This is a genomic window from Nitrospirota bacterium (assembly GCA_016212185.1).
In the GTDB taxonomy this organism is placed as follows: domain Bacteria; phylum Nitrospirota; class Thermodesulfovibrionia; order UBA6902; family DSMQ01; genus JACRGX01.
Window position 1 is genome coordinate 1 of the sequence record JACRGX010000002.1, and the last position, 57,671, is coordinate 57,671.

Genomic DNA, 57,671 nt, shown 5'->3' on the forward strand with positions numbered 1-57,671 from the left:
ATGTGAAATTTATTGACAAACATTGGAAAAAATTCTTATTATTCTACAGCATAAGTTGAGATGTACTCACGATTTCCAGCAACTATAAAAATTTAGAGTCTAATAAAATATAGCTGTCTTTAAAAACACTGTGAATTAAAAAGTAGTATTCCGGTGTTTGGCTGAAGGGAAATTCTGTGAAGCGTCTCGTTCTCAAATCTTTACCAGTAACAGTAAGATAATAATTTTTAAGGGCATTCTTCCCGACGCTTCGGGAGGGATGCCTTTTTTTGTTTAAAAAAAAGGGAGGAAGAAAATGAAAAAGGGAATGAGTTTTTTAATTGGAATTTTATTTTTAATGCAGATGTCTGTTACCGCCTTTGCAAGCACGATTAATCTTTCCGCCATCGGTTGGGTTAGTTCCACTATTGATTCTGTAGGGGTTGTCGGTTCAAGTACATCGGTAGCTGTAGACACCGATAACAAGGTGCATATAAGTTATTATGATGCTACAAATATGAGCGTAAAGTATGCTGCAAATACTTCAGGCAGTTGGGTTACTGATACCATTGCTTCTAATAATAGTTACAACCCCTCTCTTGCAGTAGGTCCCATGAACAAGGTTCATATGATTTACAAAACGCGAGTGGAATGGGGAGACTATAAAAGAAGTTACCTGAAATATACTACAAATATCTCAGGTAGCTGGACAACCACTACTTTAGACATGTCTATTATTGGTGGAATTTCTATAGCTGTAGATTCCGACAACAAGGTGCATATTTGCGAGTATGATTGGGAGTTGGGTCGTTTGTGGTATTTTACAAATGCCACTGGCGACTGGGCTAAGGTAGATAATGCGTCTCCTACCACTAATTCTATAGCAGTAGACTCCAACGATAAGGTGCATATAAGTTACTATTATGATGGTACAAACGGCGGCTTTAAGTATGCTACAAATGCTTCAGGCAGTTGGGTTGCTACAACTGTGGATTCTAATGTTTATGTTGAGTACAATTCCATAAAAACAGACTCCAACAATAAGGTGCATATAAGTTATTATGATTATACAAATCATGACCTCAAGTATGCTACAAATGCTTCAGACGGCTGGGTTACTACAACTGTGGATTCTAATGGTGATGTAGGGGGATATTCCTCCATTGCTGTAGACTCCAACAACAAGGTGCATATAAGTTATTCTGATGGTACCAATGGCGACCTTAAGTATGCTACAAATGCCTCTTCATGCACAGACAACGACAGCGATGGATACGCTATTGAAGGCGGAGACTGTGGAGTGGTTGACTGCAATGACAGCAATCCTGCAGTTAATCCCGGAGCAACAGAGATAAATAATAACAGCATTGACGATGATTGTAATCCTGCAACACCTACTGTAACTACTTCAGGCTCAGGCAACAACTATCCTGTGCCACTTTTCAGGGCAAGTCTATCTCTTAATGTAAATGCTTCATCATTGGGAACTGGCAGTCTAAGTTATTACTACACCCGTAACAGGCTGTATTTTGTTAGCACATCAATTACTGGAATTACAGCAACAGGGGGAATTGCAACGATTACAGGTGCAGGGAAAGTCAATAATGTTACTGGCTATACATTTACAGCAACAATTACCGATGGCACTCCAGATGCGATGGGTTTAGAGATTAAAAAATCTGACGGCACAGTTTATTACAGCGCACCATCACAAAATGTAAGCAGTGGGAATTATACGGTGGTGGGGCAATGAAACCGTGACGCGTAATGCGTGATGGGTTAAGAATTCAATAAAATCAAAATTAAAAACAATAAAGCCGATGGGGGGAGTCGAACCCCCGACCTACTGATTACGAATCAGTTGCTCTACCAACTGAGCTACATCGGCTGGATTTATATGATACAAGAATAAACTACCCTGTAGCAAGCTCCAATCAAAACAACTTTAAGTATTACGTCATTCCTGCGAAAGCAGGAATCCAGAGAGAAAAAGACTGGATTCCGCATCAAGTGCGGAATGACAGCAAAAAGGCAACCTGTAGCAAATTACAGGGAACATCAAGCTCAAAATGCAGGTTGAAAGCTAAACGGCAAAGGCATGTATGTCCGAAAACTTTAAGGCAACACCTCAATGTCATGCTGCCTCTTTACAAATAGTTCAGGCTGAATACTTAAAACTTTTTGCAGCATGACAGATAATAATCACCGTTGTATTCTTAAAGTTTTGAGGGCATATATGCCGTTGTATGGACTAAAAAATTCCGGGCATAAGCGCGCAATCCCCATTATCCTTTGACTATTCAGCATCAGCAGGTTTATAATTTCTATGTGTCTAAAAAATACGCCCCGGTATCACTAAAAAACATAAAAACAACCACCTTGTCAAAAAGAAAAAGCAAGGTGAGGCGTGATGCGCTTGGAATATCTTTCACCAGCGGGAATTTCAGAAATTTTCTTAACAGCCTTCCCGATGTTCTTGCCGCAAAAAATTTCAGGGAAGTTGTTGACGCAATCGTAAAGGCAAAAAAGGCAAAGCGCCCTGTTATTCTCGGCATGGGCGCACATCCCATAAAGGTCGGGCTATCGCCGATTATTATCCGTCTCATGGAAAAAGGCGTCATCACTGCAGTTGCCATGAACGGAGCCTGCATTGTCCATGACTTTGAATTAAGCCTCGCAGGGCATACATCAGAGGACGTTGATACAGAGTTGTGCAAAGGGACCTTCGGCATGGCAAGGGAAACAGGCAAAGGGCTTAATCAGGCAATTAATCTGGGAGTAAAAACCGGCAAGGGAATTGGAAAAGCCGTTGGAGATTATATATTAAGCGGTAAATTCCCATATAAAAAATTAAGCATTTTATCATCAGCCTCAAGGCTCAATATTCCCGCAACAGTGCATGTTGCTTTAGGCGCTGACATTATCCACATGCACCCTGAGGCAGACGGCGCATCTATCGGCGAAGGGAGTCTGAGGGATTTCAGATTATTTGCCTCTGTTGTTGCTGATTTAAAAGGCGGTATTTATATAAATCTGGGGTCTGCGGTAATTATGCCTGAGGTGTTTCTAAAGGCGCTGACAGTTGCAAGAAATCTCAAGCATGACGTTAAAATTTTTACTACGGTGAACATGGACTTCATCCAGCATTACAGATGCAGGGAGAATGTCCTTAGGAGACCCACAATTTCAGGCGGTAAATTTTATGCACTGACAGGGCATCATGAAATAATGTTCCCGCTTCTGGCTGCGGCAGTGATGGAAAAGATATAAATGCAACCTGTTGTAGATGAAGAAAAGTGCATAGGATGCGGCAACTGCACTGAAATTTGCCCCAGCGTGTTCCAATTATTTGACGATAAATCCCACGTCATTGACCCTGAAGCCTGCGATTATGCCGACTGCTGCGAGGCAGCGGCTGAGAACTGCCCGGTAGAAGCAATCACACTACAGTGAACAGTAATCAGTAAATAATGAACAGTCAAGAGTAATCAGTCTACGACCTACCCTGCATCCTACATTATTTATGCATTTATATTAAAATAATGCTTCCATGAAAAAAGTTTTAATCTTATCATTTGTTTTTGTTCTCATCTTTATAGGGGGAATTGCCGCCGGCAGTTATCTTGCGCTCACACGCGGGGTTCCCCAGATAGAGGAAATCAAGAGCTATAAACCTGCCAGCGGCACAAAAATTTATGCGGATGATGACACTGTCATAGGCGAATTCAAAGAGGAAAAAGGCATATACACACCCCTTAAAAAAATCCCGAAAAATCTTATAAACGCAGTCATTGCCACAGAAGATGCAAGATACTGGTCCCATAAAGGAATTGATTACATCGCCATCGCACGGGCGTTTTTAAAAGATACCATCTCCCTCCGAATGAAGGAAGGCGGAAGCACTATAACACAGCAGCTTGCAAAGGTGATCTTTCTTGCGCCTGAGAAAACCCTTCAGAGGAAGGTCCGGGAGGTAATCCTTGCATTCAGGCTTGAAAAAAACCTGTCAAAAGATGAGATACTTGAACTTTACCTAAACAGAATATACTTCGGGCACGGGGCTTATGGAATTGAAATGGCGGCAAGGACATATTTCGGCAAATCCATCCCGGACATAAATCTTTCCGAGGCCGCGCTTTTAGCCGGCATAATCAAGGCGCCTAACACTTATTCGCCATACAATAATCTTGATAAGGCAAAGGAAAGACAGTACGTTGTGCTTAAAAGAATGGAGGATGCGGACTATATCTCAGAGAAAGAAATAAAAGGCGCTTATGAAAAACCGCTTTATCTTTCAAGCCTGAGATATGGATATGAAGCTCCGAGTTATTTTTTTGAATACATAAGAAAATATCTTGAGGACAAATACGGCATTGAGGCGGTCTATAAGGGAGGGCTCAGGGTTTATACTCCCCTTAATATGAAAATGCAGGTTGCAGCAATAAGGGCGCTGCAGGCAGGACTGCGGGATGTGGACAAAAGACAGGGCTTCAGGGGACCTGCCGGGCACAAGGATATTGACCCTGAAGACATGCTGAAGGAGAACGAACCGCTCCCAAAGGTCCTGATGAACCCGGGAGATATTCTGACAGGCATAGTGCTTAAGGCATCGGCAGATGAGGCGCAGGTAAAGGCCAGGGGGATTACAGGAAAAATATTCCTCTCGGATTCTTTATGGGCCAGCAGGCTCATAGACGCTAAAAGAAAAATAATCAAGGAATTTAAAAATTTCACGCTCACAGACATTTTAAAGACAGGCGATATTATAAAGGTCCGCATCAAGACACTTCAGGGCAAAGCGCCTGTTTTCCTGCTTGAACAGGAACCTGTTGTAGAGGGCGCGCTTGTCGCAATGGAGCCGTTAACAGGACATATAAAGGCAATGGCAGGCGGCTATGATTTCATGCGAAGTGAATTTAACAGGGCCGTGCAGGCAAAGAGACAGGCCGGTTCGGCTTTTAAGCCGATAATATATTCCGCATCAATGGATAAAGGTTTCACCCCTGCAAGCATTATTATTGACGAGCCTGTAAGCTACCCGAGCGGACAGCTTGGCGACTGGCAGCCTGAGAATTATGACCATGAATACTGGGGGGCAACTCGTTTAAGAGAAGCGCTTGCGTATTCAAGAAACATAGTGACAATAAAACTGCTTGAAAAGGTAGGCGTGGGAAATGTCATAGAGTTTGCAAAAAATCTTGGGTTTCAGGGACCATTTCCCGAGGACTTAACGCTTGCGCTCGGCTCACTCAGCGTAAGCCCGCTTGAGATGACTTCGGCATTTTCTGTTTTTGCAAACGAAGGCGTAAGGATGACGCCTATTGCAATAAAATACATCACAGACAGCAGCGGCGAGGTTATTGAGGAAAACAAACCGGAGGGCACTGAGGTCATTAGTCCTCAGACCGCGTTCCTCGCCACATCCATGCTTGAGGACGTTGTAAAGCACGGGACAGGCTGGAGGGCAAAGGCGCTTCAGGTGCCTGTGGCCGGAAAAACAGGCACTACCAATGAATACAGGGATGCCTGGTTTGTCGGGTACACGCCTGCGCTTTCTGCAAGCGTCTGGGTTGGGTTTGATGATATGCGTTCACTCGGTCACGGAGAAACCGGCGCAAGGGCGGCATCACCTGCATGGGTAGCCTTTATGAAAGAGGCACTGTATGCTCAGGGTGATGAAGATACGGCAGGTGAAACATTCCGCATACCCGATGGAATCATAACAGCAGAGATTGACCCGGGCACAGGACTCCTTGCTACAAATAAAACCGACCGGATGACTGAATTTTTTAAACAGGGCACTGCCCCTAAGGTATATTCAAAACAAGTCTCAACAGGAACTAAAAAAGAGGAAAAGAAAAATCTTGATCTGGACTAAACAGCAGGAAAGAACCTCCCTGCAACATGCTGATGGGTATCTAAAATCTCCCCTCCCCTTGCGGGAGGGGACTAAGGGGAGGGGGAAGAATTTTCATAACCACCCCCACCCTAACCCTCCCCCGTCAAGGGGGAGGGAAGTAGTTTAAGGAGGAAGAACTTAAACAATGCGTCTTTCACAGCTTGGCGAGTTTAATCTCATAAAAAAACTCAGGATGTCTTCAGCAAGCGCTGCGCCTGAAATTCTTAAAGGCATCGGCGATGATACGGCGGCCGTAAAAATCCGCGGAGGCATAACGCTTATTACCACTGATATGCTCATTGAGGGCATACACTTTGACCTTTCATTTACAACATTCTACCAGCTTGGATACAAGGCATTAGCCGTAAACATTAGCGATATACTTGCAATGGGCGGGAAGCCAAAGTATTTTCTTGTGGGTCTTGCGGCGCCCGGGCACTTCACATCAAACCATATTGATGAATTATATGCAGGCATGAGAGCGCTCGCAAATAAATTTAAAATAAATATCATAGGCGGCGATACGTGCGCCTCAAAACACGGACTCATAATCAGCGGAACCTTAATCGGCAAATGCAATAAAATAATTCCACGCTCAGGCGCAAAGACGGGAGACGCCATTTTCGTAACAAAGACGCTCGGGGACTCAGCTATGGGGCTTTTGTTACTGAAAAAATTCAAATTTCATCCCGACTTATTCGGGACAAATTTCAAAATTAGCGATGCAAAATGCAAAATTAGTAATAATAAATTCACGGTACGCTCTATTTTACCTTTACTTAAGCGGCACCTCCAGCCTGAAATTGCACCGGTAAAAAATACCAAAGGCATAAACTCCATGATTGATATTAGCGACGGACTTCTGATAGATTTAAGTCACATATGCGATGAAAGCAAAACAGGCGCAAGGATATATCTGGACCAAATACCTGTCTCAGGGGAACTCGCCGGGACTGCCAAAAAACTGAAGGTAAACCCAATGGGCTTTGCCTTAAAAGGCGGAGAAGACTATGCCCTGCTTTTTACTGCACCGGCAAGTTTTAAGACAAATGCGTTCAGAATAGGCGAGATAATTTCCGGGGAGAGATTTGTCGTTCATCCTGACGGCAGGGAAAAAGCATTCAAACCGGAAGGATATGAACATTTTAAAGAAGGGGGCAAGAAGTCAACCGGTAAAAAATTCAAGTAAAAATTATCAATTATCATTGAAAATTGATAAATGTTAATTTTGCATTTTGCAATGAAAGAAACACTATGGCATTTAGAGATAAATTAAAACAAATTTTTTATATTAACGATACGCCGCACCGCATTGCGCTGTCATTTTCTATCGGCATATTTATGGGAATATCGCCTTTTCTGGGGCTGCACACGGTAGGCGCTATTTTTCTGGCGTGGGTATTCCGTCTGAATAAGCTTGTCGCATTTGCAGGAGTAGCCATGCTGAACCCGTGGACACTTGTTCCTGTATATTCCTTATGCCTGTGGGTCGGGGCTAAATTAACCGGGGTAAAACAAATAATTCCTGATATTGACTGGGCTGATTTAACTATTCTCACTTTCATGGAAAAATTAGGCTATCTAGTAGTCCCGTTTATTGTTGGCACATTAATCATAGCGGTTATTTCAGCCTTAATTAGCTACTTCATCATTCACAAGATAGCAAGTAAATACAAACCCGCCGTGATGGAGAATAAACAATAACTATGCCTCACCGACTTACCAGACTGCATGTCCTGCTCTTCATTCTTACATCCATAACTACCCTTATGGCAGGCGCACTGATGCAGGGAATTGTGCCATGGGAAAAACCTGAAAAAATTTATCTCGGTTTTCCGTTTTCAATATCAATCATGACTATCCTGATAGCGCATGAACTTTCCCATTATTTCATATCGCGCAGGCATAATGTATCCGTCACACTGCCTTATTTCATACCGGCGCCTTCAATGATAGGGACTTTCGGCGCAATTATAAAAATGTCGCCTCCAATTTACGACAAGCGCTCCCTTATTGACATCGGGGCCGCAGGGCCTATTGGAGGATTTATAGTTGCTGTAGCCGCTGTGATAATCGGGCTTAACTATTCGGAAATCATACCTTTAGGACTGGCAAAAGGCGGTTTTTCGTTAGGCGGTTCAATACTATTTTCATTCCTGTCAAAAACAATCTTGCGAATAGACCCGGAAAAATATGATATCCTGCTTCACCCCATTGCCTTTGCAGGCTGGATCGGACTTTTCATTACATCAATAAATTTACTGCCTGTGGGACAGCTTGACGGAGGACACATTGCATATGCGGTTTTTGGGGAAAAGCACAGATGGATCACCACCCTCGTAATAATTGTCCTGTTTATCCTCGGGCTGACTTACTGGGAAGGCTGGATGATGTGGGCTGTTTTGCTGACTTTAATAAGCCGCAGTCATCCGCCGGTGGTTTATCCTGAAATACAGCTTGACAGAAAACGAAAACTCATAGGCCTGGCGTCATTTCTCATCTTCATAATAACCTTTATCCCCTTGCCCTTCAGAGACATGTAGGATGAAAATAGATTTTTATATCTGCTATAATCATGCTGTAAATGAAAACAGCCGCTTTAATTATTTTTGCCAAGACCCCGATTCCGGGCAAAGTGAAGACAAGACTCCAGCCTGATATTTCTCCTGAGGAAGGACTGAAAATCTATAAGTCTTTTGTCAGAGAAATAGCCGGCAGATGTTCAAAATTAAAAGGCGTTGATAAATTTTTAGGCTGTGCTCCCACGAAAGATGATGATTTTTTGAAAGGGCTTGCCGCAACGCATTGGTTTGAAATGTTTAATCAACGGGGGAAGGACCTTGGCGCAAGGATACTTAATGCCTTTAAAGACCATTTTAAAAAAGGCTATAAAAAGGTAATTATAATCGGCACTGACAGCCCTACAATACCGGTTAAATTCATAAAAAAGGCCTTTTCCGAACTGGATAAGAATGATTTTGTCCTCGGTCCATGCTGTGACGGCGGTTATTATCTAATCGGGGCAAGGAAGGTCTTTCCAAAGGTTTTTGACAATATTCCATGGGATACCAGCGAGGTGCTGATTAAAACAATTGACAGATTAGACGCATCCCGCATTAAATTTTTCCTGCTTCCTTTCTGGTATGACGTGGACACTATTAAAGACCTCCGCTTCTTTAAAAAGCATCTGAAGTACCTGGGAAAGCAGCAAACATAATCGCGCCTCATTTTAATATCTAATAACTAAATTTCAAATTTAAATAATCATAGTTATTTCCTTGACAGTAAATGCAGAAAGCAGTATTCTATTAAGCTGTTAAACTGCAATTTAATTGTATAAGATTTTCAATGTAAGGATTTAATTACGGCAGTATGCTTCTTTATTTATTTATAGCGATTTATTTTTGTATCCTGATAAGCGTATTTATCTACGCCGCCCACCGCTATTATATGGTGTACCTTTATTATAAACACCAGAAAAACAAACCGGTCTCAAATGGAAAATTAACGCCTCTGCCGCATGTGACAATACAGCTTCCTTTATTTAATGAAATGTATGTGGTGAAGCGGCTGATTACGGCATCCTGCGAAATTGACTATCCGAAAGAGCTGCTGGATATTCAGGTTCTTGACGACTCCACTGATGAGACTGTAATGATTGCACAAGAATGTGTCGGCGAATTTGAAAAACAGGGGTATGACATTAATTATATTCATCGCAGCCGGAGGGATGGCTTCAAGGCAGGCGCATTGGCAGAAGGGCTAAAGAACGCAAAGGGTGAATTCGTCGCAGTATTTGACGCCGATTTTGTTCCGCAGAAGAATGTCCTGCAAAAAACCATCCATTATTTTTCTGACAAATCCGTAGGCATGGTGCAGACGAGGTGGAGCTTTATAAACACAAAATACTCCCTGCTTACGAGGATACAGTCCATGATGCTTGACGGACATTTTGTGATTGAACACACGGCACGGAACTGGTCAGGCAGATTTTTTAACTTTAACGGCACGGCAGGCGTTTGGAGAAAAAAGGCGATAGAGACCGCAGGCGGATGGCAGAACGATACTCTGACAGAAGACCTGGATTTAAGCTACAGGGCGCAGTTAGCAGGATGGAAGTTCATATTTTTAAAGGATGAGACCGCCCCTTCAGAGATACCGGTAGATATTAATGGATTTAAGACGCAGCAGCACAGATGGGCAAAAGGCTCCATACAGACGGCAAAAAAGCTGCTGCCTGCAATAATGAAAAGCAATCTTCCATGGAAGGTTAAAGTAGAAGCATTTTTCCATCTGACAAACAATATTTCCTATCTGTTTATGTTGCTGCTGGCAATGTTGATGTATCCGTCTATGGTGGCCAGGATTAATATCGGATGGTTTCATATGCTTGTGACTGATGTGCCCTTCCTCCTGGTCGCAACAGTCGGCATTTCTTTTTTTTACATGTGCTCACAGAAAGAGGCTTATAAAGACTGGAAGTCAAGACTGATTTATCTGCCGGCACTAATGTCGCTCGGCATCGGGCTGTCTGTCAATAATTCAAAGGCGGTGCTGGAGGCGCTTTTTAACCGTGAGACCGAATTTACCCGCACCCCTAAATTTAAAATTGAGGGTAAAAAGGACAAATGGGCTGATAAGAAATACAAAGGCAAGACAACTCTTATGCCGATAATTGAACTGCTTTTGGGGTTTTATTTTACCTTTAATATATATTTTGCTTATGTTAACAAAATCTATATTTCCATACCATTTTTGATGATATTCCAGATGGGTTTTTTTTATGTTGCATTTTTATCTTTATTCCAAGTATTATTTGGACGGATGATTTTAAAATTTATGCAGTATTTTACCTCTAACATCAAGGACATAATTACGGCCCAGTAAAAAGTGTAGAAAATAAATAATTTACTTGTTATATTAGATAACTTATATTTTCCGGAGGGGAACATGACAAAAAAGCTTATAATTGTTTTTATCAGTTTATTAAGCAGTATTATTTTTATTGCAAATGATTCTTTTGCAGGATGGACGCAGGCAAAAGGTCATGCCTATAACCAGTTGACTTATGGCTATTACGTCTCAAGCCATAAATACACCTCTCTTGAGACAAGGAATGATGTTGCCGTAGGCGCAACCAAGGGCAAGGAACGGATTGAGGCTTCTAAATTTGTATCGCGAAGCATTACTTATTATGGAGAATACGGACTTATTGATTCACTTACAATCTTTACCACAATCCCTTTGAAAGAGACGATATCGGCAGATACTATTAAGTATTCCGGGGAACGGGGCCCGAGCGGAATAGGCGATATAGATTTGGGTCTAAGATACAATCTTATGCAGAGTCTTGGAGGCGGACCGCTGTCACTGCAAGGCACGGTGAAGATCCCCGAGGCATATAAATACGGCAATCCCTTGGAGTCATTAAGTTTAGGCGACGGCCAGTATGATGCAACGCTGGCTCTGCTCTATGGCAGAGGGTTAGGAAAAGGTTATGCCGTATTCAACGGAGGATATAAATATCGTTTTGAGAATCGTAAATACTATGCCTTTAAACCTTCGGATCAGATTAAGGTTTCAATAAGCGGCGGCTACCAAATTGCATCCAAGGTAGGTCTAGGAGCCATTGTAGACTGGACACGGTCTGTCGGAAATGCATATGTTTCAGATGAGATGATAAAAGCTAATTATGCTTATGGCGGGCGCCGGTCTCAACAGGATAATGTCCTGATCAGGGATTCGCTGGGCCTTGAGCAGCAGGTTTTAAATGTGGGGGCATCCCTGATTTACAATTTACCTTTTAAAAATACGCAGTTTGTGCTGTCCTATGCTGTTGATGTCGGCGGCGCAGGCATATTTGAAACCAATGATGCAGGAGTGGGAGAGACATATAACGCAGGATTGGTTTATACGTTTTAATTTAGATAATATTGTCCCGGCCTTTCATGAAATATGATGAGGCCGGGCAAATGTTCATTCCGTTTAATAAGTGGCTTCAATAATTAAAAAAATACCTTTTTCCCTCTTATTTGTACTGCTGCTGACAATTTTCTCCCTTTATGTTTTCAAACACAGCCATACACTCATGGCAATTTTTTATCAGACGGTTAAACAGAATGATAAGGCTATAGCTGAATTTACAAAGGCAATCAACACTAACCCCCGGGATGCATATGCCTATTATCATTTGGGTTTAATGCTGAAGGATAAAATGGACTTTGACGGGGCTGAGGATATATATCTGAGATTGTTAAAAATTTTTCCAGAACACCCGGACGCCAATTACGACTTAGGCTATATTTACAGGGAAAAGGGGCTTTACGACAAGGCAATTGAAAGATACAGAAAAACGCTGGAGATTAATCCGAAGAATGTATATGCGCATTATGATATGGGGTATATTTACAGGATCAACGGACGGTATGAGGAGGCGCTTAACGAGTATAAAAAAGCCTTGGAGATAGATTCAAAGCATCCTCATGCGCATTATGATACGGGATTAATCTATGAAAAATGGGGACTGAAGGATAAAGCGGAAGAAGAATTCAGGATTTACCATAAGATTACCGACCCTAATTTTATAGAAAATTTTATTAATAAGATAACAGGTAAGAAAAAAAAGTGAGGACAAATGAGTCCGGAGTTTTATGGATACTATGTTTTTAAACAGTGCAATTTATATTGCCGTAAATCTTCTGCTCTTCTCCTCATGGTATCTTCTCCTTTACCCCGTCAGAAAGAAAACCTTACCTGAACTTTCTAACGGAGGATGTCAACTACCGTTCATTGACGGAGTTTTAGGTGCTTTTGTTCTGAGCCTGACCCAGATAATAGTTACAGAAATGATTCTGGGCGTGGTATTTAAGAGGCTCTATGCAATGCCTCTTTTTTATTTGAATGTTTTTATATCGCTTATTGTCTTAATACTGGCGGTGCACTCAGGCAATAATAGGTTATTAAATCCCCCCGCCCCCCCTTTGCAAAAGGGGGGTAAAGGGGGATTTTTAGATAAAAATATTTTTAAAAATTTTCTATTAGAGTTTAGGAATGAGGCAAATCTGTTCTCCAATATAATAAAAAAAGATAAGATATTACTCTGCCTGTTTACAATTTTTTTAATTTACCTCTGTTACATGATTTTCATAGGCTGGCTTTTTCCGTCATATACGTGGGATGCGCTGTGGTATCACCTTCCCATAGCAGGCTATATCATGCAAGGCGGAGCTATTCAGGAGAATCCGGCGCCCTCTTTTATTGATCTTTTTATAAATATTTTTCCAAAAAACATGGAGCTATTTTTTCTCTGGAATATTATTTTCTTAAAAAGTGATATTATTGCGGATTTGAGCCAGCTCCTGTTTACCATAGCAGGGGTTTTCACTGTATACAGCATTGCCGTAAAAATGAGAATAAAGGAGGAACATGCCGTATATTCCGCCCTGCTGTTTTTTTTCACTCCCATAGTAATCCTGCAGTCTACGACAAATTATATAGATATTGCCGTGTCGGTGTTATTCCTGATTGCTGTCAATTTCCTGATGTATGACGGCGCTGAAAATTATGCAAAAAACGAATCTGTGCTGAACCGCCTCAAGGAAAATAAAATTCCAGTGCTTCTTTCAGGACTTACGACCGGGATTTTATTAGGCTCAAAAGGTTCGGGCCCGATATTTGCGCTTGTGCTTGTAGTTATATTAACACTTAAAAATGTTTTAAAAAATTTCAATTTTTTAAAAACTGACGCATTACGCATTACGCATCACACATTACGGTTTTATTCACTATATTTTATACTGCCGGCCTTTTTACTTGGAGGCTACTGGTATGTGAAAAACTGGGTCTTGTACAACAATCCCGTATATCCAATAAATATAACCATTTTCAACACAACTCTCTTTAAGGGATTATACGGCGGGATAATAGACCCCCCTCCGCAGGTTTTTAAAGGATTAACTTTGCCGGCGCAGTTGTTTTATGTATGGCTTGAAAGGGTTGAATATTATCTATATGACTCAAGGCTTAGCGGATTTGGCCCTGTATGGTTTATTCTTTTTCTGCCGACTGTTGTATTTTCTCTTGTGTCTGCTGTAAAAAATAAAAATTACGACTTTCTGTTTGTCAGTGCAATCCTTATCATAATATTTCTTGTTTATCCGAGAAACTGGAACACAAGATATGTAATTTTTATTGTTGGATTAGGCGCTGTTTCTTTTGGCACTGCGCTTGATTATTTTTGTGTAAAAGGCAAATGGCTTAAAATCATAGCGCTTTTACTTGCTGTCTATACATTTCTTACAGCAAATTCCCCCTGCATCATGCCTTCAAAAATCAGAGAATTTGTCCGCCTGCCTGCAAAAGAACGCTCAATATCAAGACATGCCCCGTTCAACATAGACCTGCATGCAAGGCAGGAATACGGTTGTTGGATATGGATAGGCAATAATATCGTAAGAGGAGATACGCTGGCATATACTTTTGAGCCTCTGTTTCTCTCACCGTTATGGAACAGCGCTTTTTCAAACAGAATAATTTATATCAAGTCAGAGAGTTATAACGAATGGTTGGAAAACTTAAAGAAAAATAATGTAACATATGTATTAATCAGACAGAATTCTGAAGAGGATAAATGGGTGGATAAGGCAAGGAAGCTTATCAGCAGATTCTGGTGGCTCAGCGCTCCCTCTGAAAAATTCAAGGTCGTTTATTCGGACGAAAATTATAAAATAATGAAATTTATCAAGTGAGAGAGGAACAGAAAAAAGACATTTTACTGGTTTTGTATATACTGACAGTATTAATACTGACTGTGATATATTTTTCAGTGCCTGAAAGGGTATTGTTTATGGAGAATACGATACAGTGGTGGAGCGAGTGGTGGAATGCTGTCAGGTAAAAAAATTGTCGTAATAATCCCCGCCTTGAATGAAGAAAAGGCTTTGCCGCTTGTCATAGCAGAGATTCCTAAAGACATAGTTGATGCAATAATCGTTGTTGATAACGGCAGTTCTGACAGGACATTTCTCGTTGCGCAGGAATGCGGTGCATCTGTTATAAAAGAGGAGAGAAGGGGTTATGGCAATGCCTGCCTCAAAGGCATTGAATATGCAGGGCAGAAACGGCCTGACATTATAGTATTTCTTGACGGAGACCACAGTGATTATCCTGAAGAGGTTACTTCCCTGATAAGGCCCATTATTAAAGACGGTTATGACCTGGTGCTGGGTTCAAGGTCAAAGGGCGAGAGGGAAAAAGGTTCAATGACGCCGCAGTCTTTCTACGGGAATAAATTCGGCACGCTTCTCATCAAAATCCTTTTTGGTTTTTCATATACTGACTTTGGTCCGTTCAGGGCCATCAGGTTTGATAAGCTGATTGACTTAAATATGCAGGATACGACTTATGGATGGACCGTTGAGATGCAGATTAAGGCAGTAAAAAAAAGTTATAAAATAAAAGAAATGCCTGTCAGATACAGGGTCAGGGTCGGCAAATCAAAAGTCTCAGGGACATTAAAAGGTACTGTAATGGCAAGTTATAAAATACTGCTGACTATATTTAAGTATTGGATTTCTTAAGAAAATTATAAATATAATGGGGAATACTTGACTTTGACCGGCAATAAAGTGTAAAATTTTTTTATATAGTTATAAAGGAGTCTTCAATGGCAAAATCCTGTTGTGAATCACGAGAAACAAGGCTTGAGCAGTATCAGATTGACAAGTGGAAGGTTAAGGAATCGGAGTTTAAGACCTTTAAACCCGATGATCTACTGTATTCCCCCCAATATATTAAAAAAGAAAAAAACGGTGTTTTTCTTCTCATTGACCCCCAGTCGCCAAACTGGCTCAGCACAAACAATATAGGCGCTGAGATTATAGCCCTTTGCGACGGCAAGCATAAGGTATCTGACATTCAGGAAGCTATGTTTGCGAAATACGGGGCCTCCGGCGCTGAGCATATTAAGAAAGAGACAGCTGAATTTATTAATGCCGCAGGCACTATGGAATTTATTTCCGGTTCGCCTTTTTTAATCCGCGAATATCCCGGCAGGGGCAAGGTAATAGCGCCTCATAAAATGGATGAGCTATGGATATATAATACAATGCAGTGCAATCTCAGGTGTAAGCACTGTCTTGTGAGCGCAGGTAAGGAATTGAAGGATGAACTGACCGGAAAAGAGATTAAAAAGCTTGTGGATGAGGCGATAGAGTTAGGCGTCAAGCGGTTTTATATTACAGGCGGAGAGCCGTTTATGAAGGATGATATTTTTGAGGTGATAAAATATATAACCAAAGAAAAAAACAAGGAACTGATTATACAGACAAATGCAACCCTGTTTGATGATAAGAAAATATCAGCATTAAAAGATTTTAAAAGCCCGCTGCTTACAATACAGGCAAGCTTAGAGGGTCCTGACGCAAAAATACATGACAGCATCCGCGGTAAAGGCAGTTTCAACAAGGCGGTTGAAGGGGTAAAGAAACTGATTGATATCGGTATAACCCCGGTGATTGCCACCGCAATCAGCAAGTATAATGAGGATTCAGTAACAGATACCTCTAAGTTTTTGTCAACACTCGGAGTCAAGGACCATCATATCCTCTGGATGCACACGCGGGGACGCGGGGCAAGCAATGTGGATAAACTGCTGGTCCCTTCGGACAGGATATCAAATATAATGCAGGACCTGAGGAAGATTTATAAAGAAGGCGCGATAATTGTTGATAATGAAGAATCCCTCAAGGTCAGGCTGAAGGCTAAAAGGGGCAGAAAAAACGACCTCTGCAACAATTGCTATGAAAAGGTATGTGTGAATTCAGACGGGCATGTATATCCGTGCGCCTCTTTTAACGGCGATAAGCGGTTTGATGCAGGCTCTATCAGGGAAAAGAGCCTGAAGGACATATGGCTGAATTCAAAGGTCATGGCAGGGTTTAGAAACAGCAGTGTTAAGGATAAGGAAGAGTGCAGTGCGTGTTATTTAAAGTATTTTTGCGGCGGCGGATGCACTGCCCAGAGTTACTATGCAAGCGAGGTTGAAACCGGGAAAGGCTCTTTTATGGCGCAGGAGCCTTATTGTTTAACTTATAAGACATTGTTTGAAGAAATACTTTGGGACCTGGCCAGAGAAGGCGCGCCTTCTGATGCAAAGAAAAAAGGGTATGCCACTCCATTTGTTTATAATGCAATGGACGGAAAACTCCCGCCGTATCTCAGTCATTCTTTTAAGACCATTGATGACAACTTTGAGGTAGGCTGCTACCACTGTTCATGCGTTCTGGCGGTTGATGTTGAGGATGATGAAGCAGTCTGCAAGCCGGACATAAAAGGGCAGGTGACAAAGACCGTAAAAAAGAAGTTTTCAACTGCCGCTCATGTTGCCGAGGCAAATTATTATTGCCCCACGGGATATAACCCCAAGGATTTGGAGCATATCCCGACAGAGGTGCTTGATGTATCCTACGGCTGTGGTAATCCTGCGGCAATAGCAGAGCTTAAGGAAGGGGATGTGGTCCTGGATTTAGGCTCAGGCGCCGGCATAGACTGTTTTATCGCCGCAAAGAGGCTCGGCAAAAACGGCAGGGTGATAGGGCTTGACATGACTGACGAGATGGTTGAGAAGGCAGCGGAAAGCGCAAAAAAGGTTGCTAAATCTTTGGGCTACGATATTGTTGAATTCAAAAAAGGGGAATTGATGAATATGCCTGTAGAGGACAACTCCATTGACCTTGTAATATCAAACTGTGTTGTTAATCTGACAGAAGATAAGGCTAAGGTCATGGATGAGGTTTTCAGGGTGCTGAAACCCGGCGGCAGGTTTGTCATCTCCGACATAGTTGCGGATAAGCCTATTCCGGGCTTTATGAGGAGGGACAAAGAGCTGTGGGCCGCATGTCTTTCCGGAGCATTGACAGAGGAAAGGTTTTTGGAGGCGGCAGTGGAGGCCGGACTTACAAATGTAAATCTGACTAAAAACTATCTCTACAAAAAGGTAGAGTATATAAATTTCTATTCGGTCACAATGAAGGGATTTAAACCGCAGAAAATTACATGCGGCGGCTGCCCATAAATCGCAGAGCAGATAAAAAAATACCTAATGAGGAGGTAATAATATGAGAGTTAGTTTAGTAAATGCACAGGTGCTTGACGGTAATAATGTAGTTCCACCGCTTGGACTGATGTATATCGCGGCTGTCCTTGAAAAAGCAGGGCACAAGGTGCAGATTTTTGATGCCGACCCTGAGTATCAGGCAGGCATTCTGAAAGAGATAAAAGAGTTTAAGCCGGACCTTATCGGACTGGGTTTTTTGACTGTAGGCTATCAGAGGGCACTGAAATTGTTCAGAGGATTAAAAAAAGAAATACCTGACGCTATGTACTGCTTGGGCGGCGTTCATCCGACGGTTAAGCCTATGGAAACCATAAATGAGTTTGATGCGGATTTCATTGTGCTCGGAGAGGGCGAGGATACGATTGTAGAGGCATGTGAAAAATTGGAGAAGAAGCAGGGGCTGGCAGGCGTAAAGGGCGTCATGTACCATGAGAACGGAAAAATTATAGATAACGGCAGGCGCGACATGATACCTGATATTGATACAATTCCGTTTCCTGCAAGACACCTGATAGACATGGGACCGTATCTCAAACCGCCGGGTATTATCAGGGGTTATGCCACCAAGAACCAGACCACTGTTGTTACAAGCAGGGGCTGTCCGTTCAGATGCATATACTGCGGAAGCCATAACATATTCGGAAGAAAGACCAGGAGACGCTCGGTTAAGAACGTTGTTGACGAGATAGAATTTCTCCATAAGACATACGACATAAAAGGCATATATTTCTGCGATGACAGTTTTACATTAAGGCCTGAATGGGTCAGGGAATATTGCGATGACTTAAAACGCAGAAATCTGGATATAAAATGGGGATGCCAGTCAAGGGTGGACCAGACTGATGAGGAATTGATGAGGTTAATGAAAGACCGGGGACTTGTCCAGCTTGACTTCGGCGTTGAGAGCGGCTCGGAAAAGATGCTGAAGGTACTGGGCAAGGGCGGACACGGCGACAGGACTTCGCAGATTAAAAAATCCTTTGAGCTTTGCAGAAAACTGGACATCAGGACCCTGGCTACATTTATAATCGGCAACCCTGAAGAAACCATGGAAGACATACAGCAGAGCTTTTCTGTGGCTAAAGAGATTAATGCCGATTACACTGCATTTTACTTCCTGACCCCATATCCGGGTACGGAAATTTATGAAATGGCAATTAAGAATAAATGGCTGGACCCGAACCTTCCATTCTCAGACATATGGGCGCACAGGCAGCCGGAACTGCCGCTGATGAAGATAACCTTTGAGAAAGAGGAATTAAGGGACATACGCAAAAAACTGCAGAACCACTTCTTCTGGAAGAATTATTTTACTGCCACCGGGAATATCAGCTTCTACGGAATACTGTTTTCCATCATCTTCAGGCATCCGGGGGTTATTTTTACAGCGCTTGGAAAACTGGTGAGGACGGGTAGGCTGGATTACGTGGTTGAAACGCTTAATGCAGAATACTGGAGAATGAAAAAATACGAGGCTGCCGGATAACAATTATTGAAAACCGCGTAAGTAATGTCCGCTATGCTGTCATTCCGTGCTTAACGGAGCCTGCCCCGTACTTGATACGGGGGAATCCAGTCCGTTCCTCTGGATTCCTGCCTTCGCAGGAATGACAGGATACAATAAGCGTAAGACACTAATATTAAGGGAATCCAGAGTCAGAATTTGTTTTTTTAAGCCGGTTGCAGTTATGCAACCGGCTTTTTGCTTTACAAATTTTTGTAGTAATTTGCTACTATATGACTTAAAATTAATGAATAGCGAGCGTACCTGCCTGTCGGCATACAGGTTCCCGGTGGTCTTGCCACGGGGAAGATCAATTTGCGGGTAACTATTTATGGCTCTTCAGGCCGTTTTAAAAGAAAGAGAAAAAAAACTAACGATATTAAGAAATAATGCCATGAAAGAGGCGCAAAGGCTCGCTTTCCTTTTAAGCAAGCGCTATAAGTTTGAGGCGATTTATCTTTTCGGCTCGCTTTTATCAGGAAAGTTCAGATTACATTCAGACATTGATATGGTAATAAAAGGTTTGAAAGTGGAGGATTTTTTTAAGGCGCATGCATTTTTAATAAAAGAAAGCAGGTATAGAATTGATTTGAAGCCTTTTGAGGATCTTGAGGACAGCTTTAAGGAAAAAATTTTGCGGAAAGGATTGAAAATTGGATAAAGATATTTTAAGGGAAATCATCTCTGAAATAGAAAAAGAGCTTGAAAATATTAATGAATTCAGGAAGGAACTGATGAAAATAAAATCTGAAAATTCTATAACATTCAGGCGTTCAATTGGTTCCATTCTGCATGATTTTTATAACTGCTGTGAAAGGGTCTTTAAAAAAACAGCGAGCGGCATTAACGGCAGTTATGAAGATTCGGACAAATGGCATAAGTCGCTGCTGGTTAGAATGACTATCCCGATTAAAGATATAAGACCGGCAGTAATTTCCGAGGAACTTGCCGCTGAACTTGACGAATACCTGTCTTTCAGGCATGTATTCAGAAATATCTATGGTTTTGAGCTTAAAGGCGACAGGATTAAATACCTTGCGGAAAAATTTGATAATGTTGCGGAAAGATTTATCAGTGAGATTAAAAAATTCCTTATTTTTTTAAGTAAAGAGCTGCAGGAATCAAAAGCGGATTAATTATAAAATTGCCAACCCGTACAGCTTCTGTAAGTTTCTTACTTATCAGTGAATGGGGTAGAAAAAACAGCATTGTTTCGTCTATTTCACAAATATCTTTAAGAATTCTGCTGGAGTCATTATTTTTATCCCCACAGACGGAAAGTCTTTGTTATTTCTTGTAATGACACACTCGCATCCTTCATGAATAGCTGAAAAATATTGAATTAAATCCTCAAAGTCCTTGCCGGCGATCGACCTTGCCTGCTTTAAGATATTCTTTGTGAAAGCAATTATTCTAAAATCTTCCAATATCTGGTCTATTAACGGCTCCGCAGCCTTCACTCCCTTAAGTTTGCTTAAAATATAATAAAAGTTATTGACTGAAATTGCTGAAATACAACCTTGAATAACACCTTCCCTGCCAAGCGTCCACACCCTTGCCGAATCCATATAAAATGGCTCCCGTTTTGTCAGAACATCCAATATTATATTTGTATCAATCAGTATCTTCATATTTCTTAAGCCGGGATGCGATATGCTCGTCTCTGAGTGCCTTATAAGACTTCTTGGTCCTTAACATGCCAATCCACCTTGAAACAAACGGCGAGATTTCTTTAGACTGCGACTCTTTCTCCCGCTGGAGAAAAAATTCCTTAACCATAACTGAAACGGATTTCCCCGTTAACTTAGCCGTCTTATGCGCAAGCCGGGTTATGTCTTCATCCATATATAACGTTAGTTTAGATTTCGGCATATGCACCTCCACGTATTTATATCTAATTTACTACGTATAGAAGAAAAAGTCAAGGCGGTGGATAAGACAGCTTATCAATCTTTAATTTCCATGTCCATTTATAAATTCAATGTCAATAAAAATAGGCGCTATCCCTACCTTCATTTTTTGCATGTTTGCAAGATTGACCCCGTTTCTTGCACTATAAATAACTTAACTGCTTTAAAACAGTATTGCTTCAGATGAATCTGCCGTGCTTGTTCCCTAAAGCCACATAGATGAATTAGACTTCCTATTTAATATTCTCCCACCAGTTATATGATAAAATGTCTGTAAGAAATTGCTGATATTGGTCGTTTACTACACGATTCATACTTTTTTCAAGTACGTTTGTCCGGCTTGGCCCAAAGAAAACACCAGAAACGGGAAAAAATAAGGGCATCATCATAGCCCTATAAAACACGGGGTCCATAACAGAATCTCTGATATCACTTCTGAAGGTATTCATATATAAAATTTTACCTTCAGGGCTGACAACAGTCCACTTGGAAGTAACAAGAACTTCGCCTTGGGGAAAACACCATATATCCATTATTTGGGGAATTATAAAAACATCTATTTCTTGGTTAATCTCTGATGATTTTAATGAATTAATAATTACTACCTCTTTAAATATTTGTTTAAGACTCCCATTAGCCCATCTATCCATGCCTTCACCAATATCCGCTTTAACGGTTTGAAAAGAAAAAATATTACCATTACCTCCGGCTAATAATTTCTGAGTACAAGAACAATTTTGAAAAACCTTGTCATAGAGCCCAGCTTTCAAGGGAATCTTAGTTGAGAAAGTTGTTTCATTATTAAAATCTGCGACTTTAAGAGTTTTACTACTGCTACATCCACTAAAAATAAGTATGCCAACCAGCAGAAAACAACTTAGAACATTACTTGTGTATTGATTATTCTCCATTTTTAATTCTGTCCTGCTCGCTCCAAATTTCCTCTGCATTTTCAATTCTTTCCCTTATATTTTCTTTATCAAATATATTTTTCATATCAAATGCAAAAGTTAATGTATTTTCTGCCCTAAGAGTTTTAACATCAACTTTCAATGCTTTAAGATTACTTATATTCTTTATAAGAGTCTCCTTATTCCCCAAATAAAAATAGATAAAACCATGATGTAACCCGCCATATTGAAGGGTTTTCTCAAGTAGCAGCTTTCTGGCTATATTTACCTCGCCTGATAAAATTTGTCTTAAAGGTTCCCTACCTCCAAACGCCACAATTGCACCAGCAGCAGGAAAAAAAAGAATCATAGTATAGCCACCTATAATTGCAGTTGTCTTAGCAAGTTTTTCTCGTTCCTTTATTTCTTTATTTAATTTTAAATATGCATCAGAACCTGATATCACTGGTAGGAGAGTTGAATCATCTGCAGTAAATAATAAAAAATTCTCTTTCTGAATTAGAATACGCTGGTTAGTCTTATTTTCAATAACAACAAGGACTGGTAAAATACCGAATGGGAGTAAATCCACACCAAAATATTTTTCTAATCTGTCTTCCTCAAAGAAAGGGTCAATTGCAACTGCTAATCCTTTTTGATTCTGGGAAAACTTGTATTCAGAGACAGATTGAGTTGGAACATCAGGGCGATGATAAGCAAGTGAACACGCACTAATATTAAATAATATTATAGATAAAGCTATTAAATTTAACTTCTTATCTTTTAAGTTTATTCTGTCTGTCTGTCTGTCTGTCTGTCTGTCTGTGCAAAATCAATGCCGCAAGCATCGTTCCCATGTATGTTTAACTCCTTAAATAATGTATTTGCAAAAACTATATACCAGAGAAAAATTCAAGTCAAGGTAATTTTCACATTGCCTAAAAATGTGGTTCTTCTGCCTCGCCTTGCCCCTACCCTCGTCCTTGATAATTTTGCTCTATATATTTTATATACGTTTCAATATCAGCAAGATTTCTGAGGGCATCCCTGCAAATTTTAAGATAATCTATTTTTTCATAATCATGGGCAAGAAAATTGCGGAAAGAGGCAATTTTTGCAAACTCATATGCAAAGCTGGCAGGTATTATGTTGTTTTCCCCAAGAATATCAATTGTGTCCTGATAAGTCTGCGGCGTTCTTAAATTTCTGTCACGTATGATCAACTCTGCAAGAGTTATGCATGAATCAGCAATGAGGTAAAGATAGTGCAGAAGCGCGCCTCTGTAAACTATGTCCTTTAAAAATTTTTCCTCGCAATCCTGCCCCATGTCTTTCAGTGTTTTATGATATTCCTTTATCTTTTCAATTTTTACCCTTAGCCGCTCTGTCATATCCCTGCAAAAACCTTTCTTTGGTATTTGAAATCCATTGCATTATGCAAAACATTTAGCTCAAAAGTCTCTCTTAGCTGAGGGTTTCTGTCGCAAACTATCTTGCCGCTTCTGACTATCTCTTCAAGAAGGATTATGTTTTTTGTCCTGTTAAGAAAAACAAGGTCCACAGCGTTGCTCTTAAGCGCCCTGCTTAATACTGCATGTAATTCCATCTCCTTGTCAAAAAAAGCGGTCTCTCTACACATATAAACTGCAATGTCTATGTCACTGGTGGGGAATGCGTTCTCATAGGCACATGAACCAAATAGATATGCAAATTCCACATCTTCGGCATTCAGAAATATATTTTTTAGTTTTGATAAAATCTCACTTGCCATTTCAGCTTATCTTCCTTTAAGTTTATAGCAGAATTATATCATAATACCTTCAAAAATAATCAGCTTAATAATTTTAAAAAGGGGCTGTCCCGTCCCGATGCTTCGGGAGGGAACAGCTCCCTTGAATCATGTTTAAGTGAATTTTCACATCCCTCCCTTGAAACTTCCACCTACCAAATCTCAAGGTAAAAATCTTTATATGCCTTGATTAGCTCATAATCTGCCCTGTCTGAAGTAATGACTGTGGCTCCGTGGTTTCTTGCAGTAAGCGCTATGAGGACATCAAAATGAATATCTCTCAGTTTCCCTGGAGAAAACCCTTTATCTTTATAAATCTTTGACAATATTTCGCCGGACTCAAGCCAGTTCTTCTCTGTCGGGGTAAGTATCGGGTGATTTTTTATTAGCATTGCTACAAAATCCGATTCTTCTTCCCTAACAGCTCCCCTTGATAATTCGGATAGAACAACAGATGAATTTCTTATAAGACCCGTCACATTTTGAATGTGATCAACGTATTTATTGGTCCTTAAATGGTCTATAAATACCGAGGTGTCAAAGACGATAATCCTACCTGCCATGAGCTTCAAACTTCAGTTTGCCGCCGTGTTTTAACATCAGTTCCTTAAATTTTTTCAACCCTGCAACCTCTCTTAATGCCACATGCACCGCCTCAGTCCTGCTTTTTACGCCAAGAGCCTTAACAACAAAATCAGCAAGCTTAGTATCAAGTCTTATGGACGTCATTTTAACAGCAGCTTTCATAAAGACCTCCTTGTTTTGTATATACAAATCATATAATTTTTATATACAATTGTCAAGGATAAGGATATAAAAAGGGGGCTGTTCCCGTCCCGATGCTTCGGAAGGGAACAGCCCCCTTAATCATTTCATAAGTGGGGCGGGGATTCCCCTCGCCCCTATCCTTCCTCTATATTTATGAAGAAAGAATTTTCTGTTTTCATTTCGCCCCGTATCAAATTCAGGGCCGTTACGTCTCACTTCTTACGTCTTACTTATAATAACGGCACAATCAGCAGAGCTACGATGTTGATGACCTTAATCATTGGGTTAATCGCAGGACCTGCCGTATCTTTGTACGGGTCGCCGACGGTATCGCCTGTAACTGAGGCTTTGTGTCCATCGCTCCCCTTCTTATGCATGACGCCTTTGTCGTCGGTAACGCCGTCTTCAAAGGATTTCTTGGCATTGTCCCATGCGCCGCCGCCGCTTGTCATGGCAATCGCCTGGAAGAGTCCGGTTAAGATACTTCCGATAAGAACGCCTCCGAGGGCTTCCCTGCCGAGGAGAAGACCTACTGCAATTGGCACTACAACCGGGATAAGAGCAGGAACCATCATCTGCTTGATAGCGCCTTTTGTAACGATGTCAACGCACTTGCCGTATTCCGGCTTTGCCTTATATTCCATAATGCCGGGAATCTCCCTGAACTGTCTTCTGACTTCTTCAACAATGCTGCCTGCTGCCTTTCCAACGGCCTCCATAAGGAGTGAGCCGAAATAATAAGGAAGCAGTCCTCCGATGAAAAGACCTGCCAAAACCATCGGGTTAGAAAGATCAAATGATAGGGCTTCGCTGAACGACCTTGAATACTCTGCAAAAAGGACCAGTGCCGCAAGACCTGCCGAGCCGATTGCATAACCCTTTGTAACAGCCTTTGTTGTGTTTCCGACTGCATCCAACGGGTCTGTGATATTACGGATTTCTTCAGGCAGTCCTGACATTTCTGCAATACCGCCTGCATTGTCCGTTATCGGTCCGTATGAGTCAATTGCAACAACAATGCCTGTCATTGAAAGCATTGATACTGCTGACAGGGCAATAGCAAAAAGACCGCCTGCTGCATCACCGGCAAATCCACCGCCTAAAGAATATGCGCCTAAGATTGAGGCAACAATAACTACAACAGGCGCACCGGTTGACTTCATGCTGACCGCAAGGCCTGCTATCACGTTTGTGCCGTGACCGGTCAGGCTGGCCTTGGCAATGTGCTTCACAGGGCCATACTCCTTAGCAGTGAAGTACTCGGTTATGGCCACGATTAGACCCGTTAATGCGAGGCCGATAAGCGCCATAAGAAACACGTTCATCTGTGTAAATGAAGGATGCTCAACTAATGAAGCCTGCACGGATGCGCCTTCCAGAAATTTGCCCGTAACAAAATAAAAGGTTACTGCCGCAAGGATGCCTGCAACTGCAAGACCCTTATAAAGGGCGCCCATGATATACTGGTTCTTACCGAGCTTTACTGCAAAGGTCCCTATAATGGAAGCAATTATAGATATTCCGCCAAGGAGCATCGGGAATTCCACCCATGCGCTGTCAGCGCCAAAAACTGTCCTGGCCAGAAGCATTGCTGCAACGAGCGTAACCGTGTATGTTTCATAAAGGTCGGCTGCCATGCCTGCGCAGTCGCCTACGTTGTCTCCAACATTGTCGGCGATAACTGCCGGATTTCTCGGGTCATCCTCAGGAATTCCTGCTTCAACTTTTCCGACAAGGTCAGCGCCTACGTCAGCAGCCTTTGTATAAATACCGCCTGCGATACGGGCGAACACGCTCATGAGCGAGCATCCAAAGCCGAGCCCCACAAGCGCATGGAAGGCCTGTTCAGGGGCGGACTGCTTTGCTATTGTATAAAAACACGCAAGACCTATAATCCCAAGACCAACGACCATGACACCAGTCACTGACCCGCCCTTAAAGGCAAGACCGAGCGCAGCTTGAAGCCCCCTGCTCGCAGCCTGTGTGGTGCGGACGTTTGCCCTGACAGTGACCCACATACCCACATAGCCCGCAAGCGCCGAACCTACCGTTCCAATCATGAAACCGATAGCCGGCCATATGCCGAGCTGCGGTATTGCAGCAATGGCCACCACCAGAACAACGGCAACCATAGCAACAGTTTTATACTCACGTGCAAGAAACGCATATGCGCCCTCTTTGACTGCATTAGAGATTTCCTGCATCTTGGTGCTTCCCGCATCCTGCTTTGATACCCATGCTGCGGTTACGAGGGCGTATACAACACCCAGCGCGCCGCAGAGTAAGGCAAAAAGAATAGTTGTACTCATTTAGCTCCTCCTTTTTATTGGTTTCAATTTAAAAAATTACATTTATGTAAATGTTTTTTGCCGTTTGTGTCCTTGCGGCTTGTCCGCAATCCTTTTATTTTTTCGTTGTCATTCTGGCTTGTCCAGAATCCTTTCCAAGAAAGATTCCGAATCCCGAAGCATCGGGAGAATGACATTTCCGGCAAGCGAAAATGACAACTATAATAAGAACTACTCATTTGCTATTTCTTCTCTCTTCCTGAATATTTTGCATAGCAAATCGCCGCCGCCCTGTAAAATATATGGGCAAGTTTTGAGTATGGAAGATAAAGAAAAAGTGAAAACACAAAAACAAGGTGTATAAAATAAACCGGATACGCAAGGCCTGCCATGCCTGCAAGTCTTGTGGCCCATGACAGGATACCGGAGGCCATGATTACTCCAATTATTGTCAGCAGAAGCCAGTCAAAATAGCTTCCAATACCTGATTTATCAACATGCTTAAACCTGTCAATAACCATGAGCAAAACACCGATAAAAAGCCCTATCGCGCCGATTAGCCCAAAGATTTTAACAGGCGTGCCGTAACCGAATGCGAAAGGAGACTCCTTATGCAGAATATCAATATAAAGAACCCCGAAACCTGTAGCAATTGCAAGGGCCATGAAACTATAAAACACCATAAAGTGCGCTGAAAATCTGCTCCTGTCCACAACACAGTCTTTGAATTTTTTCTGGCTCAGAATTTCTTTAGCCGTTTCAATTATGCCTGACTTCAAATCGCCCGATGTTACGCCTCCTGCCTGCTTCATGTCTTTCCAGAACTTTTTCAAGCCGAGAACGCCGACAGCAATTCCAAATAGCAGCGCGGGAGTAAAGACAAACTGAAGAAAGCGGATTGAGGCGAATTTTGAAAATACAATCTCGCCGTCCGGTATATTAAACGTTCCCGCTGCTGAAAGTATCACTCCAAGCAGCACGGCAGGGAGAAGGAAGATAAGCCATACAAGATTCTTGTTACCAACCATTTTTGACAGAAACGCCGGTTTTGAATACATCTGAATGCCCTGCTTCCTGATTGCGCCTAAAACCTCTCCGGGTTTTGCGCCTCTCGGGCAGTATGCGGTGCAGTCGTTGCACTGATGACAGAGCCAGACATCGGGGTTGCCGATGAATTTTTCTTTCAGCCCCCACTGCGCCCAGACCATTTCTTTTCTGGGAAATGGTTTGTCATCCGGCGTCACATTGCACACAACCGTGCAAGTTGCGCACTGGAAACATTTTTTCAGGGACTCTCCGCCGCCTTCAATAACCCCTTTTACAAAATCAAGATCAGGCTTTATAACCGTTGCTGATGACATTTAATACCTCCCAATAATAGGGTTCTATGATTCAAGGATTCGTGGGTTCAAGTGATTAAAATTCATAACACATTACGAATTACGGTTTTAAAATCCTTGACTCCTTGACTCCTTGACCGCTTGAATCCTGTTTTTTATAATTCCTTAAACGGATTGGGACCAATTTCTTCAACCCTCTCAACAAAGGTGTTTATCATTTCAGGGAGCTTGTCGTATTCTGATATGGAGACCTGCACAAGCTGGCATCTGTCGGATTCAAGCTGAAGCTTGTCAAGCGTCTCCTTAACCTTGCTGAAGCGGTAGTTTGCAAGCTCGCTGCCTTTTACAAAATGGCACTGATAATTTTCGCCGTACTTACAGCCTAAAAGCATCAGTCCGTCAATTCCTTTTGAAAATGCATCGGTAACCCACACCAGATTGGTTGAACCGAGGCATCTGACAGGGATAATCCTTACCTTCGGATTTAATTTAATGCGTTTTATTGCCGCGCTGTCTAATGCAGGATAGGCGTCATTTTCGCAAGCCAGTACAATAATCCTGAACTCATCCTCATCCACTTCTATGGACTTTATCATTGAACCGACTATATCAACGCTGAAATCCTTGAACGATACAATCCTTTCAGGGCATGCTCCCATACAGGTTCCGCAGCGCCGACAGCGGTTGAGTCTGAAAAATGGAGTGCCTTTTTCATCTTCATCTATTGCGCCGAAAGGACACTCCTCAGTGCATCTCTTACATGACGTGCATTTTATCATAAGAGGGTCAGGGAATGTCACATCCCATGCCCTCGGATGAACTGCCATGCCCTTTGCAACATGCTCAACGCACTGTATTGCCTTTAATGCCGCGCCTGCCGCATCCTCTGCGGCGTCAGCCATAGTCATAGGCTGTCTTACGCACCCTGCCGCATAAATGCCTGTCCTTCTCGTTTCATACTGGAAACAAATAAAACCGGAATCCGCAAACCCGTATGCGCCTTCAAGCGACGGGATTTCAGGACCCTGCCTGTAAGTGAGATTTAAGATGAAATCGGGCTTGGGCGTTGTTTCAATATAAGCATTCTTTGCAATATCGCCTTTCTTTTGCGCCTCGGTAAGTCCGTCAAGATATTCCTGAGGGGCGCGTGTGGCAGGCACAACGCCTGTTGCAAGAACCACAAGGTCTGCCTCAACCTTTATCTTTTCTCCGAGGAGGGTATTGTCTGCCTCAACATAAAGGTTGCCGTTTTCGGCGTCGCTTATGCCCGTTACTTCCGCCTTTGTCAATAAGACGCCCGGGTCGTTCTGCATATTTTTATAAAATATTTCTGTCTGCCCCGGTGTCCTAATATCTTTATAAAAAATCATTGCAATTGCATCGTCATTCTTCTCCCTCACATATTTTGCCTGCTTAAGCGATGCTGCACAGCAGAATGATGAGCAGTACGGAAGGTGGTTTGCGTCCCTTGAACCTGCGCACTGAATAAATGCCACCTTCTTTGCCTCTTTGCCGTCAGACGGACGGGTTATCTTTCCCTTCTTTGCCATTTCTTCCATCTGAATATTTGTAATTACATTAGGATTGCCGTATCCGAGATGAGTAAGTTTTGAGGCGTCATAGGGTTTCCATCCCGCAGCCATGATGACAGCGCCGACCCTCATTGTCTCGCTTGTTCCGTTGGTTCTTATAGTTACATCCAGGAGGCCAGGCTGTCCATCTGTCTTTTCTATAATTGATGATTTATATACTTTAATATTGGCGTGCGACTCCACTTCTTTCATCCTATCAAAAATCTTAGGCTCTTCAAGTTTATCAAACGGCTGCTGTCTCGGCGTTTCTTTATAAAGTTTTGCAGCCCATCCGCCAAGCTCCGCCTCTTTTTCAACAAGCACAACCTGATAACCTGCATTGGCAGCCTCAATCGCCGCAGAGAGTCCCGCACTGCCGCCGCCGATGACAAGGATCGTCTTGCTCAAATCCTGAAGTATGCTGGGCTCAGGTAGATCGCCCTTCTGCGCCTTGATTGCGCCCATTACCATATAATCATCTGCAAGACTCTGCGCATCCGTACTCATAGGTTCGGCAGTCCAGGCAACAAACTCCCTCAGATTGACCCTTTCTGTTATTGTACCGGGGAAATCAAACTCTTCATATTTTACGCGTGGGGAGCATGCGCCGATGATAATTGTATTGGTCCCTTCTTTTATATCATTTTTGATAAGCTCCAGCCCCTCGGTACTGCATAAGACCTGATGCTCTTTTACGGCCTCTGCCGGCACCCTGCCCTTTCCAGAGGTCCTGGCCTTCAGCTTTTCTATGTTTACGGATTCTCCGATGCCACAGCCTTTACAGATATAAACGCCGATTTTTTTCTCCATCTCTATTTTGACCTCCCTGCGACGTGAATGCTTTTCATTGCTACCCCTGTCGCATCCTGAACTGATTTTGCGACATCAACAGGGCTTTTTAAAGTTCCAACCGCATACATGCCTTTTTTCAGTGAAGACGGCACCACAAAACCATCATCAGTGTATGAAATATCAGCATGTATCGCTGAATCCTTTGTTGAAGGCACCATGCCTGCGGCAAGCACGACCATGTCATATTTCTCTGTAATCTTCCTGCCTGCGAGCACATCCTCCACAACCACGCTTACGTCTCCTGTTGCGCTGTCCTCGGTAATCTTTGCAACCTTTCCCTTTGTGAGCGTTACATTCGGGTCGTCCTTGACCTTCCAGTAAAACTGCTCATACCTTCCGGGCGTTCTTATGTCTATGTAAAAAATCCGCGCCTTTGACTCAGGATACTGCTCCCTGATATAAGTCGCCTGCTTTAATGAAGCCATACAGCAGATATATGAACAGTATGGCAGGTGGTTTTCATCCCTTGAGCCTGCACATTGGACAAATGCAATGTTTTTGACCTCCTTGCCGTCAGAGGGTCTCAGAATCTTCCCTGCTGTCGGGCCGTTGGGAGATGCAAGGCGCTCCATCTGCATATTGGTTATCACATTTTTTATCTTTCCCGCTCCGAGATTATCAAGCTTTGACACATCATAGGGGTTCCAGCCTGCCGCAAGGATAATTGAACTGACCTTCAGGCTGATTGTTTCAGGCTTCATGTTTAAATCTATCGCATCATACTTGCACACAGCAATGCATTTTGCGCATGACGCACCCTTGCAGTGCTTTCCGTCTATTGCATATTTAAAAGGAAAGGCCTGATTGTGCGTGATGTATGCCGCCTTTGTCTTATCCATGCCGAAATTGAATTCATTTGGCATTTCAACAGGACAAGCCTCGGCGCAGGCATTGCATCCCACGCACTTGTCGTTTATGAACCGGGGACTGAGTTTTACAGTCACATCATAATTCCCTTCCTGCCCGCAAACCTTCTCAACCTCTGCAAGCGTATAAAAAGAAATGTCCGCATTGTTCTTTATCCTCTTGAAATTAATCTCAAGCCCGCAGTTCGGGGGACACAGCTTTGGAAAATATTTATTTAATTGCGTGACCCTTCCGCCCAAAAACGGGGTTTTCTCTATGATAACTACGTCAGAGCCTGCCTCTGCGGTTTCAACCGCCGCGGTAAGCCCGCTGAATCCTCCGCCTACGACCAGAACTTTTTTCTTTTCTGCCATTTCTTACCTCCTTAAGGCAGTAATAATTCAAACAAAATAAATCCAACCACAGAAAACACCGAGAACATATTCATTGTAAATTTATTCCCGAATTGTCGGGACAAACTTAGCATTTTAAATTTGCATTTTGAAATGATAATTGATAATTTTGCAATAAAAAATAACCTGTGCCCTCTGTGGTTAAATTATTTTTTAAAAAAATATGGGGAGGGCTGTGCCCTCCCCATATAACATCACCTACTTAACCATCTGAACGTATGGTACTTTCTTTAACTCCCATTTGTTAGTCTCTGCATCATACCTGGAGTTTGTAAAGCATTTCCAGTTCGCATCATCAATCTTGTTGTGGTCGCCTCTGTAGTAGTAACCCGGATATCTGGATTCTTCCCTGAAGAGGATATGCCTTGCATGCGCCTCTACCGACAGAATTCTGTGGTAGTTTTCAAAGCACCTTAAGAGCTCATGGAGGTCTTTTGCTGCCATTTTGCATGCATCCTCTTTAAGCATCTCAAGCAGTCTTAAACCTTCCTCAAGCATGGTCTTTGAGGTCATGTACCATGTGGCTACACCGCCAAAGTATTCATCAGAGATCTTCATCAATCTTGCCTGGAGAGCTTTTGGTCCGATATAGTTAGGATTGACGCCTGGTTCGGTTGTATAGGTTTTGTGTTTTTCATAAATCTCAAACGGCATATACAGTTCAGCTGCGATTTCGTCAAGAGACAGTTTTGGTGATGGCTTATAGCTTGCATTATCAAGGATGTAAGCTATTGCAGCCTTTGCCGCCTGCCTGCCTTCTGCATGAGAACCGGATGAGAATTTGTGGCCTGAGGCGCCTACAACGTCGCCTGCCATAAAGAGACCGGGTACGGTAGACATCCTGTTATATCCCCAACTGTAATGTGCCGGTGTGCCGGGAAGATCGCCGGGTCCGCTTACCCAGAATCCCGCGCAGCCTGCGTGTGAACCTAAGAGATACGGCTCTGTCGGCATGATTTCGGAAACAGACTTATCCGGCTCAATATTCTTTGCCGCCCAGAGAGACGCCTGTCCGATAGCCATGTCAAGGAAGTCTTCCCATGCCTCTGCCTCAAGGTGTTTCATTTTCTTGGCGCCTTCTTTGTCGCCAAGTTTCTCTTTAAAGGCTGTGCCTAATGCTGCCATAGCCGCAGGGGTCTGCATAAGGATCGGGCCTCTGCCGTCCTTCATAGCCCGCATCATGAGATGGTTTCTTATAGCCGTGCCGAGACCTTTTGCATAGTCTCCATATCTGGCAACTGCGTCATCAAAATATTCCTTGTCCGCACAGTAATCGTTGCCATAGCTGTCTGTAGCCTTTGCTTTGAAGAACAAGAACCAGGCGCCGACAGGACCATATCCGTCTTTAAATCTTGCAGGTACGAATCTGTTCTCCATTAATGTCAGCTCAGCGCCGGCCTGCATTCCGAAGGCGTATCCTGAACCGCAGCTAAATACCGGGTACCAGGTCCTTCCCATACCTTCACCAACCGACCTCGGCCTGAAGCAGTTGACTGCTCCGGCAGTCGCGCAGATCATTGCCTTTGCCTTGAAGGAGTAAATCTTATTTTCTCTCGTGCTGAATCCTATAGCTGCTGCCACGTTCTTGCCGTTTGTGTCCTTTACGGCCTTCACGATGAAAACCCTTTCAAAATGGTTCTGCGCCATACCGGTTTTTTCACGGTTGGTCTGAAGCGCCTTCTTTGCAGCTTCTGCAACAACAACTTTATAGGATTCGCCATTGATCATTATCTGCCATTTACCTGACCTGACCGGCATGCCGCCGTCCTTCAGTGATGCCTTTCCTGCATCCTTTGCCTGAAATCCGTCAAGCGAAAAACCGTCATCGCCTTTTTTCCAGATAGGAAGCCCCCACTCCTCAAAGAGCTGGACGCTGTCATCAACGTGCCTTCCGAGGTCAAACACCAGGTCTTCTCTGATAATGCCCATAAGGTCGTTTCTGACATATCTTACATAGTCTTCAACTTTGTTCTCACCGATATAGGTATTGATGGCTGACAGACCCATTGCAACCGCGCCGCTTCTGTCTGTTGCGGCTTTGTCAACGAGGACCACCTTCAGTCCCTTTTCATTGGCCCAGCGGCATGCCTCATAAGCTGCGCCGCAGCCGGCCATACCGCCGCCCATGATCAGGAGATCACATTCAACTTCTGTTACTTCGGGTCTCTTACAATATGAAAATGTACAGGTTTCTTTTTCCATTATTTTTTCACCTCCTTAAATTATTCTTTCCTTGCCGGGCTATTAAAAAACCCGGGTTGTTTAATAGTTGAGAAGTCAGGCGCCGGTTTTCCTTTATATGGATCAACGGAACCTTCTACGGTAGTTCTGATGGGGAATTTGAATCTCTTCAGAATTCCATTCCTAAATTTAATTGTCCACATAATGGAGTCAGTGCCTCTCAAAGGGATGGTACTGGAGCCGAGGGGAACGAAGTCTGAATACCCCCTTACTTCTATAGCCTGCTGAGGGCATATTTTTACACAGTTAAAGCACTCCCAGCACTGCTCGGGTTCCTGATTGTAAGCCTTCATCTTTTCTCTGTCCAGGGCCATCAAATCATGAGGACAAATATACTGACATGCAGTCTTATCCTGCGCCTTGCAGCCGTCACATTTTTCTGTGATTACAAAACTTGGCATAATCTAACCTCCTAACTTAAGTTAATTGAGTTTGAAAACTTTTTTATGGTTTTAAAAACCATCTAATACTGCTTCTAACTTCACCCCCTCTCGTTAATTAATAATTGAAAATTGTTAATTGCCTTATTTTATTCCTTCTGAATATTTGTGGGTCTTTATCTCAACCTTCTCTGTCAGACCTGAATAGTATTCCCTTAATATCTCCAGAACCTCAGGACGGCTGAAGTGGTCGGGAACGGTCTCTCCCTCTGAAAGCATCTTCCTTAACTTTGTGCCGCTAAGAAGCATCCTGTCTTCCTTGCCGTGGCAGCAGGTCCTCATTGATGACATGCCGTCGCACTTTGTACAGTAGAACGTCCAGTCTATTTTCAACGGCTTTGTCTCAAGGGCATCCTTTGGTATCTCATCAAATATCTTCTGTGCATCAAACGGACCGTAGTATTCACCGACGCCTGCATGGTCGCGCCCGATAATCTGATGGCTGCAGCCGTAGTTCTGCCTGAACAATGCATGCAGTAATGCCTCGCGGGGTCCTGCATATCTCATGTCAAGCGGATAGCCGGCCTGAATGCTTGTATCCTTTACAAAGTAAAGCTCTGTCAATTTGTCTATCGCCTTTACCCTGACTTCTGCCGGTATATCGCCGGATTTTAATTTTCCCAAAAGCTGATGAATCAGTACGCCGTCGCATGTCTCAATTGCAATCTTTGCAAGATATTCGTGAGACCTGTGCATGGGGTTCCTTAACTGAAGGCATGCAACCGTGCTCCAGCCTTTTGCCTCAAATATTTTTCTGGTCTCAGCAGGCCTCATATAAACTCCCGCAAACTGCTTCGGGAACATTCCCTCGCTTAACACCTTAACCGTGCCGCTTAAGTTTACTTCTTCCTGCCCCATTACCTTTGCCACTCCGGGGTGTTCCATATCAGTCGTCTTAAAGACCTGCTTGCATTCATGCGCCTTGTCTATTTTGTATTTATCCTGAACCTTCATTGTGGCCATAAGTTCGCCGGATTCTTCATCTATAAGGGCTATTTCCTGTCCATTCTTTATGCTGTTAGCCTGTCCCTCCGATGTGGAAAGCGTCACAGGAATAGGCCAGAAAGTTCCGTCTGCCATTTTATAATTATCACAAACACCCTTCCAGTCGTCGTGTCCCATAAAGCCCGTAAGCGGAGTGAATCCTCCGATGCCCATCATTATGAGGTCGCCTGTCTCCCTTGAAGCGGTCCTTACCTCAAGAAGAGTCTTCGCCTTTTTCTTTTCCTCTGCAAGCTCCTGGCCCTCAAGCAAAAGGGGCTTTAATTTTTTTGCTTTGCCGTGCGGATTTACAAGTGACATTTCTCCTCCTTAATATATTTTGGATTTTGTTTATACGTTCAAGGTTCTGTTGTCAACCCATTTAAACAACATTGAACTGTTTGAACTTATTTTTAAGTTATTTTCCCAGCAAACTGCATACCTTATTGAAAATATCATCAATGCCGCCGGTGCCCATTACCGATTTCAGTATTCCGCCTTTTTTGTAATAATCAATCAGCGGCGCAGTCTGGGCCTCGTACACATCAAGCCTTCTTTTTATCGTTTCTTCCTTGTCATCATCCCTCTGGAAAAGCTCTCCCCCGCATTTGTCGCACACTGTGTTCTTTTTGGACGGGGAAAAATATACGTTATACATCTGCTGACAGCCCCTGCAGGTCCTTCTGCCGGTAAGTCTTTTCATGAGGTCGTCTTTTGGGACCTCAACGCTTAAGGCTGAATCAAGAGGCATGTTCAGTTTCTTCAGCATTGCATCAAGCGTCTCGGCCTGCGCGGTATTGCGCGGGAATCCGTCAAGTATAAAACCCTTCTTGCAGTCCGGCTGTTTCAGCCGGTCCTCAATCAGTCCTATGACGACCTTATCCGGCACGAGTTCCCCCTTGTCCATATAAGACTTTGCCTCTTTGCCGAGCGGGGTTCCGTCTGCTACTGCCTTTCTGAGGATATCACCGGTAGATATCTGTGGGATGCCGTATTTCTCAATAAGTTTTTTTGCCTGAGTCCCTTTGCCGGCACCCGGCGCACCTAACAATACAAGTCTCATTCACACCTCCGGAAAAAATATTTTTATATAATCAAAAAAATAGAACGCTGTCTTTTTCACAACAAAACTATTGAATTGCAAGGCAGATTGTTGTGTGGTATTATCTTTCCAATACCAAAAAAAGTAAGTATAATATGATGAAGTGACGGTATTCAGTCAACATAAAAATTTAAATTAAAATATAATCTTTGCTTATAAAAACAGGAAACTACTTGAAATTAAAAGAAATTGCAAGACTGCTTGATGCAGAGGTAATATCAGATTCCGCAGATCTGGATGCTGATATCATGCTGGTATACAGCAGCGACTTAATGAGCGACGTGCTTTTTTTTGCGCCCCCTGACTGCATACTAATTACCGGACTTACACATCCGCATGTGATACGCACTGCCGAGATTACCCGCATAAACGCCATTGTCTTTGTTCAAAACAAAAAACCTGACAGCGAGACTGTTGAACTTGCTAAAAAAAAGAATATCCATTTGCTTGTCACACCGCTGTCCAAATTCGCCGCATGCGGAAGGCTGTACATGAACGGCATACGCGATTGTTCTGAAAAATAACATATGGCTATTTCTCAATCAATAGAAGGAAGTTTTCAGCTTATCGGAGGCAATTTTGACAATGCCGGCGAGGCGTCAATTAAATTGAAGCAGGAGCTTGCGCGTCTTGGATTGAATGAGGAAATCATACGAAGGGTTGCAATCGTGACCTTTGAGGCTGAGATAAATGTAATAATTTACGCCGCGGCCGGCTGGCTTCATTATGCCATCACACTGGAGCAGATAAAAATTAAAGTGGAAGATATGGGGCCCGGCATTGAAAATATTGAACTGGCGATGCAGGAAGGCTATTCCACCGCGCCGGACTGGGTAAGGGAGCTGGGCTGGGGCGCAGGCATGGGGCTTCCGAATATGAAAAAAAACTCGGATGAATTTAAGATTGACTCGGTTGTCGGCGAAGGGACCACGGTTGAGATGGTGATAAATATTAAATAAAGGAATCAGGAGGTGCGCTGTGAAACTTAACGATATTGTCAATAAACTGCCTCTGAAAGTTAACTCATACAGCGACGGGCTTCAGAAAGATGTAAGCGGCGGATATTCAAGCGACCTGCTTTCAGATGTACTGGCAAACAGCAGGGAAGGTAATGTCTGGATTACACTTCAGACTAACTTAAATATAGTTGCCGTCGCAAGCGTAAAAAACCTTGCAGGCATAATCATTGTCAGCAGTAAAAAGCCTCCGGAGGAGACACTGAAAAAAGCAGAGGAGGAAAAAATTACAATTATGACAACCTCCATGCCGGCATTTGAAACAGCAGGGAGAATTTATCAGCTTCTACAAGGAAAAAACGTTTAAATTGTTCAAACGTTAAAATCGTTCAATTTATCTGCAATGTTCAACCATATTAAACCATTTAAACCATTTGAACATTTTGAACAGATTAAACTAAACGAATATTTTTAAAACTTGCAAACAGTTCACTGGAATAAAAAATCATGGAAACGCTCCGGACATTCAAGGCTGACCTGCACATCCATACATGCCTGTCTCCGTGCGCTGACATCGGCATAACGCCTTCAACAATTGTGAAACGGGCAATTGAAAAAGGCATAGACATCATTGCCGTCACGGACCACAATTCCGCTGAAAATACTGCGGCGGCAAAAAAAGCCGCAGAAGGCACAGGGCTTACGGTCCTTGCCGGAATGGAAATCGCCTCTTCGGAAGAGGCTCACATTTTGGCGCTCTTTGATGACATTGAAGGCATCATGAGACTTCAGGATATAGTTTATATGAATCTGATGCCCGGAAAAAATGACGAAAAGAGATTCGGCTATCAAATAGTCGCGGATGAAAATGACGTAGTGCTGGGTTTCAACAAACGCCTGCTTATAGGAGCCGCATTACTGACCGCCCATTCAATAGTAAAAATAATTCATCTGTTCGGAGGGCTTGCAATAGCATCGCATATTGACAGGAGTTTTTTCAGCGTCATATCCCAGTTCGGCTTCATCCCCGAGGATATAAAATTTGATGCGCTGGAGATATCTTTCAGGCTGTCACGGGAAGAGGCCGAGAGAAAATTCAGGGAATATAACCATATCCCGTGGATATCAGCGTCTGATTCGCATAGGATAGACGACATCGGCGCAAGGACCTCAACATTTTTCATAAAAGAACCTACAATAGCCGAGCTATCTTCCGCCTTTAAAAATATTGACGGAAGAAAAGTGGAGTGGGGGTAGAGACTTGGGGTCAGGTCTTCATTCTTCACTTAATCCCCCTTCCAAAACAAATAAATATGACGGTTCTATTTTTTTATTTCTTTCCATCTTTTAAAACCCCTTTTCCATCCTCTCCCTACCTCTCTGACAGAAAAATTATTTATATAGTTAGGCGCTATAAAATCTTTATAATACTGCCCGTTAATTTCTTTTGTAGCCATGAAAATCATATTCTGCTATAATCCGTTTTAAAAACCGAGTATGGAAGACCTTTCATTACACATTCTTGACGTCATAGAAAATTCAATAAACGCTGACGCGACAAAAATCCGGCTGACGATAACTGAAGACACCGGCAAAAATCTCTTCAGCGTGGAAATAGCCGATAACGGCAGGGGAATGGATGAGAAAACAATAAAAATGGCTTATGACCCCTTTTTCACGACAAAAGCAAAGCGCACAGGGCTTGGCATCCCGTTTTTAGCAGATGCGGCAAGAGAAGCCGGCGGGGATATTTCCATCAAATCGGAAAGGGGCCAGGGCACAACCATCACCGCAAATTTCCGGCATGACCACATTGACAGAAAACCACTTGGAGAAATTGAAAAAACCATAATGGTTTTAATCGCCGCCAGTCCTCACATTGACTTCACATTTGAATTCAAAAGAAATGACAAAACCTATATAATTGATACGGCAGAAATTAAGGAAAAAATGGGGGATGTTCCTGTGAATGACCCTGAGATAATAAATTTTATTAAAGACGGTATAAGGCAGTGGCTAAAAGATACATAGGATATGATAATATATAACCTCAATAAGTCCCGTCATTCCGGTTTATAAAAAGTTAGAAAGGGCTGATGATGGAAAAAGGTAAAATCCTTGTACTTGATGATGACCCTATTGTAAGCCTGAGCTGTAAAAGGATATTAGGCGCAGAAGGCTACAATATAACTACAGTTGAAAGAGGAGAAGCCGCACTCAATAAAATATCCAAAGAGGATTTTGATCTGGTAATCGCTGACGTCAGGCTCCCTGACATCAGCGGCCTGACCGTGCTTAAAGAGTCCCGCATAATCAAGCCTGAGACCGATGTCGTAATAATCACAGGTTACCCTACTCTTGAAGATGCAAAAGAATCCATAACGTTAGGTGCCTCGGAATACATTGAAAAACCTTTTACGCCTGATTTCATGATAAATATAGCCAAGAAAGTCTTTGACACCAAAGGCTGGATACTGAGGCAGGCATTTATTAATGACTTCAGGAATTACACAGTTCCCTCAAGGGACACGGAAAATCCCGTAATATTTTATAAAGAAGGCACATGGGCAAGACCGATTGATAATAACTTATGGGAGATAGGCTGTGACCTGAGATACTGGATTCTGACGGGCAATCTCATGTATGTTGATTTTATAAAAGACTTGGAAAAATTCACGGCAGGCGAGCCCTTTGCAAGGATTTACACAGGCACAGGCCAAAGCAGCGAGCTCATGGCGCCGATGAACGGAGAACTTAGAGAGATAAATACAAAGGTCAATGATGTCATGGCAGTCTTATTGCAGGAACACCTTTCAGAGGGCTGGCTCATATGGCTGGCAAGGGTGTTTCCGTTGAGCACAGAGTAGTGCGTTCATAGCGCCTGCCTGCCGGTAGGCAGGTTCATAGCGTTTATTGCGTAAAGCGTAACAGGGAAATACACATTACTCATTACGGATTACGCATAACGGTTTTTTATAAGGGAGAACTTATGTCCGGCAGCGTGCTGGTAGTTGATGATGAGCTTGTTGTTATAAAAAGCTGTGAAAGAATCTTAAATGCTGAAGGCTACAATGTAGACAGCGCCTCCGGCGGCGCAGAGGCATTGCGCAAAATAGAAAAAACTAACTACGACCTCGTGCTCACCGACCTAAAAATGCCCGGAATGGACGGCATAACACTGATCAAACTGATAAAAAGGGCCAAACCCGCACAGGGCATTGTAGTCATTACAGGCTATCCGACGCAGGAGACAATCAAAGAAGCTCTTGAGATGGGCATCATTGATTATGTGCCAAAGCCGTTTACTCCGGCAGTGCTTACAGATGTTACGCACAGGGCCTTTCAATGGATAAAGGGGACAGTTGCTGGAGAAAAACCAAAAGAGGAATTCCCTCCTGCCATGATTGCCGAGCTTGACAGGGTCCTCAGGGAATATAAAAACAAGCCGGGCAACGCAATACCCGCGCTTCAGCGCGCACAGGAAATCGTCGGATACCTGCCGCCCTTAATACAAAAACGTATTGCAAAAGGTTTAAATATATCGCCGGCTGAGATTCACAGCATTGTTTCGTTTTACTCATTCTTTACAATGAAGCCGCGGGGCGACCACACGGTAAGGGTATGTCTCGGGACTGCATGTTATGTTAAAGGAATTGAGACAATAATAGCCAAACTTAAAGATACGCTAATGATAGATGTCGGCGGAATAACGGCAGATAAGAAATTCTCTCTTGAGACCGTCAGATGCCTTGGCGCCTGCGGCCTCGCGCCTGTCATGGTCATAGACCATGATACATACGGCTCATTGACTCAGAAAAAGGCGGTAGATGCCCTGAGCAACTATGCCTCACTGCAGACGGCGGCGCTGTCCGAAGAGAAAGAATTTGCAGACAGCAAAGGAGATTAAAAATGACGAGACTGACGATAGATGACCTTCTAAAGATCAAAGAAAAACATCAGGCGGAATTTACCCTGAGAGAAGGCGGTTACAGGGCAAAAGTTACAGTCCACATGGGCACCTGCGGAATTGCGGCAGGCGCAAGGGCTGTCATGACTGCATTAATGGATGAAATTTCAAATGCCAGTGTAAAGGATGTCATAGTCACAACCTCGGGCTGCGCAGGGCTTTGCGCCCGTGAGCCCATGGCGACTGTTGAAATAATCAATCAGCCGCCAGTAAAATACTGCGACTTAAATGAAGATAAAATTAAACAGATATTCAAAGAACACATTATAGCAGGAACACCTGTTGAAAAATATGTGCTGGTAGCCGGTTGTGAAACAACATACTAAAAAAAGGATTCAAGGGGTCAAGCGGTCAAGGATTCAAGTGATAGAAAACTACATTTTAAAAAATTGTCACTTGAACCCTGGAATCCTGGAATCCTTGAACCCTATTTAGGAGTCTATGGAAAATTTTCGCGCAAATATAATGCTATGTGCAGGGACGGGCTGCGTTGCCAGCGGAACCATGAAGGTTAAGTTCGCCCTTGAGAAAGAGCTGAAGAAAACGGGGCTTGAAAACGAAATAAAAGTAGTCCTCACCGGCTGTAACGGCTACTGCGCGCAAGGTCCTGTAATGTCGGTTTATCCTGATGACATTTTTTATCAGGCAGTTAGCGTAGATGAAATACCCAAACTGGTTGAAGAACACTTCCTTAAAGGCAGGCCGTATGAGAAGCTGATGTTCAAGGAGCCTGAAAAAAAGTCTGCTGTCCCTTTAATGAAGGACATCCCTTTCTTTAAACATCAGGTTCTAAGGGTATTAAGGAACAAAGGGCTTATTGACCCTGAAAAAATTGAAGAGTACATTGCAAGAGACGGTTATCAGGCCGCGGCTAAGGTGCTGACACAGATGACCCCTGAGGACGTAATAAATGTGATAAAAGATTCAGGGATAAGAGGCCGGGGCGGAGCTGGATTTCCAACAGGCATGAAATGGGAATTTTGTTCAAAGGTCAGGTCTGATGTAAAGTTCATGCTCTGCAACGGTGATGAAGGCGACCCGGGCGCATTTATGGACAGGTCTGTAATGGAGGCTGACCCGCATGCTGTTATTGAAGGCATGATTATCGGCGCAAGGGCCATCGGCTCTCATAACGGCTACATCTACGTAAGAGCTGAATACCCTCTGGCTGTGAAAAGGCTTCAGCTGGCGATAGACCAATGTTATGAGGCAGGACTCCTCGGTAAAAACATCCTTGACAGCGGTTTTGATTTTGACCTTGAGATTTATCAGGGAGCCGGGGCCTTTGTCTGCGGAGAGGAAACCGCTTTGATGCGGTCCATTGAGGGCAAGCGCGGCATGCCGAGACCACGGCCGCCCTTCCCTGCCCACAAGGGATTATGGGACAAGCCGTCAGTTTTAAACAATGTTGAAACCCTTGCGCAGATTTCCCTGATAATTATGAACGGAGCAGACTGGTATAAAAGCCTCGGCACTGAAAAAAGCACCGGGACAAAGGTTTTCGCCCTTACAGGCGCAGTTAACAATATCGGGCTTATTGAAGTGCCTATGGGCACGCCGTTGAAGACCATTATTTTTGACATAGGCGGGGGTATAAAAAAGGGAAGAAAATTCAAAGCAGTCCAGATGGGAGGACCGTCAGGAGGCTGTATCCCTGAAAGTCTGATTGACATCCCGGTCACATATGAAGATGTCGTAAAGACAGGAGCCATCATGGGCTCAGGCGGCATGGTGGTAATGGACGACAACAACTGCATGGTCAGCATTGCAAAGTTCTTCCTGGAATTCACTGCGGACGAATCCTGTGGAAAGTGCGTGCCCTGCAGGGTGGGTACCAGGATACTGCTTGATATGCTCATTGACATTACAGAAGGCAGGGGAAAAGAAAGCGATATAGAAACACTTGAGGATCTCTCGCTGGATATTATCGCTGCATCGCTTTGCGGCCTCGGACAAACAGCGCCGAATCCCATCCTCACAACAATACGGTATTTTAAAGATGAATATGAATCGCATATAAAAGATAAATGGTGCAAGGCAGGTGTGTGCCGCAGTCTCTGCACATTTATGATTGATGAAAAAACCTGCACCGGATGCGGCGCATGCATGAGGGCCTGTCCGGCTAAGGCAATTACAGGGGAAAAGAAAAAACCTCACAATATTATGCAGGAGGTCTGCGTCCACTGCAGGAACTGTTATGAAACCTGTAAGTTTAATTCTATCCGAATACTGCCGGCAGCAGCGAGAGAAACAGTGAAGAAAGAGTAAAATCGGGTTAGAGGATTCAAGGATTCGAGGGTTCAAGTAAACTATGGAATTCGTTATAAGTTATAAGTTATAAGTTATAAGTTATAGGATAACGAATAACGTAGCGCTAAAATTCACTTGAATCCTTGACCGCTTGACCCCTTGAATCCTTTGAAAGGTTTTATTATGGTAACTTTAACAATTAACGGCAAACAAATTGAAGCTGTAGAAGGCACGACCATTCTTGAGGCTGCGCTGAAAAACGGCATCAGGATTCCAAACCTCTGCTATGACAGAAGGCTCAAGCCTTATGGCGCATGCAGGTTGTGCGTTGTTGAAGTGGAAGGTCAGCCGAGGCTTTTTGCTTCATGCTCAAGCCCGGTCACTGCAGGCATGGCGGTAAAAACTGATACGCCGAAACTGAGGAAGGCGCGCCAGACAGTGCTTGAGCTCATGCTGGTGCACCATCCTCTGGACTGCCCGCTATGCGACAAGGCCGGCGAGTGCGACCTTCAGGACTTTGCATACGACTACGGTAAACCTGAAGCGCGCTTTATCAGACACCGGAAAGAAGCGCCTCCTGATGTAAGGGGTCCACTGGTAGAGCTGACTGCAAACAGATGCATTTTATGCGGCAAATGCGTGCGGCTGTGCGATGAGCATCAGGGCCGGGGAGCATTAGGGTTTATCGGCAGGGGATTTTCTACAGTGGTCCAGCCTGCTTTCGGCGAAATACTTGAATGCGATTACTGCGGGCAGTGCATAGATGCATGTCCTACCGGCGCGCTTCTCAGCAAACCGTATAAATTCAAGGCAAGGCCCTGGTTCCTTGATGAAAAAGATACCATATGCCCGTTCTGCGGCTGCGGCTGCACCCTGACTCTCGGAATTCGGGATGGAGAAATATTAAGGTCACGGGGAGTAGAAGGCAGGGGACAAAGCAAAGGCAATCTCTGCGGCAGGGGCAGATTCGGCTTTGATTACATTTACAGCAAAAACCGCCTGAAGACCCCGCTGATTAGAATAAAGGATAAAAAAGAGGGTTCAAGGATTCAAGGATTCAAGGATTCAAGTGAAAAACTCGACCCCTCGACCCCTCGACCCCTCGACCCCTTTCCAAGTTTTAGAGAGGCTTCCTGGACTGAGGCGTTGAATTACATCAGCGAAAACCTCCGGTCTATTTCAGAACAACACGGGCCGTCTTCCATAGGCGCCATAGGCTCGCACAGATGCGCTAATGAAGATAATCATATGCTGCAAAAATTCATGAAGCACATTATCGGCTCAAACAATATTGACTCATCGGCAGCCTTTGGCTATGCAGTTGTTGAAAAGGCATGGGAAACGGCCTTCGGTCAAAAATGCCACAGCATTAACCTTAAATCCCCGCTTGATAAAGAAGCCATTCTGATAGTTGAATCCGACCTGACTGTTACGCATCCGGTATTCGGGCTGAATATCTTACAGGCCAAAAGGGAAGGTTCAAAGCTTATTGTTGCCGACAGTAGGGAAACAAAACTTACAAGACACAGCTCGCAGAAGCTCAGGATAAAACCCGGGACAGGCATAGCCCTGCTTAACGGAATAATGAAAATTATAATGGACAAAGAGCTCTTTGATAAAGAAAAGGTATCGGGTATTGCAGGTTTCTCAGCGCTTCAGACATTATTAGATGATTACACCACTGAGAAGGTCTGCAGGATTACCGGATTAACAGAAGCAGAGCTGACAGCAGCCTCTGAAACATATGCCCGCGCCAAAAGCAGAATGATTTCCCTCACAATAAGCGCTTCGGAGAACACCAAAGGCATGGATACCGTTCTTGCCGCTGCCAATCTTATCTTACTGCTTGGCGACAGCCACAGCTCGCTTCAAATACCTGCGGAATATTCAAACAGCTTCGGCGCATATCACCTTTTGAACGGTTTAAACAATTCAAGCACAGGAAAAGATATTTTTGAAATGCTTTATAACCCGGACTCTATCAGGGCATTATATATCATGGGAGAAGACCCTGCGCTCAACTTCCCGGACACCTCAAGTATAATAAATAAGTTGAAGTCTTTGGATTTTCTGATTGTTCAGGACATAGCGCTTACTGAAACCGCAAAATTAGCGCATGTAGTCCTGCCTGCGTCAAGCTGGGCTGAAAAAGACGGAACATTCACCAATGCCGAAGGGCTTAACCAGCGGCTGCAAAAAGTAATTGACACGGCAGAACAGCCTCTTCCTGACTGGAGGATATTGAAGGACCTTGCTTTATGCATGGGGAAAGACACAGGCATAAGAAACATTGAAGATATTACCAAAGAAATAACTTCATCCTTCAACCCTCAACCTTCAACCCTCAACCCTCAACCTTGTTTTAGTCCGGTTAGTTACGCCCCTGCCGAAAAATCAGACAGTTATCCCATATCCCTGATACTCAGGGATATTCTTCAGCACTCAGGGAGCATGTCTGCACGGTCAAAATCACTGGACCTGGTGGCATCCGAGGCAATTCTTGAGATAAATGAAGAAGATGCCAAAAAACTCGGCATCACAGACAACAGTCATGTAAAAGTAAGTTCAAGCCGTACCAGTGTTTATCTTAAGGCAATGGTTTCCGACGAAATCCCGGAAGGCGCAGTGTTTGTCTCTGCACATTTTCCCCATGCAAAAATAAACACCCTGACCTCTCCCTTCTTAAACGGCATGCCCTCTATCACCATGGTAAATATAGAAGCCGTGAAGTAAAAGTTAAAAACACTTGACACTACCGGTAAAATTTTATATAGTTTCAAAACGGCAAATAACCATATCTTATCGGGGGGGGATAAAATGAAAAAAATAATCCTGTCTTGTTTTTGTTGTTCAGTACTCTTTATTCTGTCAGCAATCACTTCATCATCATCTGCCAGCGAGATAGATAAGCTGACCGGATGGAAATTTGCACAGCTTGCCAAGGGAGGCGTTTTATACGACAACTGGCCCGCAGAACTCAGGGTAAAGATTGATAAGACACACCCCGCCTACCCTGCCGAAGGAAAAATTAAAGGCTTGGATACATGGCGCTGTAAGGAATGTCACGGCTGGGACTATAAAGGCAAGGCAGGCATTTATTCAAGCGGCGAGCATTATACAGGCATCGGAGGCATCAGGGCTTATGCCAATCAGGATCCGGTGGAAATAGTAAAAATACTTAAGAATAAAACCCATGCTCTTGGAAATATGATAGGAGAAAGTGATCTGGAAGCCCTGTCACTGTTTGTCTCCTTCGGGCAGATAGACATGGACCTCTACCTTGACCGTACAACAAAAAAGGTTATCGGCGAGCCTGCAAACGGCGCAAGGATATATCTGACCACATGCATAAAATGCCACGGCGATGACGGCAAGGCAATAAATCACGGTACTATGCAAAACCCCATATATGTTGGAACGTCTGCAAATAAAAACCCGTGGGAAACCATTCACAAAATCCGGTGGGGACATCCCGGAACCCAGATGATCTCCCTGCTCTTCTTAGGGCTGAAGGACCAGCTTGACGTCCTCTCCTTCTGCAAAACACTGCCGGAAGAATAAGAGAGGGAGATAAAAAACTGTTCAACAGCCTTAAGCAGGATTTCAGTTTTGTAAAATGGATTGGGAACTATCCCGGCATATAGGAATAAAAGCCAAGCAGACAGGCTCTTAACTTTCAGCTTTTAATTCTTAACTGTCTTTTCCCCTTTACTACTTGCTACTCTCTACTTTTTTTCACCCATCACGCGTTACGTATCTTTTTTTTCTTAATTCTTTAACTCTTAACTCCCAACTTTTAACTTTCTTTTTACTCTCCTGTCACCGTAAAATTCCCGCTGGTTACAGCCTTAGACAGCGCATTGTAATAAAGCGTTCCGTCAGATTTTTTAATCTGCACGCCTATTGCATCAGGACTGCCATCTGTTATTGTAGCTGTAAATGTATATCCGGCAGTTCCATTCACAGTCCCTGTGCCTGTAACTGCTGCAATGCCGTTTGAAACCGTAATGCCGCTTATTGCCGTGCTCGCAAAATTCATCCTTGTCCGGGTGTAGTAGTACCTCACATAGCTCGTTCCAAGGGATGAGGCATTTACATTGACAGCTAACGTCGCTCTGAAGAATGGGATAGGGTAGTTATAAGCATTGCCTGAAACGGATAGGACAGGCGTTGCAGGGTTGCAGTCATCGTCTATGTTGTTGTTTGGTATTTCGGCTGCTCCGGGATTTATTGATGGGTTGCTGTCATTACAATCCACGGGACCAAAGCCGTCTTCTATGGCATACCCATCCCCATCATTGTCTGTGTATGTAGGCGGCAAACGCCATGTTCCGTGCGAGGAGCCGACATACACATATCCATTGTGTGGGTTTACTGATATTGACCATGGCGTAAATTCTGGACCAAGGTTATATGTAATATTCTCCCATGTGTCCCCATAATTTATTGATCTAAAAATTCCATTAGAATGCCCATAAAAATTTATCCATTTCCCAGCGTAAACAACATTTGGATGTTTTGGGTCTACTGTTATATATCGTGTACTGCATGTTCCAAAAGCGTCAGTTTCTAAGTTGCCTTCGCCTCCGCATGTTTTTAAATCCCATGTCGACCCATTCCAGATATGTACTCCTTCCCATAGTCCTGTCACATAAATTCTGTCTGGATTTTTAGGATCTATAAAAATTTCTCCGGGCCCTGAGGTGCCTATATCAACAGAGTCGTATGAAATCCAATTAGTTCCACCATCAGTTGATTTCGATAATGTTAAGATAAAACCATTCATGTCTGCAGCATAAATTATATTTTCATCACTTGCATCGCCCTGAAACATAGCAACAACTTTTTTAGAAAGCTCACTCCAATTGTTACCTTTGTCAGTGCTCTTATATTTACCCGCGTAAACAATGTTTGGGTTCTGTGGATGGAAAGCAATAAAATTATAATTATCTTCAGTGTATTGTTTACCATTAGTTCCATCCATTAATGTCCAGTTTTGTCCCCCGTCCTGCGTTACGGCAATTACCTGATTAGTCCACCCGCCTACTGCGGTTACAATTACGTTGGAATTAGGAGTAGGGTCAAGTGCACCTACCGGTGTTGTCCTAACACCGGTATAACGTGGTATTTTTAGATTTTTGAATGTTGAACCCCCATCTTCTGTGAGTACAGGACCGAAATCCATTAAAAATAATGCAAACCTATTGGGGTTGTTAGAGTCCCAACTAAAAGAAGTTGAGCTAACCCCTGCCCTTCCCCCTGTATAACCGTTTCCAGAATATGTCCAGGTATCTCCTCCATTGGTAGTTTTCTCAAGATGATTTCCGGCTCCAGAGGTTATTGCGATTTTTTCATTGTCTGGATTGATACCCGGATGGGTTGCAATTGGTGTACTATAATATTCCCCACCTTGTGAATCATTTACTTCATAAATTAAACTGCCGTTATCCATTGTAGAGGGTTTATACCAATTCTCTCCACCATTATGTGTATAATATGGGTGATTTCCCCCTAACATATAAAAACTTACATAAAGATAGTTGGGATCCTTAGAACTCATTGCCAAATAGGTGGCTTTCTTGCCCTGATTCACAGGAGATAACCCAGTGTTCTTAGGGCTGAAACTATTACCACCATCAGTGGATTTATAAACTCCCTTTGTTCCAACTGTGACATAAATAATATTAGGATTATTGGGATTCACTACTATCGCCCTTGGAAAATCATCTATTGGGAGATCAGTTCCTATCGGTTCAAGAGTTACTGTTCCATTGTCAGTTACTTTGTAAAGTCCATTCTCGGTAGCTAAAAATATAATAGAGGAGTTCTGGGGATTTACCTTTACATCCAATATTTTTGTTCCTGATAATATATTTAATGGACTCCATGTGTCTCCTCCATCTATGGATTTTAATAGTCCTTCCTCATGAGTGCCAGCATAAATAGTATTTGCTCCTGCAAAGGCAAAATTAACCCCACCTTTTTTGGCTCCTAAACTATAAAAATGAGTTGGATAAACCCTATTCCAACTTTCTCCTCCATCTTGTGTTCTGTATATGCCGTCTGCAATTTCATTTGATTCTGTTTGGTAACTTGAGCCGGCTACAAAGACAATATTTTCATTGTTTGGATGAACAGCTAAAGAGATTCCTCCATTTGCTAAAAATCCTTTATGCTTCATTTGCCATGTATTACCCCCATCCTTGCTTTTCCATACCTGGGATGTGTTTGACACTAAATATAAAATATAAGGATTTGATGGTGCGTAACTAAGTCCCCAAACCATCTGCATACCCTCTCCACCAGACATCCCCTCATTTTCTTGTGCTTGAGTACGCAGAGGCACCTGTTGCCAAGTTTGAGACGCAGCTTCCACTTTTGCATACAAAGCTGTCATAAAAATGATTAATAAGAATAAGCTGTAAACAGTTTTTTTCATAATCTGTCTCCTTGTCAAATTGATTTCTCTGGTTTTTAAATTTGGATGGGGTCAGGTCTTCATTCTTCACTTAGCCCTCTCCAAAACAAATAAATATAACGATTCCATTTTTTCTTTTCATCTTTATAAACCCTTTCTTCATCTTCTCTCTATATTTTTGACAGAAAAATTATTTATATGGTAAAGTTGAGTAAATAGTTTTCTAAAATAGGAGATTTTATAAAATTGCACGCGATAATTGAACAAGATGAAGCAGGTTATTATGTAGCCGAAGTGCCGGCGCTTCCGGGGTGTCTTTCTCAGGGGAAAACTTATGAAGAAGCCATTGCCAATATCAAAGAAGCTATTGAGGGTTGGTTTGAGGTAATGGAATCTAAACAAGTCATTGATTCTTCCCGTCTTATTGAAGTTGCTGTTTGATGAGTAAAAAAAATTTAAAACTCTGCTCAGGTGCAGAAGCAGTCCGAAAATTCCAGGAAGCAAGCTGGACTGCTGTCCGGCAAAAAGGCTCCTATGTAATGATGACAAAACCCGGCTATCAGTGGACATTATCCATTCCTCAGCATAAAGAACTCGGTCCCGGACTGCTCCGCAAACTGATAAATCAAGCTGGACTTACCGTAGAAAAATTTAATAATTTGCAGTAAAGAAAAAAAGGGGTTATTTTCTTGCTTTTCATCTTTCCAAATCCCCTTATCCCCTGCAATCTTTATATATATTCATAACCATCCTAATGGTTGCTCTTATATTGGAATTTTTATCCTGAAAATCTTCTGGATTCCGTGTCAAGCACGGAATGACAAAGACTTTAAAAATCTCCTCAAAAAACAAAAAAGCTGAGCATGCCAAAGGTTTTTCCTTGGCAGCTCAGCCATGCCGGTTCTCCGGTATCTGGTGCTTTCCGCCTCCCGATTACTCAGGATTTGGCTTTATCTGGAAAATTATTATACAATTTAACATTTACACAAAGTTACAAACCCTGTCAAGAAAATTTAATAAATTTTATAGATGCTATAAGAATTTTTTATAGTTGGATTGATATAAATCCAGTAGCATAACTTCTGAATTCCCGCCTGTCCGGCAGGCAGGTTTTCGCGGGAATTAACACAATCCCGAAGTGCCGGGAACACAAAGGGAGTATAAAAATACACCCTCCCCTTCATCCCCTCCTCTACTAGCCAGTGACCGTCCCGAAACGGGTCTCCGCGCAGGGTCGCTCCGACAAGGGAGGGGAGATATCTTCCCCTATCCGGCTTTTGCGAGTCCTGATTCCAGCGCCTTTCTCATTACTTCAACAGGCGGTTTTTTCCCTGTCCATAATTCAAATGCAAACACGCCCTGCCACAGGAGCATGCCGAGTCCGTTAAGAGTTTTACATCCTTTTTGAGAGGCTTTTCCAAGAAATACTGTTTTTTTATAGACTAAGTCACAGACAATATGCTTTTTGTTGAGGTTGCTTAAATTGATAGGCATCGGGTCGCCCTTTTTAAAACCGAGCGGCGTTGCGTTAATTATTATGTCAAACTCATCAAGCTGATGGCTGATAGCTGATGGCTGATAGCTGAAGAAAAAAATGTTTTTGCGGATTTTTCTTAAATCCCTCACAAGCTTCTCCGCTTTTTTCTTATCTATATCAAACAAAAATAATTTTCCTGCTTTCTCACTGAGATAATAGCTGATTGCGCGCGATGCGCCGCCTGCGCCAATTATCAGAATTTTCTTTCCGCGGACATATATTCCCGCCTCAGATAATGACTTCATAAATCCCCTGCCGTCTGTGTTATATCCGATAAGTTTTCCGTCTTTATTGACGATTGTATTTACTGCGCTGATGAACAGCGCTTCTTTATCAACCTCATCAAGCAAGGATACAACCTTTTCCTTATGCGGCACAGTGACATTTACGCCGGTAAGATTAAGCACTCTTACTGCCTTGACAGCCTGCGGAAGTTCCTCGGGAAGAACTTTAAACGGCAGATAGCACATATCAAGTTTCATTACCTTGAATGCGGCATTATGCATTGCCGGCGACAGTGTGTGCTCTACAGGAAAGCCTAACAATCCAAGTATTTTAGTTTTCCCACTTACATCCATCGGTTATCCCTTTTAATAATCCTTCAGGGGTAGACTCAATCGCCTTGACCCTAATCTGCAGATTTTCCTCAAGGTCCTTCAGCGTCAGATTGTCCAGAAATATGCCGGCGCCGTCTTTAAGCAAAACATTGGGAATTAACAGACAATCGCCTTTTACCTTCCCGATCAGCGTCTTCAGTATATCCTTGCCTGTAAGCAGTCCCGCCACAGTGATTGTCTGACCAAAAAACTTATTTTCTATCTTTAGAATCTCAAGGGAGAGTCCGTCTATGGCGCTGAATTTCTGAGCTGCCTCTTCAAGATACGGCGCAAAAGCAGCGCCCGTAATTGCAAACACTTTTCGCGGCTCCATCTTTTTAGGGATTTTTAATTTCTTCATGGAATTTAAAAATGACGGCGCCAGTCCGACGCCGTTTTCAATCTGAGGAAAGTCGCCGTATTCTCCGATAGGAGGAAATGGCATGTCTGCCTTTATGTATAACTCATCCGCCGCATATATTACGGGGTCTCCGTGGCGTTTTTTAAACCTCTTGCTGAATTGCCTGATCATCTCTATTATTTTTTCAGCCTCGGCCTTTTCAACAGATTTTACATGTGTCTTTCTGTATTTCGTCAATCCCACAGGAACAACTGCGATTGATGCAATATAAGGGTAAAACTTATACAGGTCCTTGATGGTCTTTGAAAGTTCCTCACCGTCATTAACCCCGGGAATTATTACAATCTGTGCGTGCAGCCTTATTTTATTGTTTACAAAATCCTGAATCTCGGCCAGGATATCCGGCGCCTTGGGATTGCCTAATATTTTTCTGCGCAGGTCATTGTTTGTGGTATGAACAGAGACATAAATAGGACTGAGTCTCTGCTCAAAGATGCGTTTTTTATCGGCAGGCGGAAGATTTGTCAGCGTTATATAATTCCCATACAGGAAAGACATCCTGTAATCGTCATCCTTCAGATAAAGCGATTTCCTCATACCCTTGGGCATCTGGTCAACAAAACAGAATAAACATTTATTCCTGCAGGACTTCGGCATGAACGGTTTCAGTTCAAAACCCGGGTCTGTCTTTTGCTTCTTTTTTATCTTAACCAGATGAGTCTTATCCCCCCTCTGGACTTTCAAATCCAGCGTCCCGTCCTTTGAATAGTACATGTAATCAATAAGGTCCTTGACCTGCGCGCCGTTGACAGACAGAATAATGTCGTCCTTTTTAAGTCCGGCCTCATGGGCAATGCTTCCTTCTGTGATATGACTAATTACAAGGCTCATTTATTGATCTTCCCTGCGGCAAGACCACAGGGAATACGCTCACTATCCATTTAACCGCTCTTAACCATCGCATTGTTGGAAATCTTCAATCCCCTGTAAATATAATGTATGCCAGAGGCTGCCGTAAGAAATGCAACTGCAACCATAAAAAATACAGGCATTTCGGCGTTCCCCTTTATATTAATTAATAACAGCGCAAACCCTATCAGGAAAAACTGGCAGAGGTTTGCAGCCTTTCCCACAAGGCTCGGCTCAACCCTTACGGTATGTGTGACAAAATAAAAAATCAGCCAGCCCGTCACCACAATCAGATCCCTGCTTATAACCGTAATTGTAAGCCACTTCGGTATCCAGCCGTAAACGCTCATCAAAATAAAAGACGTTATAAGCAGGAACTTATCCGCAACCGGATCCAGTATGCCTCCCAATGCCGTTATCTGTTTTTTCGCCCTTGCCAAAAGCCCGTCAAGTATGTCGGTAATTCCGGCCGACAGAAAAAGAATAAGGCTGTATTCATAGTAACCGTAAATTAAAGTCGCCGCAAAAAAAGGCAGTAACAATATCCGGATTATTGTCAAAATATTGGGAAGATTGCCTGTTATCGGTCCCAAAAAAAGCCTCCACCTGAGTCTTTCTAAAACAGCCCTTTAACCTTGCCTGTATTTACATCCACGTCAACTCTGCGGTATGCAGGGTCTGATGCTGTTCCCGGCATCAACTTAATTGCGCCTGCAACCGGAACAACAAAGCCCGCGCCTTTGTAAGTGAGAATGTCACGGATGAGAAGCTTCCACCCTTTTGGCACGCCTTTTAAATTAGGATTGTCGGTTAAACTCAGATGGGTCTTGACCATGCATGTTCCGAGTTTTGAAGTCTCGGGGTCTTCCTCCATCTTCTTTGCCTTTACAAACGCATCAGGAGCATATTCCACGCCGTCTGCTCCGTAAACTTCTGTTGCAATTAATTCAATGCGCTTGCGTAATGGTGTGGAAAGTTCATAAAGAAACTTGAAGTTGTTCGGTTCATTGCACGCATCAACAACCGCATCCGCAAGTTCAAGGGCCCCTTCACCGCCAAACTGCCAGTGTTTTGAGAGCGCAACTCTTGCGCCTGCCGTCTCTGCAATCCTGCGGACAGCCTTTATCTCATTGTCGGTGTCTGTATAAAAAGCGTTTATGCAGACAACAGGATTAATGCCTGCCTTCTTAACGACATTCACCAGATGAATAAGATTTACACAGCCCTTTTCCACCCAGCCGACATTTTCACCCTTGTATTCTTCAGGTATCGGCCTTCCCGGCACAGGAATCGGAGCGCCGCCGTGGCATTTTAAGGCCCTGATTGTAGCAACGAGAACCGCTGCATTAGGCTTCAGTCCTGAGAACCTGCATTTTAGATTCCAGAATTTCTCAAAACCGATGTCTGCCGCAAACCCGGACTCCGTCACATTATAATCAGCAAGCTTAAGTCCGATCCTGTCTGCAATAATAGACGACTGCCCGATTGCAATATTGGCAAAAGGACCTGCATGTACAAGGACCGGCTGTCCCTCAATCGTCTGCATGAGATTGGGATTGAGCGCCTCCACCATCCAGGCAGTCATTGCGCCTGCGACATTAAGGTCTTCTGTTGTAACGGGCTTGCCGCTCTTGTCATAGGCCACAACAATCCTCCCCATTCTCTCTCTCATGTCCTTTAAATCTTTTGCGACAGCAAGGATAGCCATAACCTCTGATGAAACCGCTATTGCAAATCCGGAATTCATCATAAAGCCGTCGTTTTTGCCGCCTAATCCTATTGTTATCTCTCTTAACGCCTGCGCACAGAAATCCATTATCCATTTCATCTCAATATTGCGCGGGTCAATGTTGAGCCTCTTTAATTTGCGCTTCGCAAGCTGTTCGTCAGTGTAGTTGAATTCGTGCTGTATGCGGGACGTAAGCGCAACCATTGCAAGATTGTGAGCATTCATGATTGCATTGATGTCGCCGGTAAGCCCTAATGAAAACGGGGTCAGAGGAATGCACTGCGACAATCCGCCGCCTGCGGCAGAACCCTTAATGTTCATCGTCGGTCCGCCGGATGGCTGCCGGATGGCTGCTATAACATTCTTTTTACGCTTGCCAAGCCCCTGAGTCAATCCGATTGTTGTTGTTGACTTGCCTTCTCCCAGAGGGGTCGGTGTAATAGCGGTAACATCAATGTATTTTCCGTCCGGTCTGCCGGCAAGACGTTTCAGTATCTTATTAAAGTCAAGCTTTGCCACATAATGCCCGTGCGGCAAAAGTTCTTCCTTTTCAAGACCAAGTTCCTCTCCTAACTGATAAACAGTCTTCATGTGCGCTTCAGCGGCTTCTGCAATCTCCCAGTCTGCGTGCTTGGTTGGATCAATCGGCATTGTTTAAAATCCTCCTCTTCAATTATTTAGTTTAAACTTGTTCAAGTTTGTTCAAGTTTGTTCAAAGAGTTTAATATGGTTCAATGTTGTTCAAAATTAAACCATCTTGAACCATTTGAACCATTTAAACTCTTTGAACAATGTTCTTTAGTAGCTTATCAGCATACCTAAAAACTTCTCGTTCATGCGCCTTAAATTTTTGCATATGATTAAAAGCATCTTCTTCGTTATCTTTACGGCAAGGACAAGATTCTCCTTCTCCATTTTTTCAAAATCTTCTTTTGGTATCAGAAATATCTCCGTATTTTCAAGCGCGACTGCATTTGCCTCATGCCGTCTTTTTTCAAGTATTGACAGCTCTCCTAAAAAATGGCCTGTCCCCAGAATGGCAAGTGTCTGTTTCCATTCGTCAGGAGTGACCTTGGAAATTTCTACTTTCCCGGAATGTATGAGATAGAGCCCTTTTGTCTCTTCCTTTTCCTTAAAAAGATATTCGCCTTTTTTAAAAGACAGCTTTTTTACTATCTTCGCAATGCTTTCAAGCCCTGCCTCATCAATGTCTTCAAGCAGGACCTGCTGTTTTAATATCGCCGGCTTAATCATAATACCCCCTCTGCATAATATGTTATCATTCCCGCGAAAGCGGGAATCCAGGAAACAACTTTCTGGATTCCGCATTCCCGATACATCGGGGCGGAATGACGAAATTAAGGAAATTCTTAACTCTTAACTTTTAACTCTTAACTTTTCTATCTTCACCGCACATACCTTCAGCTCAGGTATCTTACACACAGGGTCAAGGGCGGTATTTGTAAGGACATTGGCTGCTGCCTCCCTGTAGTGGAATGGTATAAACACCATTCCCTTTACAGGTTTTTCTGAAATCTGCACCTTGATTTCTATCTCCCCCCTCCTTGAAGATACCTTTACCGCCTGCCCTTCGGTAATGCCGAGCCTGCCGGCATCCTCAGGGTTCAGTTCAACATATGCCTCAGGGGCAACAGCATTTAATGCATCTACCCTTCTCGTCATTGAACCGGTGTGATAATGAAAAAGCTGCCTTCCCGTAGAAAGCAGAAACGGATACTCTTCGTCAGGAAGTTCCTGTGAACGCCTGTATTCTACCACAGTAAACACCGCTTTTCCCTTTGGGAAGCCTCCTTTAAAAAGATACGGAGTCCCGGGATGGTCCAGCGTGGGGCAGGGCCATTGAATTCCGTGTTTATCAATCCTTCCGTAAGTAATGCCTTTGACAGTCTGCCAGACGTTTCCGATTTCCTGAAAGACTTCTTCCACGAAATTATACTTCATAACAAAGTCAAGCCTTCTGCTTAACTCTGAAATTATCCATAAATCCTCTCTGGCCTCT

The 57,671-nt window shown here is 43.2% G+C and carries 54 protein-coding genes, 1 tRNA gene and 1 riboswitch (1 of these 56 running past the window's edge); of the genes, 31 read left to right on the forward strand and 24 right to left on the reverse strand.

Going from position 1 to position 57,671, the window contains the following annotated elements; genetic code table 11:
• Positions 1-706: 706 nt before the first annotated feature.
• Positions 707-1,732 carry a putative metal-binding motif-containing protein gene (locus HZA10_00105; GenBank protein MBI5194704.1) on the forward strand — a complete coding sequence of 342 codons (1,026 nt, stop codon included), beginning with the start codon at positions 707-709 and terminating at the stop codon, positions 1,730-1,732.
• Positions 1,733-1,794: 62 nt separating this feature from the next.
• Here HZA10_00105 and HZA10_00110 read toward each other — a convergent pair.
• A tRNA-Thr gene (locus tag HZA10_00110) sits at positions 1,795-1,867 on the reverse strand.
• A 440-nt stretch (positions 1,868-2,307) separates the two neighbouring features.
• Here HZA10_00110 and HZA10_00115 point away from each other — a divergent pair.
• The 17 genes from HZA10_00115 to HZA10_00195 all read left to right on the forward strand — a co-directional run bounded on the left by HZA10_00115 (position 2,308) and on the right by HZA10_00195 (position 20,633).
• A complete protein-coding gene (locus HZA10_00115; GenBank protein ID MBI5194705.1) occupies positions 2,308-3,249 on the forward strand; it encodes a hypothetical protein in 942 nt (313 codons plus the stop codon).
• A complete protein-coding gene (locus HZA10_00120; GenBank protein MBI5194706.1) occupies positions 3,250-3,432 on the forward strand; it encodes a ferredoxin in 183 nt (60 codons plus the stop codon).
• A gap of 97 nt (positions 3,433-3,529) precedes the next feature.
• Positions 3,530-5,857 (forward strand): PBP1A family penicillin-binding protein, encoded by a 2,328-nt coding sequence (locus tag HZA10_00125; protein MBI5194707.1) that lies wholly within the window; start codon positions 3,530-3,532, stop codon positions 5,855-5,857.
• A 166-nt stretch (positions 5,858-6,023) separates the two neighbouring features.
• Positions 6,024-7,067: a thiamine-phosphate kinase gene (gene thiL, locus HZA10_00130; protein MBI5194708.1), complete on the forward strand. Its 1,044-nt coding sequence runs from the start codon at positions 6,024-6,026 to the stop codon at positions 7,065-7,067.
• 65 nt (positions 7,068-7,132) lie between these two features.
• Positions 7,133-7,582, forward strand: coding sequence for a DUF2062 domain-containing protein (locus tag HZA10_00135; GenBank protein MBI5194709.1), 450 nt, complete (start codon positions 7,133-7,135; stop codon positions 7,580-7,582).
• 2 nt (positions 7,583-7,584) lie between these two features.
• Positions 7,585-8,421, forward strand: a complete 837-nt coding sequence (locus HZA10_00140; GenBank protein MBI5194710.1) for a site-2 protease family protein — start codon at positions 7,585-7,587, stop codon at positions 8,419-8,421.
• A 41-nt stretch (positions 8,422-8,462) separates the two neighbouring features.
• Positions 8,463-9,095, forward strand: coding sequence for a TIGR04282 family arsenosugar biosynthesis glycosyltransferase (locus HZA10_00145; protein ID MBI5194711.1), 633 nt, complete (start codon positions 8,463-8,465; stop codon positions 9,093-9,095).
• 155 nt (positions 9,096-9,250) lie between these two features.
• Positions 9,251-10,765 (forward strand): glycosyltransferase, encoded by a 1,515-nt coding sequence (locus tag HZA10_00150; protein ID MBI5194712.1) that lies wholly within the window; start codon positions 9,251-9,253, stop codon positions 10,763-10,765.
• Positions 10,766-10,828: 63 nt separating this feature from the next.
• Complete coding sequence (locus tag HZA10_00155; protein MBI5194713.1) at positions 10,829-11,800, forward strand: hypothetical protein; 972 nt, start codon at positions 10,829-10,831, stop codon at positions 11,798-11,800.
• A 166-nt stretch (positions 11,801-11,966) separates the two neighbouring features.
• On the forward strand, positions 11,967-12,506 hold the full coding sequence (locus HZA10_00160; protein ID MBI5194714.1) for a tetratricopeptide repeat protein: 540 nt from the start codon (positions 11,967-11,969) through the stop codon (positions 12,504-12,506).
• 22 nt (positions 12,507-12,528) lie between these two features.
• Entirely contained in the window at positions 12,529-14,625 is a 2,097-nt protein-coding gene (locus HZA10_00165) for a hypothetical protein (protein MBI5194715.1), read from the forward strand.
• Positions 14,622-14,774 carry a hypothetical protein gene (locus HZA10_00170; protein MBI5194716.1) on the forward strand — a complete coding sequence of 51 codons (153 nt, stop codon included), beginning with the start codon at positions 14,622-14,624 and terminating at the stop codon, positions 14,772-14,774. The genes HZA10_00165 and HZA10_00170 overlap by 4 nt, the downstream gene beginning before the upstream one ends.
• Entirely contained in the window at positions 14,761-15,456 is a 696-nt protein-coding gene (locus HZA10_00175; protein MBI5194717.1) for a glycosyltransferase family 2 protein, read from the forward strand. Before HZA10_00170 ends, HZA10_00175 begins: the two co-directional genes overlap by 14 nt.
• 86 nt (positions 15,457-15,542) lie before the next feature.
• Positions 15,543-17,951, forward strand: coding sequence for a methyltransferase domain-containing protein (locus HZA10_00180; GenBank protein MBI5194718.1), 2,409 nt, complete (start codon positions 15,543-15,545; stop codon positions 17,949-17,951).
• A 43-nt stretch (positions 17,952-17,994) separates the two neighbouring features.
• The gene (locus HZA10_00185) at positions 17,995-19,479 is read left to right on the forward strand and encodes a B12-binding domain-containing radical SAM protein (protein ID MBI5194719.1); all 1,485 of its coding nucleotides are present in this window, start codon (positions 17,995-17,997) and stop codon (positions 19,477-19,479) included.
• Between the two features lie 349 nt (positions 19,480-19,828).
• On the forward strand, positions 19,829-20,158 hold the full coding sequence (locus tag HZA10_00190) for a nucleotidyltransferase domain-containing protein (protein ID MBI5194720.1): 330 nt from the start codon (positions 19,829-19,831) through the stop codon (positions 20,156-20,158).
• On the forward strand, positions 20,151-20,633 hold the full coding sequence (locus tag HZA10_00195) for a hypothetical protein (protein MBI5194721.1): 483 nt from the start codon (positions 20,151-20,153) through the stop codon (positions 20,631-20,633). The genes HZA10_00190 and HZA10_00195 overlap by 8 nt, the downstream gene beginning before the upstream one ends.
• A gap of 81 nt (positions 20,634-20,714) precedes the next feature.
• Here the strand turns inward: HZA10_00195 and HZA10_00200 are convergent, their stop codons facing one another.
• The 16 genes from HZA10_00200 to HZA10_00275 all read right to left on the reverse strand — a co-directional run bounded on the left by HZA10_00200 (position 20,715) and on the right by HZA10_00275 (position 36,889).
• Complete coding sequence (locus HZA10_00200; protein MBI5194722.1) at positions 20,715-21,128, reverse strand: PIN domain-containing protein; 414 nt, start codon at positions 21,126-21,128, stop codon at positions 20,715-20,717.
• Positions 21,112-21,369, reverse strand: a complete 258-nt coding sequence (locus HZA10_00205) for a hypothetical protein (GenBank protein ID MBI5194723.1) — start codon at positions 21,367-21,369, stop codon at positions 21,112-21,114. Before HZA10_00205 ends, HZA10_00200 begins: the two co-directional genes overlap by 17 nt.
• A gap of 271 nt (positions 21,370-21,640) precedes the next feature.
• Positions 21,641-22,318 carry a hypothetical protein gene (locus tag HZA10_00210; protein ID MBI5194724.1) on the reverse strand — a complete coding sequence of 226 codons (678 nt, stop codon included), beginning with the start codon at positions 22,316-22,318 and terminating at the stop codon, positions 21,641-21,643.
• Positions 22,308-22,889 (reverse strand): hypothetical protein, encoded by a 582-nt coding sequence (locus tag HZA10_00215; protein ID MBI5194725.1) that lies wholly within the window; start codon positions 22,887-22,889, stop codon positions 22,308-22,310. The genes HZA10_00210 and HZA10_00215 overlap by 11 nt, the downstream gene beginning before the upstream one ends.
• Before the next feature lie 379 nt (positions 22,890-23,268).
• Positions 23,269-23,688 (reverse strand): DUF86 domain-containing protein, encoded by a 420-nt coding sequence (locus tag HZA10_00220; GenBank protein ID MBI5194726.1) that lies wholly within the window; start codon positions 23,686-23,688, stop codon positions 23,269-23,271.
• Entirely contained in the window at positions 23,685-24,068 is a 384-nt protein-coding gene (locus tag HZA10_00225) for a nucleotidyltransferase domain-containing protein (protein ID MBI5194727.1), read from the reverse strand. The genes HZA10_00220 and HZA10_00225 overlap by 4 nt, the downstream gene beginning before the upstream one ends.
• A 170-nt stretch (positions 24,069-24,238) precedes the next feature.
• A complete protein-coding gene (locus HZA10_00230; protein MBI5194728.1) occupies positions 24,239-24,649 on the reverse strand; it encodes a PIN domain-containing protein in 411 nt (136 codons plus the stop codon).
• The gene (locus HZA10_00235) at positions 24,639-24,833 is read right to left on the reverse strand and encodes a type II toxin-antitoxin system VapB family antitoxin (GenBank protein ID MBI5194729.1); all 195 of its coding nucleotides are present in this window, start codon (positions 24,831-24,833) and stop codon (positions 24,639-24,641) included. Before HZA10_00235 ends, HZA10_00230 begins: the two co-directional genes overlap by 11 nt.
• A 251-nt stretch (positions 24,834-25,084) precedes the next feature.
• Entirely contained in the window at positions 25,085-27,163 is a 2,079-nt protein-coding gene (locus HZA10_00240; GenBank protein ID MBI5194730.1) for a sodium-translocating pyrophosphatase, read from the reverse strand.
• A gap of 221 nt (positions 27,164-27,384) precedes the next feature.
• Complete coding sequence (gene qmoC, locus HZA10_00245; GenBank protein MBI5194731.1) at positions 27,385-28,503, reverse strand: quinone-interacting membrane-bound oxidoreductase complex subunit QmoC; 1,119 nt, start codon at positions 28,501-28,503, stop codon at positions 27,385-27,387.
• 134 nt (positions 28,504-28,637) lie between these two features.
• Positions 28,638-30,863: a hydrogenase iron-sulfur subunit gene (locus HZA10_00250; protein MBI5194732.1), complete on the reverse strand. Its 2,226-nt coding sequence runs from the start codon at positions 30,861-30,863 to the stop codon at positions 28,638-28,640.
• Between the two features lie 2 nt (positions 30,864-30,865).
• Entirely contained in the window at positions 30,866-32,125 is a 1,260-nt protein-coding gene (locus HZA10_00255) for a CoB--CoM heterodisulfide reductase iron-sulfur subunit A family protein (GenBank protein MBI5194733.1), read from the reverse strand.
• A 237-nt stretch (positions 32,126-32,362) separates the two neighbouring features.
• Positions 32,363-34,366 (reverse strand): adenylyl-sulfate reductase subunit alpha, encoded by a 2,004-nt coding sequence (locus tag HZA10_00260; protein MBI5194734.1) that lies wholly within the window; start codon positions 34,364-34,366, stop codon positions 32,363-32,365.
• Between the two features lie 20 nt (positions 34,367-34,386).
• A complete protein-coding gene (gene aprB, locus HZA10_00265; protein MBI5194735.1) occupies positions 34,387-34,806 on the reverse strand; it encodes an adenylyl-sulfate reductase subunit beta in 420 nt (139 codons plus the stop codon).
• Positions 34,807-34,929: 123 nt separating this feature from the next.
• Positions 34,930-36,147, reverse strand: coding sequence for a sulfate adenylyltransferase (sat, locus tag HZA10_00270; GenBank protein MBI5194736.1), 1,218 nt, complete (start codon positions 36,145-36,147; stop codon positions 34,930-34,932).
• A gap of 97 nt (positions 36,148-36,244) precedes the next feature.
• Positions 36,245-36,889, reverse strand: a complete 645-nt coding sequence (locus HZA10_00275) for an adenylate kinase (GenBank protein MBI5194737.1) — start codon at positions 36,887-36,889, stop codon at positions 36,245-36,247.
• A gap of 212 nt (positions 36,890-37,101) precedes the next feature.
• Here HZA10_00275 and HZA10_00280 point away from each other — a divergent pair, with 212 nt between their 5' ends.
• The 11 genes from HZA10_00280 (at position 37,102) to HZA10_00330 (ending at position 47,662) form a co-directional block, all read left to right on the forward strand.
• On the forward strand, positions 37,102-37,452 hold the full coding sequence (locus HZA10_00280) for a hypothetical protein (GenBank protein ID MBI5194738.1): 351 nt from the start codon (positions 37,102-37,104) through the stop codon (positions 37,450-37,452).
• A gap of 3 nt (positions 37,453-37,455) precedes the next feature.
• Complete coding sequence (locus HZA10_00285; protein ID MBI5194739.1) at positions 37,456-37,887, forward strand: ATP-binding protein; 432 nt, start codon at positions 37,456-37,458, stop codon at positions 37,885-37,887.
• A gap of 19 nt (positions 37,888-37,906) precedes the next feature.
• On the forward strand, positions 37,907-38,251 hold the full coding sequence (locus HZA10_00290; protein ID MBI5194740.1) for a serine kinase: 345 nt from the start codon (positions 37,907-37,909) through the stop codon (positions 38,249-38,251).
• Between the two features lie 140 nt (positions 38,252-38,391).
• Positions 38,392-39,141, forward strand: a complete 750-nt coding sequence (locus HZA10_00295) for a PHP domain-containing protein (protein ID MBI5194741.1) — start codon at positions 38,392-38,394, stop codon at positions 39,139-39,141.
• A 240-nt stretch (positions 39,142-39,381) separates the two neighbouring features.
• On the forward strand, positions 39,382-39,915 hold the full coding sequence (locus HZA10_00300) for an ATP-binding protein (GenBank protein MBI5194742.1): 534 nt from the start codon (positions 39,382-39,384) through the stop codon (positions 39,913-39,915).
• 65 nt (positions 39,916-39,980) lie between these two features.
• The gene (locus HZA10_00305) at positions 39,981-40,751 is read left to right on the forward strand and encodes a response regulator (GenBank protein ID MBI5194743.1); all 771 of its coding nucleotides are present in this window, start codon (positions 39,981-39,983) and stop codon (positions 40,749-40,751) included.
• A 122-nt stretch (positions 40,752-40,873) separates the two neighbouring features.
• Complete coding sequence (locus tag HZA10_00310) at positions 40,874-41,791, forward strand: NAD(P)H-dependent oxidoreductase subunit E (protein ID MBI5194744.1); 918 nt, start codon at positions 40,874-40,876, stop codon at positions 41,789-41,791.
• 2 nt (positions 41,792-41,793) lie between these two features.
• Positions 41,794-42,177, forward strand: a complete 384-nt coding sequence (locus tag HZA10_00315) for a (2Fe-2S) ferredoxin domain-containing protein (GenBank protein ID MBI5194745.1) — start codon at positions 41,794-41,796, stop codon at positions 42,175-42,177.
• A 115-nt stretch (positions 42,178-42,292) separates the two neighbouring features.
• Positions 42,293-44,119 (forward strand): NADH-quinone oxidoreductase subunit NuoF, encoded by a 1,827-nt coding sequence (gene nuoF, locus HZA10_00320; GenBank protein ID MBI5194746.1) that lies wholly within the window; start codon positions 42,293-42,295, stop codon positions 44,117-44,119.
• Positions 44,120-44,284: 165 nt separating this feature from the next.
• The gene (locus HZA10_00325) at positions 44,285-46,834 is read left to right on the forward strand and encodes a molybdopterin-dependent oxidoreductase (GenBank protein MBI5194747.1); all 2,550 of its coding nucleotides are present in this window, start codon (positions 44,285-44,287) and stop codon (positions 46,832-46,834) included.
• An 84-nt stretch (positions 46,835-46,918) separates the two neighbouring features.
• Entirely contained in the window at positions 46,919-47,662 is a 744-nt protein-coding gene (locus HZA10_00330) for a hypothetical protein (protein ID MBI5194748.1), read from the forward strand.
• A gap of 247 nt (positions 47,663-47,909) precedes the next feature.
• On the opposite strand, the gene HZA10_00335 is transcribed toward HZA10_00330, so the two are convergent.
• Positions 47,910-50,540 (reverse strand): hypothetical protein, encoded by a 2,631-nt coding sequence (locus HZA10_00335; protein MBI5194749.1) that lies wholly within the window; start codon positions 50,538-50,540, stop codon positions 47,910-47,912.
• Positions 50,541-50,759: 219 nt separating this feature from the next.
• On the opposite strand from HZA10_00335, the gene HZA10_00340 reads away from it, so the two are divergent.
• Entirely contained in the window at positions 50,760-50,960 is a 201-nt protein-coding gene (locus HZA10_00340; GenBank protein MBI5194750.1) for a type II toxin-antitoxin system HicB family antitoxin, read from the forward strand.
• A complete protein-coding gene (locus tag HZA10_00345; GenBank protein MBI5194751.1) occupies positions 50,960-51,187 on the forward strand; it encodes a type II toxin-antitoxin system HicA family toxin in 228 nt (75 codons plus the stop codon). The genes HZA10_00340 and HZA10_00345 overlap by 1 nt, the downstream gene beginning before the upstream one ends.
• A gap of 211 nt (positions 51,188-51,398) precedes the next feature.
• A riboswitch (cyclic di-GMP riboswitch) is annotated at positions 51,399-51,478 on the reverse strand.
• A gap of 307 nt (positions 51,479-51,785) precedes the next feature.
• Here the strand turns inward: HZA10_00345 and HZA10_00350 are convergent.
• The 6 genes from HZA10_00350 to fdhF form a co-directional block, all read right to left on the reverse strand.
• Positions 51,786-52,634, reverse strand: a complete 849-nt coding sequence (locus tag HZA10_00350) for a shikimate dehydrogenase (protein MBI5194752.1) — start codon at positions 52,632-52,634, stop codon at positions 51,786-51,788.
• Positions 52,612-53,904 (reverse strand): DUF512 domain-containing protein, encoded by a 1,293-nt coding sequence (locus HZA10_00355; GenBank protein ID MBI5194753.1) that lies wholly within the window; start codon positions 53,902-53,904, stop codon positions 52,612-52,614. Before HZA10_00355 ends, HZA10_00350 begins: the two co-directional genes overlap by 23 nt.
• 50 nt (positions 53,905-53,954) lie before the next feature.
• Positions 53,955-54,515 carry a CDP-alcohol phosphatidyltransferase family protein gene (locus HZA10_00360; GenBank protein MBI5194754.1) on the reverse strand — a complete coding sequence of 187 codons (561 nt, stop codon included), beginning with the start codon at positions 54,513-54,515 and terminating at the stop codon, positions 53,955-53,957.
• A gap of 23 nt (positions 54,516-54,538) precedes the next feature.
• Positions 54,539-56,302: a formate--tetrahydrofolate ligase gene (locus tag HZA10_00365; GenBank protein ID MBI5194755.1), complete on the reverse strand. Its 1,764-nt coding sequence runs from the start codon at positions 56,300-56,302 to the stop codon at positions 54,539-54,541.
• Positions 56,303-56,449: 147 nt separating this feature from the next.
• Positions 56,450-56,905, reverse strand: coding sequence for a cyclic nucleotide-binding domain-containing protein (locus HZA10_00370; GenBank protein MBI5194756.1), 456 nt, complete (start codon positions 56,903-56,905; stop codon positions 56,450-56,452).
• Between the two features lie 123 nt (positions 56,906-57,028).
• Positions 57,029-57,671, reverse strand: partial view of a formate dehydrogenase subunit alpha gene (gene fdhF, locus HZA10_00375; GenBank protein ID MBI5194757.1) — the 3' end only. 2,123 nt of this gene lie beyond the right edge of the window; the window shows 643 of its 2,766 coding nt (coding positions 2,124-2,766); its start codon lies beyond the right edge, outside the window; the stop codon is at positions 57,029-57,031.

Excerpts from the sequence above, each read along its gene's own strand:
- HZA10_00365 (MBI5194755.1), bottom strand. The coding sequence starts at position 56,302 with ATGCCGATTGATCCAACCAAGCACGCAGACTGGGAGATTGCAGAAGCC.
- HZA10_00205 (MBI5194723.1), bottom strand. The coding sequence starts at position 21,369 with ATGCCGAAATCTAAACTAACGTTATATATGGATGAAGACATAACCCGG.
- HZA10_00315 (MBI5194745.1), top strand. The coding sequence starts at position 41,794 with ATGACGAGACTGACGATAGATGACCTTCTAAAGATCAAAGAAAAACAT.
- HZA10_00180 (MBI5194718.1), top strand. The coding sequence starts at position 15,543 with ATGGCAAAATCCTGTTGTGAATCACGAGAAACAAGGCTTGAGCAGTAT.
- HZA10_00345 (MBI5194751.1), top strand. The coding sequence starts at position 50,960 with ATGAGTAAAAAAAATTTAAAACTCTGCTCAGGTGCAGAAGCAGTCCGA.
- HZA10_00370 (MBI5194756.1), bottom strand. The coding sequence starts at position 56,905 with ATGATTAAGCCGGCGATATTAAAACAGCAGGTCCTGCTTGAAGACATT.
- HZA10_00175 (MBI5194717.1), top strand. The coding sequence starts at position 14,761 with ATGCTGTCAGGTAAAAAAATTGTCGTAATAATCCCCGCCTTGAATGAA.
- HZA10_00155 (MBI5194713.1), top strand. The coding sequence starts at position 10,829 with ATGACAAAAAAGCTTATAATTGTTTTTATCAGTTTATTAAGCAGTATT.
- HZA10_00305 (MBI5194743.1), top strand. The coding sequence starts at position 39,981 with ATGATGGAAAAAGGTAAAATCCTTGTACTTGATGATGACCCTATTGTA.
- HZA10_00125 (MBI5194707.1), top strand. The coding sequence starts at position 3,530 with ATGAAAAAAGTTTTAATCTTATCATTTGTTTTTGTTCTCATCTTTATA.
- HZA10_00185 (MBI5194719.1), top strand. The coding sequence starts at position 17,995 with ATGAGAGTTAGTTTAGTAAATGCACAGGTGCTTGACGGTAATAATGTA.
- HZA10_00335 (MBI5194749.1), bottom strand. The coding sequence starts at position 50,540 with ATGAAAAAAACTGTTTACAGCTTATTCTTATTAATCATTTTTATGACA.
- HZA10_00355 (MBI5194753.1), bottom strand. The coding sequence starts at position 53,904 with ATGAGCCTTGTAATTAGTCATATCACAGAAGGAAGCATTGCCCATGAG.
- qmoC (MBI5194731.1), bottom strand. The coding sequence starts at position 28,503 with ATGTCATCAGCAACGGTTATAAAGCCTGATCTTGATTTTGTAAAAGGG.
- HZA10_00220 (MBI5194726.1), bottom strand. The coding sequence starts at position 23,688 with ATGACAGAGCGGCTAAGGGTAAAAATTGAAAAGATAAAGGAATATCAT.
- HZA10_00150 (MBI5194712.1), top strand. The coding sequence starts at position 9,251 with ATGCTTCTTTATTTATTTATAGCGATTTATTTTTGTATCCTGATAAGC.
- HZA10_00225 (MBI5194727.1), bottom strand. The coding sequence starts at position 24,068 with ATGGCAAGTGAGATTTTATCAAAACTAAAAAATATATTTCTGAATGCC.
- HZA10_00350 (MBI5194752.1), bottom strand. The coding sequence starts at position 52,634 with ATGGATGTAAGTGGGAAAACTAAAATACTTGGATTGTTAGGCTTTCCT.
- HZA10_00190 (MBI5194720.1), top strand. The coding sequence starts at position 19,829 with ATGGCTCTTCAGGCCGTTTTAAAAGAAAGAGAAAAAAAACTAACGATA.
- HZA10_00285 (MBI5194739.1), top strand. The coding sequence starts at position 37,456 with ATGGCTATTTCTCAATCAATAGAAGGAAGTTTTCAGCTTATCGGAGGC.
- HZA10_00330 (MBI5194748.1), top strand. The coding sequence starts at position 46,919 with ATGAAAAAAATAATCCTGTCTTGTTTTTGTTGTTCAGTACTCTTTATT.
- sat (MBI5194736.1), bottom strand. The coding sequence starts at position 36,147 with ATGTCACTTGTAAATCCGCACGGCAAAGCAAAAAAATTAAAGCCCCTT.
- HZA10_00310 (MBI5194744.1), top strand. The coding sequence starts at position 40,874 with ATGTCCGGCAGCGTGCTGGTAGTTGATGATGAGCTTGTTGTTATAAAA.
- HZA10_00140 (MBI5194710.1), top strand. The coding sequence starts at position 7,585 with ATGCCTCACCGACTTACCAGACTGCATGTCCTGCTCTTCATTCTTACA.
- HZA10_00200 (MBI5194722.1), bottom strand. The coding sequence starts at position 21,128 with ATGAAGATACTGATTGATACAAATATAATATTGGATGTTCTGACAAAA.
- HZA10_00160 (MBI5194714.1), top strand. The coding sequence starts at position 11,967 with ATGGCAATTTTTTATCAGACGGTTAAACAGAATGATAAGGCTATAGCT.
- HZA10_00255 (MBI5194733.1), bottom strand. The coding sequence starts at position 32,125 with ATGGCAGAAAAGAAAAAAGTTCTGGTCGTAGGCGGAGGATTCAGCGGG.
- HZA10_00240 (MBI5194730.1), bottom strand. The coding sequence starts at position 27,163 with ATGAGTACAACTATTCTTTTTGCCTTACTCTGCGGCGCGCTGGGTGTT.
- HZA10_00135 (MBI5194709.1), top strand. The coding sequence starts at position 7,133 with ATGGCATTTAGAGATAAATTAAAACAAATTTTTTATATTAACGATACG.
- HZA10_00105 (MBI5194704.1), top strand. The coding sequence starts at position 707 with ATGTCTATTATTGGTGGAATTTCTATAGCTGTAGATTCCGACAACAAG.
- thiL (MBI5194708.1), top strand. The coding sequence starts at position 6,024 with ATGCGTCTTTCACAGCTTGGCGAGTTTAATCTCATAAAAAAACTCAGG.
- HZA10_00300 (MBI5194742.1), top strand. The coding sequence starts at position 39,382 with ATGGAAGACCTTTCATTACACATTCTTGACGTCATAGAAAATTCAATA.
- HZA10_00250 (MBI5194732.1), bottom strand. The coding sequence starts at position 30,863 with ATGGAGAAAAAAATCGGCGTTTATATCTGTAAAGGCTGTGGCATCGGA.
- HZA10_00260 (MBI5194734.1), bottom strand. The coding sequence starts at position 34,366 with ATGGAAAAAGAAACCTGTACATTTTCATATTGTAAGAGACCCGAAGTA.
- HZA10_00295 (MBI5194741.1), top strand. The coding sequence starts at position 38,392 with ATGGAAACGCTCCGGACATTCAAGGCTGACCTGCACATCCATACATGC.
- HZA10_00210 (MBI5194724.1), bottom strand. The coding sequence starts at position 22,318 with ATGGAGAATAATCAATACACAAGTAATGTTCTAAGTTGTTTTCTGCTG.
- HZA10_00235 (MBI5194729.1), bottom strand. The coding sequence starts at position 24,833 with ATGAAAGCTGCTGTTAAAATGACGTCCATAAGACTTGATACTAAGCTT.
- HZA10_00145 (MBI5194711.1), top strand. The coding sequence starts at position 8,463 with ATGAAAACAGCCGCTTTAATTATTTTTGCCAAGACCCCGATTCCGGGC.
- aprB (MBI5194735.1), bottom strand. The coding sequence starts at position 34,806 with ATGCCAAGTTTTGTAATCACAGAAAAATGTGACGGCTGCAAGGCGCAG.
- nuoF (MBI5194746.1), top strand. The coding sequence starts at position 42,293 with ATGGAAAATTTTCGCGCAAATATAATGCTATGTGCAGGGACGGGCTGC.
- HZA10_00325 (MBI5194747.1), top strand. The coding sequence starts at position 44,285 with ATGGTAACTTTAACAATTAACGGCAAACAAATTGAAGCTGTAGAAGGC.
- HZA10_00275 (MBI5194737.1), bottom strand. The coding sequence starts at position 36,889 with ATGAGACTTGTATTGTTAGGTGCGCCGGGTGCCGGCAAAGGGACTCAG.
- HZA10_00120 (MBI5194706.1), top strand. The coding sequence starts at position 3,250 with ATGCAACCTGTTGTAGATGAAGAAAAGTGCATAGGATGCGGCAACTGC.
- HZA10_00165 (MBI5194715.1), top strand. The coding sequence starts at position 12,529 with ATGGATACTATGTTTTTAAACAGTGCAATTTATATTGCCGTAAATCTT.
- HZA10_00230 (MBI5194728.1), bottom strand. The coding sequence starts at position 24,649 with ATGGCAGGTAGGATTATCGTCTTTGACACCTCGGTATTTATAGACCAT.